Annotated in this window: 56 protein-coding genes (1 of these 56 only partly in view); 35 read left to right on the top strand and 21 right to left on the bottom strand. The window is 67.6% G+C overall.

Features of this window, described 5'->3' with window-relative positions; translation table 11 throughout:
* Positions 1–61 precede the first annotated feature (61 nt).
* The 11 genes from EJO71_RS11005 to EJO71_RS10945 all read right to left on the bottom strand — a co-directional run bounded on the left by EJO71_RS11005 (position 62) and on the right by EJO71_RS10945 (position 11,527).
* Positions 62–1,654 carry an ABC transporter ATP-binding protein gene (locus EJO71_RS11005; RefSeq protein ID WP_125948753.1) on the bottom strand — a complete coding sequence of 531 codons (1,593 nt, stop codon included), beginning with the start codon at positions 1,652–1,654 and terminating at the stop codon, positions 62–64.
* Between the two features lie 5 nt (positions 1,655–1,659).
* Entirely contained in the window at positions 1,660–2,352 is a 693-nt protein-coding gene (locus EJO71_RS11000; protein WP_125948752.1) for an isochorismatase family cysteine hydrolase, read from the bottom strand.
* 5 nt (positions 2,353–2,357) lie between these two features.
* A complete protein-coding gene (locus EJO71_RS10995) occupies positions 2,358–3,281 on the bottom strand; it encodes an ABC transporter permease (RefSeq protein ID WP_125948751.1) in 924 nt (307 codons plus the stop codon).
* Positions 3,278–4,339 (bottom strand): ABC transporter permease, encoded by a 1,062-nt coding sequence (locus EJO71_RS10990; RefSeq protein WP_125948750.1) that lies wholly within the window; start codon positions 4,337–4,339, stop codon positions 3,278–3,280. The genes EJO71_RS10995 and EJO71_RS10990 overlap by 4 nt, the downstream gene beginning before the upstream one ends.
* A gap of 31 nt (positions 4,340–4,370) precedes the next feature.
* Positions 4,371–5,495, bottom strand: coding sequence for a BMP family ABC transporter substrate-binding protein (locus EJO71_RS10985; protein ID WP_125948749.1), 1,125 nt, complete (start codon positions 5,493–5,495; stop codon positions 4,371–4,373).
* Positions 5,496–5,548: 53 nt separating this feature from the next.
* Positions 5,549–5,929: an oxalurate catabolism protein HpxZ gene (gene hpxZ / locus EJO71_RS10980; protein WP_125948748.1), complete on the bottom strand. Its 381-nt coding sequence runs from the start codon at positions 5,927–5,929 to the stop codon at positions 5,549–5,551.
* 117 nt (positions 5,930–6,046) lie between these two features.
* Positions 6,047–6,880 (bottom strand): ABC transporter ATP-binding protein, encoded by an 834-nt coding sequence (locus EJO71_RS10970; protein ID WP_125948747.1) that lies wholly within the window; start codon positions 6,878–6,880, stop codon positions 6,047–6,049.
* Complete coding sequence (locus EJO71_RS10965) at positions 6,877–7,704, bottom strand: ABC transporter permease (protein WP_125948746.1); 828 nt, start codon at positions 7,702–7,704, stop codon at positions 6,877–6,879. Before EJO71_RS10965 ends, EJO71_RS10970 begins: the two co-directional genes overlap by 4 nt.
* A 5-nt stretch (positions 7,705–7,709) precedes the next feature.
* Complete coding sequence (locus EJO71_RS10960; RefSeq protein WP_125948745.1) at positions 7,710–8,714, bottom strand: ABC transporter substrate-binding protein; 1,005 nt, start codon at positions 8,712–8,714, stop codon at positions 7,710–7,712.
* Between the two features lie 12 nt (positions 8,715–8,726).
* Positions 8,727–10,466 carry an allophanate hydrolase gene (gene atzF / locus EJO71_RS10955; protein WP_125948744.1) on the bottom strand — a complete coding sequence of 580 codons (1,740 nt, stop codon included), beginning with the start codon at positions 10,464–10,466 and terminating at the stop codon, positions 8,727–8,729.
* 200 nt (positions 10,467–10,666) lie between these two features.
* The gene (locus EJO71_RS10945) at positions 10,667–11,527 is read right to left on the bottom strand and encodes a M48 family metallopeptidase (protein ID WP_125948743.1); all 861 of its coding nucleotides are present in this window, start codon (positions 11,525–11,527) and stop codon (positions 10,667–10,669) included.
* Between the two features lie 77 nt (positions 11,528–11,604).
* Between EJO71_RS10945 and EJO71_RS10940 the strand changes: the two genes are divergently transcribed.
* The 6 genes from EJO71_RS10940 to EJO71_RS10915 all read left to right on the top strand — a co-directional run bounded on the left by EJO71_RS10940 (position 11,605) and on the right by EJO71_RS10915 (position 18,754).
* Positions 11,605–12,981: an MFS transporter gene (locus EJO71_RS10940; protein WP_240651361.1), complete on the top strand. Its 1,377-nt coding sequence runs from the start codon at positions 11,605–11,607 to the stop codon at positions 12,979–12,981.
* Between the two features lie 142 nt (positions 12,982–13,123).
* Complete coding sequence (locus EJO71_RS10935; protein ID WP_125948741.1) at positions 13,124–14,326, top strand: beta-ketoacyl-[acyl-carrier-protein] synthase family protein; 1,203 nt, start codon at positions 13,124–13,126, stop codon at positions 14,324–14,326.
* A 5-nt stretch (positions 14,327–14,331) separates the two neighbouring features.
* A complete protein-coding gene (locus tag EJO71_RS10930; RefSeq protein ID WP_240651360.1) occupies positions 14,332–15,189 on the top strand; it encodes a beta-ketoacyl synthase chain length factor in 858 nt (285 codons plus the stop codon).
* A gap of 117 nt (positions 15,190–15,306) precedes the next feature.
* On the top strand, positions 15,307–16,029 hold the full coding sequence (locus EJO71_RS10925) for a response regulator transcription factor (protein WP_125948739.1): 723 nt from the start codon (positions 15,307–15,309) through the stop codon (positions 16,027–16,029).
* A gap of 112 nt (positions 16,030–16,141) precedes the next feature.
* The gene (locus EJO71_RS10920; RefSeq protein WP_125948738.1) at positions 16,142–17,338 is read left to right on the top strand and encodes an ATP-binding protein; all 1,197 of its coding nucleotides are present in this window, start codon (positions 16,142–16,144) and stop codon (positions 17,336–17,338) included.
* 162 nt (positions 17,339–17,500) lie between these two features.
* The gene (locus EJO71_RS10915) at positions 17,501–18,754 is read left to right on the top strand and encodes an O-antigen ligase family protein (protein WP_240651359.1); all 1,254 of its coding nucleotides are present in this window, start codon (positions 17,501–17,503) and stop codon (positions 18,752–18,754) included.
* A 48-nt stretch (positions 18,755–18,802) separates the two neighbouring features.
* On the opposite strand, the gene EJO71_RS10910 is transcribed toward EJO71_RS10915, so the two are convergent.
* Together EJO71_RS10910 and EJO71_RS10905 are read right to left on the bottom strand one after the other, a co-directional pair.
* Complete coding sequence (locus tag EJO71_RS10910; RefSeq protein WP_093206858.1) at positions 18,803–19,012, bottom strand: zinc-finger domain-containing protein; 210 nt, start codon at positions 19,010–19,012, stop codon at positions 18,803–18,805.
* A gap of 14 nt (positions 19,013–19,026) precedes the next feature.
* On the bottom strand, positions 19,027–19,980 hold the full coding sequence (locus EJO71_RS10905) for a branched-chain amino acid transaminase (protein WP_125948737.1): 954 nt from the start codon (positions 19,978–19,980) through the stop codon (positions 19,027–19,029).
* A gap of 143 nt (positions 19,981–20,123) precedes the next feature.
* Here EJO71_RS10905 and EJO71_RS10900 point away from each other — a divergent pair, with 143 nt between their 5' ends.
* Positions 20,124–21,116, top strand: coding sequence for a recombination-associated protein RdgC (locus EJO71_RS10900; protein WP_125948736.1), 993 nt, complete (start codon positions 20,124–20,126; stop codon positions 21,114–21,116).
* 12 nt (positions 21,117–21,128) lie between these two features.
* On the opposite strand, the gene EJO71_RS10895 is transcribed toward EJO71_RS10900, so the two are convergent.
* Together EJO71_RS10895 and EJO71_RS10890 are read right to left on the bottom strand one after the other, a co-directional pair.
* On the bottom strand, positions 21,129–22,340 hold the full coding sequence (locus EJO71_RS10895; RefSeq protein WP_125948735.1) for a M20 aminoacylase family protein: 1,212 nt from the start codon (positions 22,338–22,340) through the stop codon (positions 21,129–21,131).
* Between the two features lie 44 nt (positions 22,341–22,384).
* Positions 22,385–23,713 carry an MFS transporter gene (locus EJO71_RS10890; RefSeq protein ID WP_125948734.1) on the bottom strand — a complete coding sequence of 443 codons (1,329 nt, stop codon included), beginning with the start codon at positions 23,711–23,713 and terminating at the stop codon, positions 22,385–22,387.
* A gap of 190 nt (positions 23,714–23,903) precedes the next feature.
* On the opposite strand from EJO71_RS10890, the gene EJO71_RS10885 reads away from it, so the two are divergent.
* On the top strand, positions 23,904–24,848 hold the full coding sequence (locus tag EJO71_RS10885; protein WP_125948733.1) for a LysR family transcriptional regulator: 945 nt from the start codon (positions 23,904–23,906) through the stop codon (positions 24,846–24,848).
* Positions 24,849–24,857: 9 nt separating this feature from the next.
* Here EJO71_RS10885 and EJO71_RS10880 read toward each other — a convergent pair whose 3' ends face one another.
* Together EJO71_RS10880 and EJO71_RS10875 are read right to left on the bottom strand one after the other, a co-directional pair.
* Positions 24,858–25,295: a glycerate kinase gene (locus EJO71_RS10880; RefSeq protein WP_125948732.1), complete on the bottom strand. Its 438-nt coding sequence runs from the start codon at positions 25,293–25,295 to the stop codon at positions 24,858–24,860.
* 35 nt (positions 25,296–25,330) lie between these two features.
* Positions 25,331–25,699 (bottom strand): VOC family protein, encoded by a 369-nt coding sequence (locus tag EJO71_RS10875; RefSeq protein ID WP_125948731.1) that lies wholly within the window; start codon positions 25,697–25,699, stop codon positions 25,331–25,333.
* Positions 25,700–25,882: 183 nt separating this feature from the next.
* On the opposite strand from EJO71_RS10875, the gene EJO71_RS10870 reads away from it, so the two are divergent.
* Positions 25,883–26,341, top strand: coding sequence for a hypothetical protein (locus tag EJO71_RS10870; RefSeq protein ID WP_125948730.1), 459 nt, complete (start codon positions 25,883–25,885; stop codon positions 26,339–26,341).
* A gap of 66 nt (positions 26,342–26,407) precedes the next feature.
* Here the strand turns inward: EJO71_RS10870 and EJO71_RS10865 are convergent, their stop codons facing one another.
* The 3 genes from EJO71_RS10865 to EJO71_RS10855 are packed head-to-tail and all read right to left on the bottom strand — an operon-like array spanning position 26,408 to position 30,407.
* Positions 26,408–27,922, bottom strand: a complete 1,515-nt coding sequence (locus EJO71_RS10865; RefSeq protein WP_125948729.1) for a BCCT family transporter — start codon at positions 27,920–27,922, stop codon at positions 26,408–26,410.
* Between the two features lie 45 nt (positions 27,923–27,967).
* On the bottom strand, positions 27,968–29,359 hold the full coding sequence (radA, locus tag EJO71_RS10860) for a DNA repair protein RadA (protein WP_125948728.1): 1,392 nt from the start codon (positions 29,357–29,359) through the stop codon (positions 27,968–27,970).
* A gap of 37 nt (positions 29,360–29,396) precedes the next feature.
* Positions 29,397–30,407, bottom strand: a complete 1,011-nt coding sequence (locus tag EJO71_RS10855; RefSeq protein WP_125948727.1) for a tripartite tricarboxylate transporter substrate binding protein — start codon at positions 30,405–30,407, stop codon at positions 29,397–29,399.
* A gap of 114 nt (positions 30,408–30,521) precedes the next feature.
* Between EJO71_RS10855 and EJO71_RS10850 the strand changes: the two genes are divergently transcribed.
* The 21 genes from EJO71_RS10850 to EJO71_RS10750 all read left to right on the top strand — a co-directional run bounded on the left by EJO71_RS10850 (position 30,522) and on the right by EJO71_RS10750 (position 50,217).
* Complete coding sequence (locus EJO71_RS10850; protein ID WP_125948726.1) at positions 30,522–31,031, top strand: MarR family transcriptional regulator; 510 nt, start codon at positions 30,522–30,524, stop codon at positions 31,029–31,031.
* 117 nt (positions 31,032–31,148) lie between these two features.
* Positions 31,149–31,583, top strand: coding sequence for a homoprotocatechuate degradation operon regulator HpaR (gene hpaR / locus EJO71_RS10845; protein WP_125948725.1), 435 nt, complete (start codon positions 31,149–31,151; stop codon positions 31,581–31,583).
* The gene (locus EJO71_RS10840; RefSeq protein WP_125948724.1) at positions 31,580–32,215 is read left to right on the top strand and encodes a fumarylacetoacetate hydrolase family protein; all 636 of its coding nucleotides are present in this window, start codon (positions 31,580–31,582) and stop codon (positions 32,213–32,215) included. The genes hpaR and EJO71_RS10840 overlap by 4 nt, the downstream gene beginning before the upstream one ends.
* The gene (locus EJO71_RS10835) at positions 32,212–32,982 is read left to right on the top strand and encodes a fumarylacetoacetate hydrolase family protein (RefSeq protein WP_125948723.1); all 771 of its coding nucleotides are present in this window, start codon (positions 32,212–32,214) and stop codon (positions 32,980–32,982) included. Before EJO71_RS10840 ends, EJO71_RS10835 begins: the two co-directional genes overlap by 4 nt.
* A gap of 71 nt (positions 32,983–33,053) precedes the next feature.
* On the top strand, positions 33,054–34,034 hold the full coding sequence (locus EJO71_RS10830; RefSeq protein ID WP_125948722.1) for a tripartite tricarboxylate transporter substrate binding protein: 981 nt from the start codon (positions 33,054–33,056) through the stop codon (positions 34,032–34,034).
* An 18-nt stretch (positions 34,035–34,052) separates the two neighbouring features.
* Positions 34,053–35,519, top strand: coding sequence for a 5-carboxymethyl-2-hydroxymuconate semialdehyde dehydrogenase (gene hpaE / locus EJO71_RS10825; RefSeq protein ID WP_125948721.1), 1,467 nt, complete (start codon positions 34,053–34,055; stop codon positions 35,517–35,519).
* A gap of 2 nt (positions 35,520–35,521) precedes the next feature.
* A complete protein-coding gene (locus tag EJO71_RS10820) occupies positions 35,522–36,490 on the top strand; it encodes a tripartite tricarboxylate transporter substrate binding protein (protein ID WP_125949152.1) in 969 nt (322 codons plus the stop codon).
* A 3-nt stretch (positions 36,491–36,493) separates the two neighbouring features.
* The gene (locus tag EJO71_RS10815; RefSeq protein WP_056588131.1) at positions 36,494–36,829 is read left to right on the top strand and encodes an aromatic ring-opening dioxygenase LigA; all 336 of its coding nucleotides are present in this window, start codon (positions 36,494–36,496) and stop codon (positions 36,827–36,829) included.
* Positions 36,826–37,653 carry an extradiol ring-cleavage dioxygenase gene (locus EJO71_RS10810; protein WP_125948720.1) on the top strand — a complete coding sequence of 276 codons (828 nt, stop codon included), beginning with the start codon at positions 36,826–36,828 and terminating at the stop codon, positions 37,651–37,653. Before EJO71_RS10815 ends, EJO71_RS10810 begins: the two co-directional genes overlap by 4 nt.
* Positions 37,654–37,669: 16 nt before the next feature.
* Complete coding sequence (locus EJO71_RS10805; RefSeq protein ID WP_125948719.1) at positions 37,670–38,077, top strand: 5-carboxymethyl-2-hydroxymuconate Delta-isomerase; 408 nt, start codon at positions 37,670–37,672, stop codon at positions 38,075–38,077.
* Positions 38,078–38,103: 26 nt separating this feature from the next.
* A complete protein-coding gene (gene hpaH / locus EJO71_RS10800) occupies positions 38,104–38,907 on the top strand; it encodes a 2-oxo-hept-4-ene-1,7-dioate hydratase (protein ID WP_125948718.1) in 804 nt (267 codons plus the stop codon).
* 9 nt (positions 38,908–38,916) lie between these two features.
* The gene (hpaI, locus tag EJO71_RS10795; RefSeq protein ID WP_125948717.1) at positions 38,917–39,738 is read left to right on the top strand and encodes a 4-hydroxy-2-oxoheptanedioate aldolase; all 822 of its coding nucleotides are present in this window, start codon (positions 38,917–38,919) and stop codon (positions 39,736–39,738) included.
* Between the two features lie 32 nt (positions 39,739–39,770).
* On the top strand, positions 39,771–40,241 hold the full coding sequence (locus EJO71_RS10790; RefSeq protein WP_125948716.1) for a nuclear transport factor 2 family protein: 471 nt from the start codon (positions 39,771–39,773) through the stop codon (positions 40,239–40,241).
* Positions 40,242–40,284: 43 nt separating this feature from the next.
* On the top strand, positions 40,285–42,030 hold the full coding sequence (gene ilvD / locus EJO71_RS10785) for a dihydroxy-acid dehydratase (protein WP_125948715.1): 1,746 nt from the start codon (positions 40,285–40,287) through the stop codon (positions 42,028–42,030).
* A 36-nt stretch (positions 42,031–42,066) separates the two neighbouring features.
* Positions 42,067–43,062, top strand: a complete 996-nt coding sequence (locus tag EJO71_RS10780) for a Bug family tripartite tricarboxylate transporter substrate binding protein (RefSeq protein ID WP_125948714.1) — start codon at positions 42,067–42,069, stop codon at positions 43,060–43,062.
* A gap of 142 nt (positions 43,063–43,204) precedes the next feature.
* A complete protein-coding gene (locus EJO71_RS10775) occupies positions 43,205–44,005 on the top strand; it encodes a class II aldolase/adducin family protein (protein WP_125948713.1) in 801 nt (266 codons plus the stop codon).
* Positions 44,006–44,023: 18 nt separating this feature from the next.
* Complete coding sequence (locus tag EJO71_RS10770; protein WP_125948712.1) at positions 44,024–45,013, top strand: 2-dehydropantoate 2-reductase; 990 nt, start codon at positions 44,024–44,026, stop codon at positions 45,011–45,013.
* Between the two features lie 191 nt (positions 45,014–45,204).
* Positions 45,205–45,408, top strand: coding sequence for a hypothetical protein (locus tag EJO71_RS10765; RefSeq protein WP_164546807.1), 204 nt, complete (start codon positions 45,205–45,207; stop codon positions 45,406–45,408).
* A gap of 923 nt (positions 45,409–46,331) precedes the next feature.
* Positions 46,332–47,498, top strand: coding sequence for a polysaccharide biosynthesis/export family protein (locus tag EJO71_RS10760; protein ID WP_125948711.1), 1,167 nt, complete (start codon positions 46,332–46,334; stop codon positions 47,496–47,498).
* Entirely contained in the window at positions 47,495–47,956 is a 462-nt protein-coding gene (locus EJO71_RS10755; protein WP_125948710.1) for a low molecular weight protein-tyrosine-phosphatase, read from the top strand. The genes EJO71_RS10760 and EJO71_RS10755 overlap by 4 nt, the downstream gene beginning before the upstream one ends.
* The gene (locus EJO71_RS10750; protein WP_125948709.1) at positions 47,953–50,217 is read left to right on the top strand and encodes a polysaccharide biosynthesis tyrosine autokinase; all 2,265 of its coding nucleotides are present in this window, start codon (positions 47,953–47,955) and stop codon (positions 50,215–50,217) included. Before EJO71_RS10755 ends, EJO71_RS10750 begins: the two co-directional genes overlap by 4 nt.
* 169 nt (positions 50,218–50,386) lie before the next feature.
* Here the strand turns inward: EJO71_RS10750 and EJO71_RS34305 are convergent, their stop codons facing one another.
* Entirely contained in the window at positions 50,387–50,542 is a 156-nt protein-coding gene (locus EJO71_RS34305; RefSeq protein WP_164546806.1) for a hypothetical protein, read from the bottom strand.
* Here EJO71_RS34305 and EJO71_RS10745 point away from each other — a divergent pair.
* The 5 genes from EJO71_RS10745 to EJO71_RS10725 form a co-directional block, all read left to right on the top strand.
* On the top strand, positions 50,541–51,263 hold the full coding sequence (locus tag EJO71_RS10745; RefSeq protein WP_125948708.1) for a sugar transferase: 723 nt from the start codon (positions 50,541–50,543) through the stop codon (positions 51,261–51,263). The genes EJO71_RS34305 and EJO71_RS10745 overlap by 2 nt on opposite strands.
* A 128-nt stretch (positions 51,264–51,391) precedes the next feature.
* The gene (locus EJO71_RS10740; protein WP_240651358.1) at positions 51,392–52,468 is read left to right on the top strand and encodes a hypothetical protein; all 1,077 of its coding nucleotides are present in this window, start codon (positions 51,392–51,394) and stop codon (positions 52,466–52,468) included.
* 2 nt (positions 52,469–52,470) lie between these two features.
* A complete protein-coding gene (locus EJO71_RS10735; protein WP_125949149.1) occupies positions 52,471–53,616 on the top strand; it encodes a polysaccharide pyruvyl transferase family protein in 1,146 nt (381 codons plus the stop codon).
* Positions 53,617–53,633: 17 nt separating this feature from the next.
* Positions 53,634–54,704: a glycosyltransferase gene (locus EJO71_RS10730; RefSeq protein ID WP_125948707.1), complete on the top strand. Its 1,071-nt coding sequence runs from the start codon at positions 53,634–53,636 to the stop codon at positions 54,702–54,704.
* On the top strand, positions 54,701–55,649 hold the 5' portion of the coding sequence (locus EJO71_RS10725; RefSeq protein ID WP_125948706.1) for a hypothetical protein. Its footprint extends 326 nt past the window's final position; only the first 949 of its 1,275 coding nucleotides appear in the window; the start codon lies at positions 54,701–54,703; its stop codon lies off the right edge, out of view. The genes EJO71_RS10730 and EJO71_RS10725 overlap by 4 nt, the downstream gene beginning before the upstream one ends.

Here is a 55,649-nt window from a genome sequence, read left to right as displayed (position 1 = left end):
ATAGTGGGGGCGGCCGGGCCGTGCCGCTCGCCGGGCGCTGCCCAAGCGATCAACAGTGCACTCATGCAGCAGCCTCCAGCTGGTGCCCGCCACCCATGTGCGCCCCGATCACATGTCGCTCCGCTCCAGAAGCCGAAGTCTCGAACACGATCCGCCCCTCGCTCATCACCACGATGCGGTCTGCCAGTTCCAGCAGCTCGTCGAGGTCTTCGCTGATCAGCAGCACCGCCCCACCCTTCTCCCGGACCTGCACGATCCGCGAATGGATCTCCGCGACGGCGGCGAAGTCCAGCCCGAACACCGGATTCGCCGCGATCAGCACGTTGATGTCGCCCGCCAGCTCCCGTGCCAGCACCGCGCGCTGCACGTTGCCGCCCGAGAGGCTGCGGATAGGCGCACCCTCGCCCCGAGTCTTCACGCCGTACTCGGCGATCCATTCACGCGCCCGGCTGCGCCAGCGGGGAAAGTTCAGCACGCCACCGCGCGACAGCGGCGGCTGGTCGAAGTCGCGCAAGGCCATGTTCTCCGCGACGCTGAGATCGCCCACGCAGGCGTTGCGCAACGGCTCCTCGGGAAGGCTGCGGACCTTGAGCTCGCGGTTCTCCGCGCGATGCGCCCCGTAGGGCTGCCCCATCACCGTGACCTTGCCCGCAAGGCGCGGACGCTGCCCGACAAGCGCCTCCACAAGCTCGCGCTGCCCGTTGCCGGAAACACCAGCCACGCCGAGGATCTCCCCCGCGCGAACAGACAGACCCAGGTCATGCAGCGCCAGCGTGCCACGATCGCCCTGCGCCTTCAGGCCCTCGACCTCCAGCGCGACCGGCGCACCGGCGGCCACCGGCTTCCTGTCGGCCGCCCCCTGCGCGGGCGACGAAGCGATCTGCTCGCCGCCCATCATGGCCTGCGCCAGCTGCGCCGGACTGGTCTGGTCCACGCGGCAGTGATGCACCGCCTTGCCCCGCCGCAGCACCGTCACGCTGTCCGCGTACTCCATCACCTCGCGGAACTTGTGCGTGATGATGAGCACCGTGCACAGCCCGCTGCGCGCGAACTCACGCACATGGCCCAGCACCTCGTCGGCCTCCTGCGGCGTGAGCACCGAGGTCGGCTCGTCGAGGATCAGGAGGCGCGGCTTCAGATACAGCTGCTTGAGCAGTTCGAGCTTCTGCTTCTCGCCCGCCGCAAGCTCCGAAGGCCGCACGTCGAGGTCGAGGCTGAACGGCGTGGTCGCCAGGAACGCCTCCAGCTCCGAGCGCTTTCTCTTCCAGTCGATCAGCGCGGGCGTCTTGCCGCCTGCGAGCAGCAGGTTTTCCGCCACCGTCATGCCCGGTGCCAGCGTGAAGTGCTGGTAGACCATGCCGATGCCCAGCGCGCGCGCCACGATCGGGTTGGCGATGTCCTGCTCGCGCCCATCGATCAGGATGCTGCCCTCTTCGGCGCGCTGGAACCCGGCCACGCACTTCACCAGCGTGCTCTTTCCCGCGCCGTTCTCGCCGAGCAGTGCATGCACCGTTCCGGGCTCGACGCGCATCGTCACGCGGTCCATCGCGGTGAAGTCGCCGAAGCGCTTGGTGAGTTCGTAGGTGTCGAGCGCGAGTGCGCCCGTGCCCGCGGGCAGGCCGCCAATGGAGTGGGGAGAGACAGCGAGGCCCATCGCAGTCAGTCCAGCGCAGCCAGCAGCGCCTGCGAGGTGGCGTGCGCGCCGAACACGCCGCCCTGCATCGTGATCATCTTCAGCGCGGCGAGGTGGTTGCCGTAGTCCGTGGCGGCCGTGCAGTCCGACAGCAGCAGGCACTCGAAGCCCCGGTCGTTGGCGTCGCGCATCGTGGTGTGCACGCACACGTCCGTCGTGATGCCCGCGAGGATGATGTTCTCGATGCCGCGCGTGCGCAGGATCAGCTCCAGGTCGGTCGCATAGAACGAGCCCTTGCCGGGCTTGTCGATCACCACCTCGCCCGGCAGCGGCGCCAGCTCCGGAATGATTTCCCAGCCCGGCTCGCCGCGCACCAGGATTCGCCCGCAGGGCCCGTCGTCGCCGATGCCCACACCGTTCGCGCCGATCTGCCGCGAGCGCCAGCGCTTGTTGGCCGGCAGGTCGCCCAGGTCGGGCCGGTGGCCCTCTCGCGTATGGATGATGTGATAGCCCAGCGGCCGCAGCGCCGCCAGCGTGCGCGCGATCGGCTGGATGGGCGCCTGCACCAGCGAGAGGTCGTAGCCCATCACGTCGACATACCCGCCCTTGCCGCAGAAGTCGGTCTGCATGTCGATGACGACGAGCGCGGTGTTGTCGGGGCGCATGTTCGCGTTGTAGGGCCAGGCGTAGGGCTCGGCGGCGACGGTCTTTGTCGTCATGGCATTCAGCTCCTTGTCGATGAAAGTTCGCCGGGGCTGCCGGCGGCCGCGCTGCCCGGCTTGCAGGTGAACACCAGGATCACCAGCGTGAGCACGTAAGGCACGGTGTTGAAGAGGTGGTAGCCCCAGCCGATGCCGATGGACTGCAGCGCCGGCCCGATGGCACCAGCGCCGCCGAAGAGCAGCGCCGCGCCCACGCATCGCAGCGGGCTCCAGCGCGCGAAGATCACCAGCGCCACCGCGATCAGGCCCTGCCCACTGGAGATGCCTTCGTTCCAGCTGCCCGGATAGAACAGCGTGAGCGATGCGCCGCCCAGCCCGGCAATGAAGCCGCCAGCGGTGGTGGCCGCGATGCGCAGGCCCGAGACCGAGTAGCCGAGCGCGCGCGTGGCCTGCGCCGAATCGCCCGCCATGCGCACCAGCAGCCCCGCGCGCGTGCGAGCGAAGCCCCACCACAGCAGCACCGCTAGCGCCACGCCGACAGGCACCAGCGCATTGAGCTGCAGGGCAGACCGCACCACCGGGTTGTCGCTCCAGAAGCCCAGCGGAATCGCGGGAATCTGCGGCGCCTGCGGCTGGATGAGCGGCTTGCCCAGGTAGAAAGCGAGCCCCGTGCCGAGCAGCATCAGCGCGATGCCGGTCGCCACGTCGTTCACGCGATCGAGCGAACACAGCAGCCCGTGCAGCAGCGCGAGCGCGGCGCCGGCCAGCGCGCCGATCAGCACGCCGAGCCATGCGGAATCGGTGAGGTAGGCCCCGCCGAAGGCCGCCATGGCCGACAGCACCAGCACGCCTTCGAGCCCGAGGTTGATGCGGCCCGACTTCTCGGTGAGGCACTCGCCCAGGCTCACGAAGAGAAACGGCGCGCCCACGCGCAGCGCACCGCCGACGATGCCGGCGAGCAGCGCGATCCACTGGTCGGCCGTCATGTGTAGCTCCTGGCTTCGGGCAGCATGCGGTCACCGAACTTCTTCCAGTCGACCGTGCGCAGCCCCTCGCTCGCGAGGATCAGCACGAAGGCGATGCCCTGCAGCACCAGCACCGACGCATCGGGCAGGCCCAGCCGCCGCTGCAACAGGCTGCCCGCCGCGCCGAAGCCACCGAACAGGATCGCCACCGGCACGATGGCCACCGGGTTGTGCCGCGCGATGAACGACACCAGGATGCCCGCGTAGCCATAGCCCGCGATCAGCGAGGCGTTCGCATTGGTGTGCACCGCCGCCACCTCGATGGCGCCCGCCAGCCCGGCGCATGCGCCGCCGAGCCCGCAGGCCGAAAGAATGAGCCGCGTGGCCGGCAGCCCCACGAGCTGCGCGGTGCGTGGATTGCCGCCCACCACGCGCACCGAGAAGCCCGAGGCCGTGGCGCGCAGCCACCAGCCGAGCCCCAGGCAAGCCACGACGCCGACCACCAGCCCCCAGTGCACGTCGGAACCGCCGATGCCGCCGATCAGCAGCCCGTCGTTGAGCGCGTAGGTGGAGGGCTTGTTGAGGCTCGCGGGGTCGCGCAGCGGCCCTTCGACCAGATGCTTGAAGATGCCGATGGCGATGTAGGCCAGCAGCAGGCTGCTGATGGTCTCGTTGATGCCCCGGTACTGGCGCAGCCAGCCCGCGAGCATGATCCACAACGCGCCGGCAACGGCGCCCGCGATGCACACGATCGCCGTGCCGAAGACGTTGCCCGGCAGCGGCACCGCATGCGCCAGCGCGGCGCAGGCCAGCCCGCCCAGCACCAGCGAGCCCTCGCCGCCGATGATGATCAGCCCTGCACGCGCCGGCAATGCCACGCACAACGCGGTGAGCATCAGCGGCGCGGCGCGCTGCAGCGTGTTCTGCCACGAGAACCAGTCGCCGAACGCGCCCTTGAACAGCGTGGTCCACACATCCACCGCGTCGACGCCGGCGAAGGCGGCCACCAGCCCGAACAGCAACAGCGCCGCCGCGATGGCGAACACCGGCAGGGAGAACTCCTTGAGCGCGTGACGCATGGCGATGATCTGTCGATGCTCTTCGTGCGGCTCAGACCTGACCCACGACGCCTTCGACCAGGTAGTTCATCTTCTCGAGCTCGAGGTCGGTCTGCTTCAGCACCTTGCCCGCCGGCACCACGACCGCGCCCTTGTTGTCCTTGATGCCGTCCTTGAAGATGTCGAAGCTGCCCGCGATCATCTTCGCCTTGATCTCGTCGGCATGCTTCTTCGCGGCGTCGGGCACCATGGAGCCGTAGGCCGACATCTTCACGTAGCCCTCCTTCAGCCCGCCGCGCAGGAAGTTGGGGTGCGGCTTGCCGGTCTGCGCGGCCTCGATGACTGTCTTGTAGGCGGTGAGCCAGTTCCACTCCGCGCCGGTGAGGTAGGCGTTCGGCGCCAGCTTGGCCTGGCTCGCGTGGTAGCCGCAGACCATCTTGCCGCGCTTGGCTGCCGTCTCGACTACAACCTTGGGGCCGTCCACGTGCATGGTGAACACGTCGCAACCCTGGTCGGCCAGGCTGTTGGTGGCCTCGGCTTCCTTCACCGCCATCGACCAGTCGCCCGTGAAGATCACGCTGCAGGTGATGTTCGGCTTGACCGAGCGCGCGCCGAGCGTGAATGCGTTGATGTTGCGCAGCACCTGCGGAATGGGCTTGGCGGCGACGAAGGCGATCTTGTTGCTCTTCGTCATGTGCGCGGCGATCACGCCGTTGAGGTACTGGCACTCGTCGATGTAGCCGAAGAAGCTGCCGACGTTCTTCGGGTGCTTGCCCTCGGTCCAGAGGCCGCCGCAGTGCGAGAAGCGCACGTCGGGGTTCTTGGGCGCGACCGCCAGGATGTGCGGATCGAAGTAGCCGAACGAGGTGGGAAAGAGCAGCCCCGCGCCGTCCTGCGAGATCATGCCGGCCATGGTCTTCTGCACGGCGGCGGTCTCGGGCACGTTCTCTTCTTCCACCACCTTCACGCCGGGCAGCTTCTTGATCTCGGCGGCGGCCATGGCGTGCGCCTGGTTGTAGCCGTAGTCGTCGCGCGCGCCGACGTAGATCACGCCGACGGTGAGCGGCTTGGGCTTGGCCTGTGCGCTGGCAAGCGAGCTCCAGCTCCCGAGGCTGCCGGCCGCGCCCAACGCGGCAAGGGTCTTGAGCGAATCGCGGCGATTGAAATGGCTGGTCATGGCTTTCTTCTCCGTTACAGGTTGAGGTGCAAAAAACGTGCCCTTCCGAGGGCTCAGCCGAGCAGGCTCACGTGGGCCGCGACGACGCGCCAGCCTTCGGCCGTGCGCATCCAGGTCTGGCTCTGGCGGCCGGTCTGGCGGCTGCCTTCGCGGCGAAACTCGACGTTCGCGGTCGCGAAGTCGCGGCCGTAGGTGGTGATGACGGTGCGCAGCAGCTCGCGCGGCGGGCTCTGCAAGGGCAGCGAGGCGCGGAAGGCGGCGATGTCGGCGTGGCCGTAGTGGTTCTCGGAGAAGCCGTAGCGCAGCGTGTGCGGGCTGTTCCAGAAGAGCTCGTCGAGCGTGGCGCGGTCGTTGCCGACCAGCGCCGCCTCGTAGCGCGCGAACACGGCCTGCACTTCGGCGAGCACCTCGGGGATGTTGATCTCATGCGTCATGACACGTCCCATCCGGAAATACCGCGGAACCGGCTTTGCCGGGCCGCTGGTATTGCCCCCGGCGAGGGGGTTGGCGAAGCGACACGAAGTGCGCGAAGACTGGGGGTGGTTTCCATGCTACCGGCGGACCTCGCGCTGGAAGATGTCGAGGCTGAGCTTCTTCATGGCGACGAAGCTCTCGGTGCTCAGCGTCTCGACAGTGCGCGGGCGCGCATCGCCGTAGCGCAATATCTCGGCGACCTTGGTGGGCCGCTTGGTCAGCAGCAGCACCTCGTCGGCGAGGTACACCGCTTCTTCGAGGTCGTGCGACACCAGCAGCATGGTGGTGCCGGTCTGCATGAACACCTCCTGCAGCTTCTCGCGGATGAAGAGGGTCATCTCGAAGTCGAGCGCCGAGAAGGGCTCGTCGAGAAACAGCACCTCGGGGTTGGGCGCGAGCGCGCGCATGATCGACGCGGTCTGCTGCTGGCCGCCAGAGAGCTCGTAAGGAAAGCGTTTCAGGTCGAACTTCACGTCGAAGGACGCCACCAGCTCTTCCATGCGCCGGTCGACCTCGGCCTTGCTGCGCCCTTCGAGCTTCAGCGGATACGCGATGTTGTCGATGGTGCGCATCCACGGGAACATCGCCTCGCGGTAGTTCTGGAACACGTAGCCGATCTTGGTGTCCTTGCGCTGCTTGCCGTCGAACAGGATCTCGCCCGAGTCGATGGGAATCAGCCCCGCGATCATGTTGATGAGCGTGGACTTGCCGCAGCCGTTGGGACCGAACACCGAGACGATCGCGTGCTTCGGGATGTCGAGGTCGAAGTTCTCGTACAGCGGCCAGCCCGCGAAGTACTTGGTGAGCCCCCGGATCGTGATGTGCGTGCCTGCCGGGCCGGGCCTGAAGGCCGGCTTCGGAACGTCGGCGTACACCGGGCCGTTGATGACGATGTCCTGCGTGACTTTCATCTTCCGCTCCAGTGCACGATGCGGCGTTCCGCAATGAGGAAGAGGATGTTCAGCGCATAGCCCAGCGCACCTGCTGCGAGGATCGCCGCGTACATGCTCTTCACGTTGAGCACCTGCTGCGCATCGATGATGCGGTGGCCCAGCCCCGTGTCGGAGCCGATGAACATCTCGGCCACGATGACGATCACCAGCGCCATCGACACCGCCGAACGCAGGCCCACGAAGCTGGGCTGCAGGCTTTCCCACACCAGCACATCCTTGAATATCTGCCAGCGCGAGGCGCCCATGACGCGCGCCGCCATCACGCGCTGCTTGCGGGCGTTGATGACGCCGTAGGCGCTGTTGAACACCACGATGAGCAGCGCGCCGAAGGCCGCGATGGCGACCTTGTTGACGTCGCTCACGCCGAAGATCAGCAGGAACAGCGGAATGAGCGCCGACGACGGCGTGGAGCGGAAGAAGTCGATCAGGAACTCCACGCTGCGGTAGGCCTTCTCGTTGCTGCCGAGCAGCACGCCCAGCGGCACACCGACGACCGCCGCGATGACGAAGGCCTGCACAGTGCGCCACACGGTCATGGCGAAGTCGGTGAGCAGCGGGCCGCCGGCCAGGCCGGTGATGAGCGCGGCGATGGTGTCGGCGGGCGTGGGCAGCAGGATCGGCTTGATGAAGCCCAGCCGCACCACCAGGTCCCACACGATGAACAGCACCACCGGGCCGATGAAGGGCAGCATGCGGTCGCGCAGCGGCGGCTTCGGTGCCGCGGTGGCCGCACTTGCCGGCGGGGTCCACGGCGCGGCCGTGGTCGTGCTTGCTTCGGCCATGGTCGTCAGCCTTTGTAGAGCAGGCCGTCCACCGCGACCTTCTTCTCGAAGATGCCTTTCTCGGTGAACAGGTCGTAGAACTTCTGGAAGTACGCGACGTCGCTGGGCTTGAACTCGTTGTAGAGCATGTACGACGCAAGCGGCACCTCGGCCGTGAGCTTGCCTTCGATGGCGGTATAGCCCTTCATGAACTGGCGCGCCTCGTCGGGCTTGCCGCGCACCAGATCCACGCCGCGCGCGTAGGCGGCGATGTACTTCTTCGCGACCTCGGGGTTCTTCTTGATGAACTCGCTGGTGAGGCTCGCCGCGCCGCCGTGCCACGGCGCCATCGGGTCGCCGAGGATGTACTTCGCGACCACGCCGGCCTCGACGACGCGCGTGGTGCCGTTCATGCGGCCCACGGTGCCGGTGGGCTCCAGCGTGTAGCAGGCGTCGACCTGGCCCGCGACCAATGCGGCCACGTGCTGGCCAATGGGCAGCTCGCTCACGGTCGCACCCTTGGCGCCAGCGCGCTCCAGCATGGTCTTGCACAGCGTGACGTTCTGGATGCCGGGGCCCGAGGCGACCTTCTTGCCGGCCAGTTCGGCCATGCTCTTGATGGGGCTGTCCTTGGCGACGATGAATTCGTCGAGCACGTATTTCGCGTTGCTCGGGTTGGTGCAGAAGATCTTGAACAGGCCTGGCTGCGCGATCTCGCCGATGGCGAGGTTGGCCGAGCCGGTGCCGTTGGCGCTGCCGTCGCAGCGGCCCGCGAGCATGCCTTCCATCACCTGCTGCGCGCCGGCGAACTTGAGCGGTTCGACGTCGAGGCCGGCCTCCTTGAAGTAGCCCTTGTCGACCGCCGCGAAGAACGGCAGGCCGGCGGCCACGGGCCAGAAGCCGATGCGCAGCTTGGCCGCCGCGCCCTGCGCACGCACGATGGCGGGCGCGGCCAGCACGGCCAGGCCTGCAGCACCGGCCTGCAGCAGCTGGCGGCGACGCGATGCGGGAGGTTTCTCTTGGGTGCTCATCGGAACTCCTGATCAGTTGGAACTCGGGGTGGCGCGGCTCGCGACGTACGCGCGCCAGCCGCCGTGGTGTGTCACGTCCTGCGCGCCGGCCAGCGCATGGCCTTCGCAGATGAAGCCCTTCACCCAGCTGCCGTCGGCCAGCTCGACGCTGCCGAGGCCCAGCGGCGCCGGAATGAGCGCAAGGAAGCTGCCGACCTGCGCGATCGGCACGGCCCACACCTCGAGCGCGACGGCCGCGCCGCCTTCGTCGCTGCCGGCGGCCACGCGCCGCAGCCCGGGCTTGGGCGGCACCGTGCCCGGCAGTGCATGGAGGCGATAGAAGGGCGAAGTCGTGGTGGCGCGCAGCAGCGTTGCGCCGCGCTCGGTGAGCTGGCCGTTGAGCGGCATGCCCGAGAGGTGCGCACCGACGACGGCGATGGGAAGCGTGCCCGTGCCTGGTTCGACGAGCCCCGGGATGGCGCGCGGCGGCGGCAGCGGCACACCGGTCGCGCCCTGCGCGAGTCCCGTGGCGTGGTGGTAGCGCTGCCCCAGATCCGCCAGGGCGAGATCGCTGCCGCAGGGGCCGATCAGCGTGATGCCGAAGGGCAGGCCGTCCGCGCGCAGGCTGCTGGGCACCGAGAGCGCGGCGTAGTCGAGCAGATTGACGAAGTTGGTGTACGCGCCGAGGTTGCGGTTGAGCACGACGGGGTCGGCGCGCATCTGCTCGCGGGTGTAGTGCGTGAGCGCGGTAGGCACCAGCAGCACGTCGATGTCGCGCCACATCGGCTCGACCTTCTGCGCGATGGCGCGCAGCTGCGTCTGTGCCTCGAACACGTCGGCGGCGTCGTACTTGCGGCCGCTGGCGAGGATGCCTCGCACGGGTTCGATCACTTCGTCTTCGTGCGCGTCGAAGAACTCGCGCACGGCGGCGTAGCGTTCGGCGACCAGCGCGCTTTCATAGAGCATGGCGGCGGCTTCGGCGAGCGGGGCGTAGGCGATGGTGACGGGCGAGCCGCCCATGGCCAGCAGCCGCGCGGTCGCTTCGTTGAACGCACGCTCGGCGGCGGCGTCGCCGAAGAAGCTCAGCCTGTCGGGCACGCCGAAGCGGAAGCGCGCAGGCAGCGGTTCGCGGCGCAGGGCCAGGTCACGCGAGTACGGGTCGCGTGCGTCGTGGCCGGCGGTGGCGAGCAGCACGTCGACCGCGGTGGCGACTGTGCGCGCGAAGATGGAAACGCAGTCGGCGCTCTGCGCCGCGGGCACCACGCCGAAGGTGCTCAGCAGGCCGCGCGAGGGCTTGAGGCCGACGATGTTGTTGAGCCCGGCCGGCACGCGGCCCGAGCCGGCGGTGTCGGTGCCCAGGGCGAAGTCGACCTCGCCGGCGGCGACCACGTAGGCCGAGCCCGAGCTGGAGCCACCCGAAACGTAGCGCGCATCGAATGCGTTGGGTACCTCGCCGTACGGCGAGCGGGTGCCGTTCAGGCCGCAGGCGAACTGGTCGAGGTTGGTCTTGCCGGCCAGCGATGCACCGGCTTCGAGCAGGCGCCGCACCACGGCTGCATGAGCCGACGGCAGGCGGTCGAAGGCCGGACAGGCTGCCGTGGTGGGCACGCCGGCCACGTCGATGTTGTCCTTGACCGCGAAGCTCAGCCCGGCGAGCGGCAAGGCGAAACCCAGGGACTTTCCAGCCGTTGCTTCCACCACGGGCGCCGCGAATTTCGCGATCCAGGCGGCAGCGGGCGATCCGCTTTCTCCGATTTCTTCGTGCACCATCATTAGGCATCCAAACATGTGTACAAGTTGAGATGCAAGCAGCATGCCAGCGATTGCCTGCGTGGTGCAGGTCGCTCAGTACGTGTCAGTCAGGGGAAACTCTTTTGTGAAACACCGCGGAACCGGCTTTGCCGGGCCGCTGGTGTTGCCCCCTGCAAGGGGGTGGGCGTAGCGACATGAAGTGCGCGAAGCCTGGGGGTGAGCTACTTCCTTGCTTCGCGGTAGAGCTTCTCGACCTTCGGCAGGTTCGCCTCGAGCTTGGCGATGCGGTCCGGCCCACTGGGGTGCGTCGAGAGGAAGTTCAGCCCGCCCTGGCTCTTCGATGCCGCGGCCATCTTCTGCCACAGCGAAACCGACGCTTTCGGGTCGTAGCCCGCGCGCGCCGCGAGTTCGAGCCCCACAAGGTCGGCCTCGGACTCGTCGCCGCGGCTGAACTTGAGCGTGATGAGCTGCGTGCCGGCGCGCGCCGCCAGGTCGCCCACCTGCCCCCATCCGAGCAGCTGCGCGCCGATGGAAAGCGCCGCGCCGGTGCCCGCGCTCTTGGCCATGCGGGCGCGCGCATGCTCGCGCAGCGCGTGGGCCATCTCGTGGCCCATCACCATCGCGACCTCGTCGTCGGTGAGCTTCAACTGGTCGAGGATGCCGGTGAAGAAGGCGATCTTGCCGCCGGGCATGCAGAAGGCGTTGATCTGCTTGCTGCCGATCAGGTTGACCTCCCACTTCCAGTCGCGGGCGCGCGCGTTCCACGGCGTGGCGAAAGGAATGAGGCGCTTGGCGATGGCGCGCAGGCGCTGCAGCTGCGGATTGCTCTCGCCCGCCAGCGCGCCCTTGGCGCGCGCCTGCTCGAGCAGCTGGCCGTACTGCTGCACGCCGGCCGTCTCGACCTGTTCGACGGACACGATGTTGCGCGCCACCGAGGGCTTGCCCACGTCGACCTGCGCCAGGGCCGGCTTCGCGAGGACCGCGCCGGCGGCGGCCAGCAGGAAGGCCCGCCGGGGATTCCAGGCCGAGGCAGCGGAAATGACCGGGAGGTCGGAAACGGGGCGTTCGCATCGTGTGCACATAGGAGCGGGATGATAGGAACAAATGAAGACAAGAAGGCGGGAAGCCCGGGGCTTCGCTCATGGACAATCCGGGGCACATGTCCGCCTCGCCCGCAGAAACCCCCACGCCCCCCTCACCGCCCTGGCGCGACGCGCTGAAGGTCTACCTGGAGCCCGCCACCCTGCGCATGCTGGCGCTGGGCTTCTCGGCCGGACTGCCGCTGCTGCTGGTGCTGGGCACCCTGAGCTTCCGGCTGCGCGAAGCGGGCATCGACCGCACCACCATCGGCTACCTGAGCTGGGTCGGGCTGGCCTACGGCTTCAAGTGGGTCTGGGCGCCGCTGGTCGACCGGCTGCCGCTGCCGCCGCTGACCACGCTGCTGGGGCGCCGGCGCGGCTGGCTGCTGCTGGCGCAGTGCATGGTCGTCGCCGGGCTGGTCGGCATGGCTGTCAACGATCCGCGCAACGGGCTCACGCCGCTGGTCTGGTGCGCGCTGCTGGTGGCCTTCGGCTCGGCCACGCAGGACATCGCGCTCGATGCCTTCCGCATCGAATCGGCCGAGACGCGCAAGCAGGCCGCGCTGGCGGCCGCCTACCAGACCGGCTACCGGCTCGCGATGATCTGGGCCGGCGCGGGCGTGCTGTGGGTCGCGGCCTGGGCCGAGGTGGCGCCGGCGGCGGCCTCGGCAGTGGCCACGGGCGCGGCCGCCTACCAGAACAGCGCCTGGAAAACCGCCTACCTTGTCATGGCTGCCTCGATGGCGGTGGGCGTGGTCACGGTGCTGATGTCGCCCGAGCCGGTTCCGCGCGCCCTGCCCAGGGCGAGGAACGCCGCCGAATGGCTGCGCAGCGTGCTGATCGAGCCCTTCGCCGACTTCATCCGCCGCTACAGGTGGCAGGCGGTGCTGATCCTCTCGCTGATCGCCATCTATCGCATCAGCGACGTGGTGATGGGCATCATGGCCAACCCCTTCTACGTGGACATGGGCTTCACCAAGGACCAGGTGGCCACGGTCAGCAAGATCTACGGCGTGATCATGACGCTCGCGGGCGCCTTCGTCGGCGGCGTGCTGTCGATGCGCCTCGGCGTGATGCGCGTGCTGATGCTCGGCGCGGTGCTCAGCGCCGCCAGCAACCTGCTGTTCGCCTGGCTGGCCTCGCGCGGGCACGACCTCACGGCCCTGATCGCCGTGGTCTCCGCCGACAACCTCGCCGGTGGCATCGCCTCGGCGGCCTTCATCGCCTACCTGTCGAGCCTCACGAACATCAGCTACTCGGCCACGCAGTACGCGCTGTTCAGCTCGCTGATGCTGCTGCTGCCCAAGTTCATTGCCGGCTACTCGGGCGCCTTCGTCGATGCCTACGGCTACAGCACCTTCTTCATCGGCACCGCGCTGCTGGGCGTTCCGGTGCTGGTGCTGGTAGCGCTGGCCATGCGGCTGACAGCGACCACAAGCCCCCAGGGCCGTCAATAGGGCCTGGGCCTTATAGGAAACGGCCGACGCCGCGCGCCCCGCGCAACTGTTAGGCTGTGCCCGGTATACATTCGTTTCCTTACGTTCATCTTCCCTGCGCGCGCCTTCCGCGCGCCCTTCAGCCAGCAAGCCCTTCAAGACCGTGCCGTCCCGAATCTCTCCTCTACAAATAAGTGCCTACACGGCCACCTCGGCCGTCGGCGTCGGCAAAGACGTGCTGGCCGACGCGCTCGCGCAATCGCGCAGCGGGCTGCGCGCCAACGACTTCGGCGACGCACCGCTGCCCACCTGGATCGGCCGCGTCGACGGGCTCGAGGAGATCCGCCTGCCCGAATCGCTCGCGCAATGGGACTGCCGCAACAACCGGCTCGCCTGGATGGGCCTGCAGGCCGACGGCTTCATCGAGGCCGTAGCCGCGGCGCGCGAGAAGTACGGCGCCTCGCGCATCGCGCTGATCCTGGGCACCTCGACCGCCAGCATCGGCGAGACCGAGCTGGCCTACACCCAGCTCGACGCGCAGGGCATGTTCCCGCCCGGGCAGCGCCGCGCCGCGGTGCACACGCCGCATTCGCTGGCCATGTTCACGCAGCAGCTGCTGGGCATCAGCGGCCCCAGCGAGACCATTTCCACCGCCTGCTCGTCGAGCGCCAAGGTGTTCGCCTCGGCCGAGCGGCTGATCCGCCTGGGCCTGGCCGACGCGGCCGTGGTCGGCGGGGCCGACACGCTGTGCGGCAGCGTGCTGTTCGGCTTCAACTCGCTCGAACTGGTGTCCAGCGAACCCTGCCGGCCCTTCGACGCAGCCCGCAAGGGCATCAGCCTCGGCGAGGCAGCGGGCTTCGCGCTGGTCGAGCGCGTGCAGACCGGCGCCGACGCCGCGCCGCTGCACCTGTTGGGCTACGGCGAGGCCAGCGACGCGCACCACATGTCGACGCCGCACCCCGAAGGCCTGGGCGCCGAGCGCGCGCTCGACGAGGCGCTGGCGCGCGCAGGCCTCGCGCCCGATGCCATCGACTACATCAACATGCACGGCACCGCGAGCCAGAAGAACGACGAGGTCGAGGGCGCGCTGGTGGCGCGCCGCTTCCCGGCACGCACGCACGCCAGCTCGACCAAGGGCTTCATGGGCCACACGCTGGGCGCGGCGGGCATCGTCGAGGCCGTCATCAGCCTGCTGGCCATCGAGCGCGGCCTGATGCCGGGCACCGTCAACACCCACACGCTGGACGAAGGCTTCGGCCCGCAGATCAAGCTGGAGCCGGCGCATGGCGAAGTGCGCTATGCGCTGAGCAATTCGTTCGGCTTCGGCGGCAACAACTGCTCGCTGGTTTTTGGCAAGGCGGCATGAACGACATGAGCCAAGCCTCCGCACGCCCTACTCTCTACATCGAAGGCCCGGCCTTCTGGACGCCCACGCTGCCCGGCTGGGAAGCCGCGCGCGCCGCCTTCCGCGGCGAAGGCACGCTGGCCGATCCGCCCGCGAAGCGCCCGTCGCCGCAGGTGCTGGCGCCCGCCGAGCGCCGCCGCGCGCCCGACACCGTGGCGCTGGCACTCGAGGTGGCCGCGGCCGCCCTCGCCGGCTCGGGCCGCAACGCGGCCGACGTGCCCTGCGTGTTCACGTCGGCGCACGGCGACCTGTCGATCAACGACTACATGTGCAGCACGCTCGCGAGCGATCCGAAGGGGCTGTCGCCCACCAAGTTCCACAACTCGGTGCACAACGCGGCCGTGGGCTACTGGACCATCGGCACCGGCTGCATGGCGGCCAGCAATGCGGTCTCGGCCTATGAGCACAGCTTCGCGTCGGGCCTGCTGGAGGCGGCAGTGCAGTGCGCCTGCGACCAGGAGCCGGTGCTGCTGGTGGGCTACGACGCGCCCACGGTCGGCGCGCTGACCTCGGTCACCGACAGCCGCGGCCTGCTCGCGGTGGCGCTGGTGATCGCCAGCGAACCCACCGAGCGCACCGTGGCAGCGCTCGACTGGTCGCTGGCCAGCGAGGAAAGCGGCGCGGCTCCCGCGGCCTCCCTGCCGCGCTCGGAGGCCGCGAAGTCACTGGCCGAGATCAACCCCATGGCCGCTTCGCTGGGGCTGTTCGAATCGCTGGCACATCTCGATGACGGCAATGTCGACGGCGCGGGCACGCCTGTCGACCTGCCGCTTTCCGCTTCCCTGTCGCTGCGGCTGCAGTTGCGGCCGCACGCGCGGGGCTGAGCCCGCGACCGCTGGAACCGGCGCTATGCTTTTCGCAGCAGCGCAGGTTGACAGGGGTTGTCGAGGTTTACCCAACTTTACGGAGCGTTCAAGCCCTCTTGCTCCCGGTGGACGACCATGAAGCGCATGAGCACCCCCCAACTCCTGATGATCGAAGACGACGCCCGCCTGGCGCAGATGGTGGGCGAATACCTGACGCAGTCGGGCTTCGCGTTCAACCATGCCGGCGACGGCACCGCCGGGCTCGAGCAGCTGCAGCAGCACGCGCCCGACCTGGTGATCCTCGACCTGATGCTGCCCGACACCGACGGGCTTGAAATCTGCCGCCGCATCCGCGCGCTGCCCGGCCCGCTGTCGAAGGTGTCGGTGCTGATGCTCACGGCCAAGGGCGACCCGATGGATCGCATCATCGGCCTGGAGATCGGCGCCGACGACTACCTGCCCAAGCCCTTCGAGCCGCGCGAGCTGCTGGCGCGCATCCGCGCCGTGCTGCGTCGCCGCTCCGAGAACGCCACCGAGACCGAGGCTTCGTCGGTGATGCGCTTCGGCACACTGGAGATCGACCGCAACGCGCGCACCGTGTCGGTGGCCGGCACGCTGGCCGACCTCACCTCCTACCAGTTCGACCTGCTGACGGCGATGGCCGAGCGCGCGGGCCGCGTGCTCACGCGCGACCAGATCATGGAAGCCGTGCGCGGCCGCGAGCTCGAAGCCTTCGACCGCTCCATCGACGTGCACATGGGCCGCATCCGCGCCGCCATCGAGGTCGACGCGAAGAATCCGAAGCGCATCCTCACGGTGCGCGGCGTGGGCTACGTGTTCGCCAAGCAACAGGACTAGAAATGTCTGCCCCCCGGCTTTTCACTCGCTTCGCTCCGTGTAATTCGCCACCCCCCGAGGGGGAGGCGCGGCTCGCCTTGGGGCGGCCCGGCGGCGGCCGCATCGCAACAACATGCTGAATCTCTATTCGCGCCGTCTCTACGTCCGCATCTGGCTCGCGGTGGTGGGTGGCGTCGTGATCCTCACGCTGATGGCCAACTGGATCGTGCGCGAGGCCGCCGAGGCCGAGCGCGAGCGGCTGGCGCCGGTGCCGCGCCACGTGGTGGTGCTCGACGCGCAGGACAAGCCGATCGGCTCGGGCACCGCCCTGCGCGTGCCGGGCCAGGGCCTGGAGTTCGACGTGACGCTGAGCGACGGCAAGGCCATCACGCTGCGCGTGGCGCCGCGCGAGCGGCCCACCGGCACCGGCGGCTTCGCGCCGTGGCGCACGCCCTTCGGCCTGGGCTGGATGATCGCGCTGGTGGGCGTGGCGGTGGCGCTAGGTGTGTACCCGATCGTGCGGCGCATCACGCAGCGGCTGGAATCGCTGCAGCGCGGCGTGCAGCGGTGGGGCGAGGGCGACCTTTCGGTGCGCGTGACAGAAGAAGGGCAGGACGAAGTGGCTGATCTATCCAAACGATTCAACGCGTCGGCCGAGCGCATCGAGCAGCTGGTGCGCTCGCACAAGTCGCTGCTGGCCAACGCATCGCACGAGCTGCGCTCGCCGCTCACCCGCATCCGCATGGGGCTGGAGCTGATGGGCGAGCGCCCGAGCCAGTCGGCGCGCGAGGAGATCTCGCGCAACATCGGCGAGCTCGACCAGCTCATCGACGAGATCCTTCTGGCCAGCCGGCTCGACGCCAGCGAAGCCGACATGGGCACCATCGAGGCCGTGGACCTGACCGGCCTGGCCGCCGAGGAGTGCTCGCAAGTGAGTGCCGAGCTCGACCTGGCCGAAGGCACCGACAACGCCACGCTCACCGTGCCGGGCGTGTCGCGCCTGCTGCGCCGGGCCATCCGCAACCTGCTGGAAAACGCGCGCCGCTACGGCGCCGGCGAGATCGCGGTGGAACTGGGCAGCGCCAACGGCTATGCCACCGTGCGCGTCAACGACCGTGGGCCGGGCGTGCCGCCCGCGCTGCGCGAGCGCATCTTCGAGCCCTTCTACCGCCTGCCCGGTGCCAGCGAGCGCAACGGCGGCGTGGGCCTGGGGCTGGCGCTGGTGAAGTCGATCGCCGAGCGCCACGGCGGCACCGTGCGCTGCGAAGACCGCCCCGGTGGCGGCGCCAGCTTCGTGATCCGCCTGCCAGCGGCCGCGCGCAGCCACTGACACTGCCCCCGTCCCGGCAGTTCGCGGGGATGCCGCGGAACCGGCTTTGCCGGGCCGCAGGCATCGCCCCCGGTGAGGGGGTTGGCGAAGCGACACGAAGTGCGCGAAGCCTGGGGGAGAAGTCAGGTCAGCTCCAAGATGCCAACCTAAAATCCCGCCCCTATGCAGAGATCGCACATCGTTCGGCCCGCGGCCATGTTCTGGGGGCTGGTGGTGTTCATGCCGGTCGGCGTCACCTATCTTTCGGCCATCCTGCTGCTGCTCACCATGCTGGTGGCCGGCGGCCTGGGCGAGCGCTATGCGCGGCTGCGCGCCAACCCGCTGTGGTGGCCGGTGATGGCCTACTTCGCGTGGACCTTCATCGTGCTGGCCATCGGGCAGCACTACCCTGAAACCGGCTCCAACCTGTTCCACGGCATACGCATCGGCCTCACGATGCTGATGGCGATGGCGCTCACGCGCGAGGAGGCCATCTGGGCGCTGCGCGGCTTCCTGCTGATCGCCGCGCTGAACATCCTGCTGGTCATCTTCTTCTACGCGGTGGGCGGCTTCCCCATCTGGTCGCCGCTGCGCGCGGTGGTGATGGAAGTGGGCAACAAGTCGATCAGCAATGCGCTGCTGTTCAGCGTGGTGGCCTCCACCGCCGCCGTGTGGGGCATCGCGCAGATCGCCGCCCACAGGCCGCTGCGCTCCATTCCGGCCTTCGTGCTGATGCTCGGGCTTGGCCTGGTGGTGGCGCTGCCGCTGACCTCGCGCACCTCGGTGCTCGCGCTGCTGCTGGTGATCCCGGTGGTGTGCATCCACCAGTGGCGCAGTCACCTGAAGATGCTGGTGGGCGCGCTGGTGCTGGGTGCCGTGGTGATGGGCGCCGGGCTCTACCAGCTGCCGCAGCTGCAGCGCAAGGTCGAGACCGGTGTGCAGGAAATCGAGGAAGCGCAGGCCGGCGCGGTCTTCAAGGGCAGCTGGGCCATCCGCTACTACATGTACCGCGACACCGGCCGCATGATCGCCGACCGCCCGCTCACCGGCTGGGGCATCGGAGGCTGGACCGACCAGTGGCACAAGCGCGGCCCTGCCCTGCTCGCCGACTCGAACATGCCGCACAACGACTTCCTGTGGGTCGGTTCGCAGGGCGGGCTGCCCGCGCTGCTGAGCCTGCTGGTCATCATGGTGGCCGCCGTCTGGCAGGCATGGAAGCGGCCCGACATCGCGGGCCGCTATGCGTTGGCCGCGACGCTGATCGCGCTGATCGCCTCGAGCGTGAACTCGGCCATGCGCGATGCGCAGATCGGCCTGGCGCTGCTGTTCATCTCGATGGTCTACCTGCGGCTGGCACAGGAGAAAAATGACCCGCACCCGTGGCGCGACCTGTTGCCGTCGCGCATGGGGAAGGACATCACCGACCCGGCCGCCTGAAGCGCATCAGGCGGGACCGGCAGCCTCGGGGGCCGGCGATTCAGCGGCTCAGTGCCGCGACGACACCACTTCGCCGGCCTTCAGCCGGTACACCGTGCCGCAATACGGGCACTTGGCCTCGCCGGTGCGCGCCACGTCGAGGTACACCTTCGGGTGGCTGTTCCAGAGCTTCATGTCGGCCTTGGGGCTGGGGCAGAACACGCCGCCCTGATGATTGAGCTCCTTGGCCAGGAGTTCGACTACTGCATTGGTGGACATGGGTTCTCTTCTTCTCAGACTTTCGTGAGCCAGTGTGCGTACTTGGGGTTCTTGCCGTTCACGATGTCGAAGAAGGCCGCCTGGATCTTCTCGGTGATCGGGCCACGGGCGCCGCCGTCGCCGCGGTTGCCGATCTCGACGCGGTCGAGTTCGCGGATGGGCGTGACTTCGGCGGCCGTGCCGGTGAAGAAGGCTTCGTCTGCGACGTAGACCTCGTCGCGCGTGATGCGCTTTTGCACCAGCTCCAGGCCCAGGTCCTTGCACACGTGCAGGATGGTGTTGCGCGTGATGCCGTTGAGCGCGCCGGCCGACAGGTCGGGCGTGTAGACCACGCCGCCCTTGACCACGAAGATGTTCTCGCCCGCGCCTTCCGACACGAAGCCGCTCGCGTCGAGCAGCAGCGCCTCGTCGTAGCCGTCGTCCAGGGCTTCCATGTTGGCCAGGATCGAGTTGGTGTAGTTGCTCACCGTCTTGGCCTGCGTCATCGTGATGTTGACGTGGTGGCGGGTGTAGCTCGAGGTCTTCACGCGGATGCCGCGCTTCATGCCCTCTTCGCCCAGGTAGGCGCCCCAGGACCATGCCGCGACCATGGCGTGGATCTTGTTGCCCTTGGGGCTCACGCCCAGCTTCTCGGAGCCGATCCAGATCAGCGGGCGCAGGTAGCAGCTCTCGAGCTTGTTCTCGCGCACCACCTGTTTCTGGGCCTCGTTGAGCTGTTCCTGCGTGAAGGGGATCTTCATGCGCAGGATCTTGGCGCTGTTGAACAGGCGCTCGGTGTGCTCCGCCAGGCGGAAGATCGCCGTGCTGCCGTCGGCCGTCTTGTAGGCGCGCACGCCCTCGAAGGCGCCGCAGCCGTAGTGCAGCGTGTGGCTCAGCACGTGGATCTTGGCGTCGCGCCAGTCCACGAGTTCGCCGTCCATCCAGATCTTGCCGTCACGGTCGTCCAGCGAGGGGGGGATCGAGCTCATTTCCTGATTCCTTTGTTTGGGAAGCGGTGTGGGGGTGGTGCGACGGAGGAGGGAAGTCGCAAAAGCTTGCGATTTTACGGCGGCGGAGTTTCCGGGGTGCCCGACAATGGCCGGCTGTCCAAACCGATGGAAAAAGGGTTTCCGTGTCCGTATTCAAGAACGTCATCGTCTATCGCATCGAACCCGCCTGGTCCCAGACACTGGCCGAGGCGGAAGAAGGGCTCGGCAAGCAGCGCTTCGTGCCCTGCGGCCCCTCGCAGGAAAAGTCCGCCGGCTGGATCGAGCCACGCGGAGAAGCCAACGGCCCGCTGGTGGAGTCCATCGACGGCCAGTGGCTGGTCGAATACATGATCGAGAGCAAGCAGGTTCCCGGCTCGGTAGTGCGCCGCAAGGTCGACGAGCGCTGCGCCCAGATCGAGGCCACCACCGGCCGCAAGCCCGGCAAGAAGGAAAAGAAGGAGCTCAAGGAAGACATCACCCTGGAGCTGCTGCCCATGGCCTTCACCCGCAGCGCGCGCGTGACGGTGTGGATCGACAAGGCCGAGAACCGCCTCGTGATCAACAGCGGCAACGCATCGCGCGCCGACGAAGTGGTCACCAGCCTCGTGAAGTCGCTCGACGGCTTTGCAGTGGCCCTCATCAACACGCAGATCGAGCCCGCCGCAGCCATGGCCAACTGGCTGCTGACGCAGGAGCCGCCAGCCGGCTTCACCATCGACCGCGAGTGCGAGCTCAAGGCGGGCGACGACTCCAAGGCCGTGGTGCGCTACGCCAAGCACCCGCTGGACATCGACGAGGTGAAGCAGCACATCACCGACGGCAAGCGCCCCACACGCCTCGCGCTGACCTGGGACGACCGCGTGTCCTTCGAGCTGACGCATGGCCTGCTGATCCGCAAGATCGCCTTCCTCGAAGGCACGGGCGACGGCGCGGCCGGCGGCAAGAAGGAAGACAACTTCGACGCCGACGTGGCCATCGCCACGGGCGAACTGGGCCAGCTGGTGCCCGCGCTGCTCGATGCGCTGGGCGGCGAGGCGGCCTTCTCGGCGGCAGTGCCGGACGAGGCGCCGAAGCCTGCTGCCGCTACTCAGCCAGAGGCGACAGCAGGGGCCGAAACGGAAGACGCGCCGTTCTGAGGCCGTCGCGGCTCAGGCAACGAGATAGCTCTGAGCCAGCCGCACCCAGCAGGCCGCGCCCAGCGGCAGCACCTGGTCGTTGAAGTCGTAGCCGGGGTTGTGCACCATGCAGCCCCCGAACTCGCCCTCCCCGTTGCCGAGCAGCAGATAGCAGCCCGGCAGCGCGTCGAGCATCCAGGCGAAATCCTCGCTGCCCGAGAAGCCCTTGGGCGCTTTCCTGACGACGTTCTCCTCGCCCACCAGTTCGGCGCACACCCGCGCGGCCAGCTCCGTCTCGGCCGCGGTGTTGACCACCGGCGGCACCAGCGCGCGGTAGTCGATCTCGGCTTCCACGCCGTGCGCCTGCGCGGTGAGGCTCACGATCTCGCGGATGCGCTGCTCGACCAGCGCGCGCGTCTCGGGCCGCGCCGCGCGCACGTTCAGCCCCAGAGACACCGACTGCGGAATCACGTTGTGCGTCGCGCCGCCGCGGATGAAGCCGACCGACACCACCGCCGTGTCGTCGGGCGCCACATTGCGCGCCACCACCGTCTGCAGCGCCGTCACCACCGCGGCGGCGGCAGCGACCGGGTCGCGTGCGCGATGCGGCATGGCGCCATGACCGCCCACGCCCTTGATGGTGACGTCGGCCACGTCGGACGACAGCGTGACCGGCCCCTCGATCGCCATCATCGTGCCCACCGGCACGCCCGGCGCGTTGTGCAGCGCGTACACCGCATCGCAGGGGAAGCGCTCGAACAGGCCGTCGGCGATCATCGCGCGCGCGCCGCAGAGATTCTCTTCGTCGGGTTGGAAGATCAGGTTCAGCGTGCCGTCGAAATTGCGCGCCGTCGCGAGCGCCTTGGCCGCGGCCAGCAGGATGGCCGTGTGGCCGTCGTGCCCGCAGGCGTGCATGCGCCCGGCGTTGCGGCTCGCATACGGCAGGCCGGTGGCCTCGACGATGGGCAGCGCGTCCATGTCGGCGCGGATGCCGAGGCGGCGCGTGCCGCTGCCGAGCTTCAGCTGCGCCACGATGCCGGTACGGCCGATGCCGGTGTGCACCTCGTAGCCCCAGCTGCGCAGCAGGTTGGCGACGAGTTCGCTGGTGGCGCTCACCTCGAAGCCGAGTTCGGGGTTGGCGTGGATCTGGCGGCGGATGTCGACGAAGGCCTGCGTGTCGACGTCGGCCTGCGGGAGCAGGCGCGAAAGGAGTTTCGTGGTCTGGGGGCTGAGTTCGCGGGTCATCTTGGAAAGGGTCCGTTCTCGGTAAGGTTCAATCGATCGATCGGTCAGCCGGCCTTGCGCTCGCGCAGGCTCAGCAGCGCGCACAGGCTCAACACCCCGCAGACCATCATGTAGAAGGCCGGCGACAGCGGGTTGTCCGTCTTCGCGAGCAGCCAGGTCACGATGAACTGCGAGGAGCCGCCGAACACCGTCACGCCCACGCTGTAGATCACCGAGATGCCGCTGGCCCGCACGCCGGCCGGCAGCATCTCGAGCAGCATCAGGAACATCGGCGTGGTGCCGATGTTCACGCTCGCGGTCAGCAGCGCCGACAGCGCCAGCACCAGCGGCACGCTCGGGTAGTGGCTGATGACCCAGAACACCGGGCCGACTGCGATCACGCTGAAGAGCAGCGAGCCGATCACCAGAGGCTTGCGATTGGGCAGCCTGTCGGCCAGCCGCCCCGCCACCAGCGACACGACGAACAGCGTGATGCCCGTGACGCAGCCCGACAGCAGCGACAGCGACGGCGGCATGTGCAGCACGCGGATCATGTAGGTGGGCATGAAGAACACCACGAGGTACATCGTGGCCGTGCCCGCCGTGGTGGCGAGGATGCCTTTCAGAACCGTGCCGCCGTGCTCGCGCAGCAGGCGCCCGATGGGGCTGGATTCGTTGCTGTCGGCGGTGTGCGTCTCCTCGAGATGCGCGCGGATGTAGAGGCCCACGGGCGCGATCAGCAGCCCGAGCAGGAAGGGCAGCCGCCAGCCCCAGCTCTCGAGCGACGCCTGCGGCAGCGCGGCATACAGCGCGGCGCCCGTGAGCGCGCCCAGCAGCGCCGACACGCCCTGGCTCGCGAGCTGCCAGCTCACGCGGAAGCCCCGACCCTTGACGCCGCCCGCTTCCATCAGCATCGACGTGGCCGCGCCCACCTCGCCGCCGAGCGAGAAGCCCTGCAGCAGGCGGCCCGCGAGGATCATCAGCGAGCCGAACACGCCGGCCGACGCATAAGGCGGCGCGAGCGCGATGCACAGCGTGCCGAGCACCATGAGGCCGATGGTCAGCGTCATCGCCGCCTTGCGGCCCTTGCGGTCGGCATAGTTGCCGATGATCACACCGCCCAGCGGACGCATCACGAAGCCGATGCCGAAGGTGGCCACCGCGAGCAGCAGCGAGCCGTAGGGGCTGTCGGAGGGGAAGAACAGCTTGCCGATCAGCAGCGAGAAGAAGCTGTAGACGGTGAAGTCGTACATCTCCAGCGCGTTGCCCAGCGAGCAGGCGGCGATCAGGCGGAACTGGCTCTGCTTTCCCTTGCCCTGCACGGCATGGGGTGCATGGGCGGCGGCTGGTGAAGAGCCCCCGATCGGGCTTGCGGGCAATGCGGCTTCGCTCATCTAATGTCACTCCACGTACGGTTTGCGGGGGGCGGTCGGCCCGTTCGCGGCGGAGTATTCAGGCAAAGCGCTGCGGCGAAGAATCACAAATTTTCATGCTGATAACCAAACGGCATCCCCGTCATAAACAGGCACCGGAAGCCATCGGGAGAACCACCAAGACGCCTCTTTCCGGCAGATCGGCACCACGATGAAGCTGCAACAGTTGCGCGTCCTGCTGGCCGTGGCACAGCACGGCAGCATCCACGAGGCCTCGCGCAGCCTGCACACCACGCAGCCCGCGCTGTCGAAGGCCATCTCGGAACTGGAGCGCGAGCTTGGCGTGACGCTGATGTCGCGCTCCACGCGCGGCGTGAGCCTCACGCCCTACGGCGTGGCGCTGGTCAAGCGCGCGAGCCTGGTCGAGCAGGAGCTGAGGCACGCGCTGGAAGACATCGAGGCGATCCGCGGGCATGACGAGGCGCAGCTCAACATCGGCTTCACCGCGGTGGCGTCGAGCGGGCCGCTGCCCGATGCGATGGCGTCGTTTCGCCAGCGCTTTCCCAATGTGGCGCTGCGCGGCTTCGAGCAGAGGCCGCAGCAGATCTTCGAGGGGCTGCGCGAAGGCCGGCTCGACCTGGGCCTGGTCTCCACCTGCAACGGACCGGGCACCAACGCCTTTCAGTGGGAGCCACTTTTCTCGGTGGCGATGCACCTCAGCGTGCGCGCCGGGCATCCGCTGCGCCGCGTGCGCAAGCTGCAGCCTCTGCTCGATGCCGACTGGCTGGTGCTCGACCCCATCGACGATGCCGGAAGCCCGCTGGTGAGCACGATGAACATGCACGGGCTGGAAATGCCGCGGCGCATGGTGCACAGCGCCTCGAACCTGCTGGGCCTGCAGCTGGCCACGCAGACCGACCTGATCAGCATGTGGTCGGATTTCGTCTTCCATGGCGCGGGGCCGCTGCGGCTGCAGCCCGGCCTGCTCGAGAAGCTGTCGATCACCGATGCGCTGCCGGACTTCGACGTGTTCCTGGTCTACCGCTCCGCCGACCTCATGACGCACGTGTGCACAGAGTTCGTGAAGGAGGCGCGCCACCACGCGAAGGCGAATCCGCCGTGGCGACAGCTGAGGGGCAAGGCGGGCACGGGCTGATCTCCGGTATCAGGCCGAGGGAGTCTGCGTGCCGTCGTCTTCGGGCGCCGTCTCGGGCCGCGTCATCGTCCAGCTCTGCAGCTTGCCGCCGTTGAACACGGTGTCGACATACGAGCCGCCGCCGTCGGTCCAGCGGTAGTGCTCGGGCTGCTCGTCCTTGGGCGAGCGCAACTCGCCGAGGGCGCGCGTCATCGCGATCACGTGCATCAGCGTCACGCCCGGCTTGAGCTTGGCATTGAGCATCACCGCGCTGCCCACATAGCCCACCGGGCGTTCGGCCGCGCGCTTGAGCACCTGCATCGCGCGATTGAAGTGCAGCAGCAGGAACATCACGATCGCGCCGCCGGCCAGGGCGACACCGCCCCATCCGCCGCTGCGCCAGGCCAGCCCCAGGATGACGATGGCGCCCACGGGCACCAGAAATTTCTTGAAATTCATGCCGCGCATTGTCGCTGGCCGGCAATTCGCGGCCGGCATGGGCCTCAGGCCGGCCCGCGAATACCGATGCAGTTGCCCCACGGGTCGCGCACCTGGCACATGCACTGGACGCCCTGCGGGTCGTCGAGCCGCAGCGGGCCGCGGTACAGCACCGCTCCGGCGCCCTCGAAGCGGCGCAGCGCGGCATCGAAGTCGTCGACAGCCCAGTACACGACCGATCCCGACGCGCCCGAGCCGACCTTCTCGTCGCCGGGAACGATCTCGAGCAGGACCCCGTGCACCGACAGGCATTCGAACACCGGCGTGCCGATGCGGACGCGGACGGCCTCGCCCGCGAACGCCGCTTCGTACCAGCGCAGCGCCGCCTCCACGTCGGGGACATGGACCATGACGGCGGCAATCGGAAAAGGCATCGGCTTCATTCGGGGAACGGTGATCGGGGCGCCATTCTGCCGGCGTGCCCCGAGCCGTCGCGGTAGCGGCCGTGGCTACCGCCGGGCGCGCAAGGCGGTACTCACCGCGAAAGGCGCAGGCAACGACGGGAAGAGCCGGCACATTTCGCCGCACGGGCATCTGCCCGGGCCACTGAAAAGCGTATGACCATTCCGCGTTCCGTCACTTTCGTTCGTCTCACCCTCGCCGCCACGCTCACGGCCGCCGCGCTCAGCGGCTGCTACGTCGTGCCGCTCGGACAACCCGCTCCAACGGCGCCGCCTTCGCAGGCCTATGCCGTCGCACCGGGCCCGATCGCGCAGACCTTCAGCGCGCGGCTGTATCCGTCGAATGCCGAAGCCTCGCGCTACGGCGTCGTGGCGGGCACCGTGACCAACGACATGAACGGCCGCGGCCACTTCAACGCGCAGATCGGCGGCGAGCAGTTCCAGGGAGAGGCGACCCGGGTCGCAGGGGGCGCGCGGGGCACCGGCGTGGCGAACGCCACCGGCAGCCGCGGCGGCAACCTGAGTTGCCAGTACGCGATGAACTCGGCCACATTGGGCAGCGGTCAATGCGTGCTCAACGGCGGTCCGGCGTTCACCATGCATATCGGGGGATAGGGAGGCTAGGCCCGGCGCGCCACCGTGCGCGCCGGGTGTTTTTTCCGGCGCGCCGCGCCGGCCCGATCAGGACACGAGCTGCCGCATCTTGCGCCGCAGCTCGCGCTCGCGCTTCTGCTCCGCGTTCCAGTCGTCGCGGATGGCCAGCGTGACCGACAGCGCCATCAGCAGGATCACGAAGGCGAACGGCAGCGCGAACACGATGGTCGCCGTCTGTATCGCCTTGAGGCCGCCCGCGAAGAGCAGGCTGAGCGCGATGGCCGCCACCAGCACGCCCCAGGTGATCTTCACGCGGGCCGGCGGATTCGGGTTGCCGCCGGTGCTCATGGTGCCCAGCACCAGCGTCGCGGAATCGCCCGAGGTCACGAAGAACACGAACACCAGCAGCGTCGCGACCATCGACAGCAGCATGCCCGCGGGCATCGCCTTGAACATCACGAACATGGCAGTCGACACGTCGGCCTTCACCGCCTCGACCAGCGGCACGCCCTGGAAGATCTGGAAGTTGAGCGCCGCGCCGCCGAACACCGAGAACCATGCGAAGCCCACCAGCGTGGGTGCGATCACGGTGCCCAGGATGAACTGGCGGATCGTGCGGCCGCGCGACACGCGCGCGATGAACAGCCCCACGAACGGCGACCACGCCAGCCACCAGGCCCAGTAGAAGAGCGTCCAGTCGCCCACCCACGAGCTGTTGCGGAAGGGGTTCATGCGCAGGCTCATGCGCACGAACTCGGCGATGTACGCGCCCAGCGTGTTGGTGAAGGTCTCGACGATGGCCACCGTCGGCCCCACGACCAGAACCACGAGCGCCAGCAGCGCCGCCACCACCAGGTTGCCCGTCGACAGCCACTTCACGCCGCGCTCGACGCCGGTGACGGCCGAGGTGATGAACAGCACCGTCGTCACCACGATGATCGTCGCCTGCATGGTCTTGCCGATGCTCAGGCCGAAGGCCGCGTGCAGCCCGCTGTTGATCTGCGTCGCGCCCATGCCGAGCGAGGCCGCCACGCCGAAGGCCGTGGCCACCACCGCCAGCACATTGAAAGCCGGCGAGAGCCGCTGCACGAGCCGCCAGGGCAGTGCCTCGGTGGCCGAGCTCACCAGCGGCAGCGCCTTGCGGCGGAAGCTGAAGAAGGCGATCGACAGGCCCACGATGCCGTAGATGGCCCAGGGATGCAGCCCCCAGTGGAAGAAGGCGTAGCGCATGGCCACGCCGGCGGCGTCGGGCGTCAGCGCGACCACGCCCGGCGGCGGGTTCGCGTAGTGCGAGACAGGCTCGGCCACGCCCCAGAACACCAGCCCGATGCCCATGCCCGCCGCGAACAGCATCGCGAACCAGGCGCCGATGGAGAACTCGGGCTCGTCGTCTTCATCGCCCAGCTTCAGGTCGCCGTAGCGGCTGAAGGCCAGGAAGAAGGCCAGCACCACCAGCCCCAGCACCACCCACAGGTAGAACCAGCCGAAGTTGCGCGTGATGCCGGCCAGCGCGGTGCTGAACACGCTGTCGAGCGTGGCCGGCGAAACCAGCCCCCACAGGACCACCACGGCGATCAGGCCGGCGGAAACGACGAGTTGCATGGCTTGGCTCCTCTCTTGGGGGACCGGTGCGGTCCGTCGATGGGGTCAGTCGAGGCGGCGGACCACTTCCATCGCCTCTTCGATGCGGTCGACCGCGTGGATCGTCAGCCCTTCGATTTCCTTCGCACCCTTGCGCGGCGCATTGGCCTTGGGCACCACCGCCACGCTGAAGCCCAGCTTGGCGGCCTCGCGCAGGCGCTCCTGCCCGCGCGGCGCGGGGCGCACTTCGCCGGCCAGGCCCACTTCGCCGAATGCGATGAAGCCCTTGGGCAAAGGCTTGCCGCGCAGGCTCGATGTGATGGACAGCATCACGGCCAGGTCGGCCGCGGGCTCGCTGATGCGCACGCCGCCCACCGCGTTGACGAACACGTCCTGGTCCATGCAGGCCACGCCCGCATGGCGATGCAGCACGGCCAGCAGCATCGCGAGGCGGTCGCGGTCCAGGCCCACCGACAGGCGGCGTGGGCTCGGCCCGCCGTTGTCGACCAGCGCCTGGATTTCCACCAGCATCGGCCGCGTGCCTTCGAGCGTGACCAGCACCACGCTGCCGGGAACGGGTTCGGCATGCTGGCTCAGGAAGATCGCGCTGGGGTTGGTCACGCCCTTCAGGCCGCGCTCGGTCATGGCGAACACGCCGATCTCGTTGACCGCGCCGAAGCGATTCTTGATGGCACGCACGAGACGGAAGCTCGAATGCGTGTCGCCCTCGAAGTACAGCACCGTGTCGACCATGTGCTCCAGCACGCGCGGACCGGCGAGCGCGCCCTCTTTCGTGACGTGGCCCACCAGCACCACGGCCGTGCCGCTGGTCTTGGCGAAGCGCGTGAGATGCGCCGCGCATTCGCGCACCTGCGCCACCGAGCCTGGGGCCGAAGTGAGCTGGTCGGAGTAGACCGTCTGGATCGAGTCGATCACCGCGATGGCCGGGCGCGTGGCGTCGAGCGTGGCGATGATCTTCTCCAGCTGGATCTCGGCCAGCACCTGCACCTGCGAGTGGTCGAGGCCGAGCCGCCTGGAGCGCAGCGCCACCTGCGAGCCGCTTTCCTCGCCGGTGACGTAGAGCGCGTTCTGCCCCGCGTGCTGCAGCGCATCGACCGCCTGCAGCAGCAGCGTCGACTTGCCGATGCCCGGGTCGCCGCCGATCAGCGTGACGCCGCCGGAGACGATGCCGCCGCCCAGCACGCGGTCGAGCTCGTCGATGCCGGTGGGCGTGCGCGCGACGTCGGTCGCCTCGATCTCGGAGAGCGTCGTGAGCTCCGACGCGCCCGCGAGCGAGGCGAACTGCGTGCCGAAGCGATTATTGGCGGGCGCATTGCCCGCGCCCGCGACCTGCTCGATGAGTGTGTTCCAGGCTCCGCAGCTGGGGCATTTGCCGAGCCACTTCGGGCTGGTGCCGCCGCATTCGCTGCAGACGAAGAGTGTTTTGTCCTTGGCCATCCTTCGAGTTTAGGTGGCCGGGCGGGCGATGCCCCCGTCAGTCGTTCGCCTGGAAGTTCACCGCCTTCATGATCGCCGACCATCGCGCCGTGTCCTCGCGCATCGTCTTCAGCAGCGCCTCGGGACCGTCGGCCACCGGATACATGCCGTTCTGCAGCAGCTGCTGGCGCACCTCGCGCGAGTTCACCGCGCGCGTGAACTCGGCGCGCAGCTGGTCGAGCACCGGCTTCGGCGTTTTCAATGGCGCGTAGTAGGCGAACCATGCGGTCGCCACCACGTCCTTCAGGCCGCTCTCGACGAAGGTGGGCATGGCGGGCATCAGCGGCGAACGCTTCTCGCCGCTGGTGGCGATCACCTTGACGCGGCCGCTGGGCAGCATCTGCAGCGCGCCGCCCACGGTGTCGAAGTAGGCCGGCACGGTGCCGCCCATCACGTCCTGGCGCGCCGGCGTGGAGCCGCGGTAGGGCACGTGCACCATCGAGAGGCCCGCCGAGCGGTTGAGCATCTCGCCGAGGAAGTGCGAAGGCGTGCCCGCGCCGTACGACGCGAAGCTCACGCCGCCCGGCTGCTTGCGGGCCCACGCGATGAACTCGGCCACCGTGTTGGCCGGAACGTCCTTGTGCACCACCAGCGCGAGCTCGAAGCGCGCGGCGTTGATGATGGGCTGGAAGTCCTTGATCGGGTCGTACGACAGGTTCCTGTAGGCGCTCGGGAACATGGTCATCATGCTGGCCGTGCCCAGCAGCAGCGTGTGGCCGTCGGGCGCGGCTGTCTTCACGGCCTCCACCGCGATGCGCCCGGCAGCGCCGGAGCGGTTGTCGACGATGAGCGGGCCCAGCGAGTCGCGCACCTGCTGCGCGATGGCGCGCGTGAGCACGTCCTGCGTGCCGCCGGCGGGCACGCCGATCAGCACGCGGATCGGTGTGCCCGGCACGATCGCCTGCTGTGCCTGCACGGTTGCCGCCAGCGGCGCGAGGGCCATGCCGCCGAGCACGGCCAGCGCGCGGCGGCGACCTGGCTGGTGCAGGAACTGCGGGTCTGTCGTCATCTGTCTCGTCTCCGTTCTTTCTTGTCTGCGTTGCCTGCGCGGCGCGATGGATCGCGGCCACTGTAGAGCGCCGACAATTGGTTCATCTAATCAATCATTGCCCGGGCAAACCCTATGCCGATGCACGCCCAGCCGCGCACGCTCGACGACCTGCTGCTCTACCGAACCAGCCGGCTGCTGTCGGTGGCGGGCAGCATGGTGATCCGGCTGTGCGAGGGGCGCTTCGGCATCACGCGGCGCGAATGGCGGCTCATCGCCACGCTGGCGGGCAACGGCACGCTGGGCTCGTCGCAACTGGCCGAACACGCGCAGCTCGACAGGGCGCGCACCTCGCGCGCGGTGAGCTCGCTGGTCGACAAGGGCCTGGTCTCACGCGAGCAGCCCGCCGGCGACCGGCGCCACGTGCGCCTGTGCCTGACCTCGGCGGGCACGAAGCTCCACGCGGAGCTCTATCCGCTGGTCTGCGCGATCAACACCGAACTGCTGGGCGCGCTGGACACCGCCAAGGTCGCGCTGCTCGACGACATGCTGCAGCGCCTGCATGCGCGCGGCGAGGCGATGGTCGCGTCGGCCGACCTGCCCAAGGCCGACCGGCGCCGCCGCGAGCCACCCGCCGCGCGCTGAAGCAAGCCGCACGGCTCATCCGTGCATACCCTAGGTTTTGAAATCGATCGAAACAGCCCACTAGGAAAGCCTCGACGATTCATTTAACATGTTAAGTAATTTCGGAAGAGACAAGCCTTGAGCACGACATTCACTCATCGCAACTTGCCGCGCCTGCTGCTGCAGGCGCGCGAAGCCGTGATGGCCCACACCCGGCCCAGCCTGCGCGAGCACGCGCTGTCCGACCAGCAATGGCGCGTGCTGCGCGTGCTGGGCGAGCACGGCGCGGTCGACACCGGCCGCGTCGCGCGCGAGGCCTTCATCCTCGGGCCCAGCCTCACCGGCGTGCTCGCGCGCATGGAGCGCGACAACCTCATCACCCGCGCGCGCGATCCGGCCGACCAGCGCCGCACCGTGGTCGAGGCCACGCCGCACGGCATGAAGCTGGTGAAGCGCCTCGGAACCAGCATCGAGGCCCACTACGACTGGATGGAAAAGTCCCTCGGCAAGGCCAAGCTCGCGCAGCTCTACGGGCTGCTCGACGAACTGATCGCACTGGAACAACCTCAATGAGCGCCAGCCCGCACTACCTTCCCACCGGCACCGTGTACGGCACGCTGCTGAACTTCCGCGCCGAGGTGGAGGCGCTCGCGCCGCAGATGACGCAGCCGCCCTACAAGGCGCCGCCGAAGGCACCCGTGCTCTACGTGAAGACGGCCAACACCTGGAGCCCGCACGGCAATGCCATCACCGTGCCCGCCGCGGTGCCCGAGGTGGAAGTCGGCGCGAGCATCGGCATGGTGATCGGCGCCGAGGGCGACGTCGAAGGCTTCGTGCTGATGAACGACCTGTCGATTCCGCACGCGAGCTTCTTCCGCCCGCCGGTCAAGTTCAAGTGCGTCGATGGCTTCCTCGGCATCGGCCCCGTGCTGCGCGACGCGCAGGAAGTGGCCGACCCCGCCAGCTTCCGCGTCGAGGTGCGCATCAACGGCGAGCTGAAGCAGTCGCTCGACTTCTCACAGCTAGTGCGCCCCGCGCAGCAACTGCTGGCCGACGTCGGCGAATTCATGACGCTCGCGCACGGCGACGTGCTGATGCTCGGCTGCGGCCACGGCCGTCCGCTGGCACGCGCGGGCGACCGCATCGACATCTCCGCACCGGGCTTCGAAACCCTGAGCAACACGCTGGCGAAGGAAGCCGCATGAAGCACGCACGCGTCATCTTCGAAGGCCGTGAACACACCGGCACCAGCCACGAATTCAACGGCCAGCCCGATGCGGCCGTGCGGCTGGACGACGGCCGCGTCGTGCCGCAGGAACAGCTCGTATGGCTGCCGCCGCTCGCGCCGACCGCGCGCCCGCGCACCATCCTCGCCCTGGGCCTGAACTACGCCGACCACGCCAAGGAACTCGAGTTCAAGGCGCCCGAAGAGCCGCTGGTGTTCGTCAAGGGCCAGAGCACACTGATCGGCCACCGCCAGCACACGCACCGCCCCGCCGGCGTGCAGTTCATGCACTACGAATGCGAGCTCGCCATCGTGGTCGGCAAGACGGCAAAGAACGTGAAGCGCGACGACGCCTACGACTTCATCGGCGGCTACACGGTGGCCAACGACTACGCCATCCGCGACTACCTCGAGAACTGGTACCGACCCAACCTGCGCGTGAAGAACCGCGACACCTGCACGCCGCTGGGCCCCTGGTTCGTGGACGCGGCCGACATCGCCGACCCGATGGCGCTCGCGCTGCGCACCACCGTCAACGGCACGGTCACGCAGCAGGGCAACACGCGCGACATGATCTTCGACGCGCCTTTCCTCATCGAGTACTTCAGCCGCTTCATGACGCTCTCGCCGGGCGACCTGATCCTCACCGGCACGCCCGACGGCGTGGTCGACTGCAAGCCGGGCGACGTGGTCGTCACCGAGATCGAAGGCATCGGCGCGCTGGTCAACACCATCGCGGCCGCCTGAGCCGGCGCGCTGTCACGGCGCGCCTTTTTTCCTTGCCATATCCATAACCAGATCAGCGGAGACAACACGACATGATCACCGGCAGAAAACTCCTCCAGTTCACCGCAGCCGCTCTGGCGCTGGCCGTCTCGGCCACCGCCGTCGCGCAGACCGCCTACCCCGCCAAGCCCGTGCGCTGGGTGGTCGGCTACCCGGCCGGCGGCGGCACCGACTTCCTCGCGCGCACCGTGGGCGCGCAGGTCTCGCAACAGATGGGCCAGCCGGTGCTGGTGGACAACCGCCCCGGCGCGGGCGCGATCATCGCTTCGGAGAACGTCGCGCGCTCGCCGGGCGACGGCTACACCGTGTTCTCCGCCGACAACGGCGTGCTGGTCTACAACCCCGCGCTCTACAAGAAGCTGCCCTACGACGCCGAGAAAGACTTTGCGCTCGTCGGCATGATGGGCCGCTCGCCGCTCATCATCACGGCCGCGCCCAACGCGGGCATCGCCGATGCGAAGGCGCTGCTGGCCGCGCTCAAGGCCTCGCCCGGCAAGTACAGCATCGCGACGCCGGGCACCGGCAGCCCGCATCACCTCGCCTACGAACTGTTCCAGCGCGAGGCCGGCGTGTCCATGCTGCACGTGCCGTACAAGGGCGGCGCCCCGGCCCTGCAGGACCTGATGGGCGGACAGGTCGCGCTGATGATGCTCGACCTGCCCAGCGGCGTGAGCGCGGTCAAGGCCGGCAAGGTGATCCCGCTCTTGGCCATGTCGGGCGAGCGCGTGCCGCAGCTGCCCAACGTTCCCACCGCCAAGGAACTCGGCTTCGCCAACGTCGAGGCCTACACATGGCAAGGCCTCGTGACGCCCGCGGCCACTCCGAAGGAAGTGCAGGCGAAGCTGGGCAGCGAACTTCAGAAGGCCATGGCCGATGCCGGCGTGAAGCAGAGGCTCTACGACGCCGGCTGGGAGGCACGCCCCGCCGACGCCGCCGAAATGACGCGCTACACCGACTCGGAGCGCAAGAAATGGCACGCCCTCATCAAGGCGCGCGACATCAAACTGGATTGATTGAACCGGACTCTCTTCATGCAACAGATCGACCATCTCATCGGCGGCAAGTCCGTCAAGGGCACGGACTACTTCGAGACCGTCAACCCCGCCACGCAGGAAGTGCTGGCCGAAGTCGCCTCGGGCGGCGAAGCCGAAGTCAACGCCGCGGTGGCCGCCGCGAAGGAAGCCTTCCCCAAGTGGGCCGGCATGCCCGCGCCCGAGCGCGCGAAGCTGATCCGCAAGCTCGGCGACCTGATCGCGAAGAACGTGCCCGAGATCGCGCAGACCGAAACCAACGACTGCGGCCAGGTCATCGTGCAAACGGGCAAGCAGCTGGTGCCGCGCGCGGCCGACAACTTCTACTACTTCGCCGAGATGTGCACGCGCGTGGACGGCCACACCTACCCCACGCCCACGCACCTGAACTACACGCTGTTCCATCCGGTGGGCGTGTGCGCGCTCATCAGCCCGTGGAACGTGCCCTTCATGACGGCCACCTGGAAGGTCGCGCCCTGCCTGGCCTTCGGCAACACCGCCGTGCTGAAGATGAGCGAACTCTCGCCGCTGACGGCCGCGCGCCTCGGTGAGCTGGCGCTGGAAGCGGGCATTCCGCCCGGCGTGCTGAACCTGGTGCACGGCTATGGCAAGGAAGCCGGCGAGCCGCTGGTGGCGCACCCCGACGTGCGCGCCATCTCGTTCACCGGCTCCACCGCCACCGGCAACCGCATCGTGAAGAGCGCGGGCCTGAAGAAGTTCAGCATGGAGCTCGGCGGCAAGAGCCCCTTCGTGATCTTCGAAGACGCCGACCTCGACCGCGCGCTCGACGCGGCCGTGTTCATGATCTTCAGCAACAACGGCGAGCGCTGCACGGCCGGCTCGCGCATCCTGGTGCAGCAGTCGATCTATGCCGACTTCGCCACGAAGTTCGCCGAGCGCGCGAAGCGCATCACGGTGGGCGACCCGCTGGACGAGAAGACCATCGTCGGCCCGATGATCTCGCAGGCCCACCTGGCCAAGGTGCGCAGCTACATCGAGCTGGGCCCGAAGGAAGGCGCGACGCTGCTGTGCGGCGGGCTGGAAGCGCCGTCGAACCTGCCCGACCGCGTGAAGAAGGGCAACTACGTCGCTCCCACCGTGTTCGCCGACGTCGACAACCGCATGAAGATCGCGCAGGACGAGATCTTCGGCCCGGTCGCCTGCCTGATTCCCTTCAAGGACGAGGCGCACGCCATCGAACTGGCCAACGACATCCAGTACGGCCTGAGCAGCTACGTGTGGACCGAGAACATCGGCAAGGCCCACCGCGTGGCCGCCGCCGTGGAGGCCGGCATGTGCTTCGTCAACAGCCAGAACGTGCGTGACCTGCGCCAGCCCTTCGGCGGCACCAAGGCATCGGGCACGGGCCGCGAAGGCGGCACCTGGAGCTACGAGGTGTTCTGCGAGCCGAAGAACGTGGCGGTGTCGCTGGGCTCGCACCACATTCCGCACTGGGGCGTGGCGTGAGCATGCACCGCCGCACGCTGCTGCAAGGCGCGGCCGCCCTCGCGGCCCTGCCCTCGCTGGCACGCGCGCAGGGCAACTGGCCCGCCAAGCCGGTCCGCGTGATCGTGCCCTTCACGCCCGGCGGCACCACCGACTTCGTCGCGCGCCTCGTCGGCACCGAGCTGTCGAAGACGCTGGGCCAGCCGGTGATCGTCGACAACAAGCCCGGCGCGGGCACGGTGATCGGCGTGGACGCCGCCGCAAAGGCCGCGCCCGACGGCTACACCTTCGTCTGCGTGGCCAACAGCTTCACGGCCAACCAGACGCTGATCCGCAAGCTGCCCTACGACACGCAGAAGGACCTGCGCCCCGTGGCGCTCATGGGCATGTCGGAGCACGTGCTCGCCACGCCCCCCAACAGCGGCCTGAAGACGCTTGCCGACCTGCGCAACGCCGCCAAGGCCAAGCCGGGCACCCTGAGCTTCGCCTCCTTCGGCAACGGCACCTCGGCCCACCTCTCGGGGGAGATGCTGAAGCTGCAGATGGGCCTGGACATCGTGCACGTGCCCTACAAGGGCCAGGGCCCGGCGCTCACCGACCTGCTCGGCGGGCAGGTGACGATGATGTTCGGCAACTGGCCCGAGTTCCGCGGCCACATCCAGAGCGGCAAGCTGGTGGCGCTGGGCATGGCGACCGCGCAGCGCTCGCAGTACGCGCCGGCCATACCCACACTGGCCGAACAGGGTGTGCCCATCGAGTCCAATTCGTGGAACGGCCTGCTGGCCCCGGCCGGCACGCCCGACGCCATCGTGCAGCGCATGAACGCAGAGGTGAACCGCGCGCTCGCGAGCCCCACCGTGACCGATGCCTTCCAGAAGGGCGGCATCGCCTCGCTGTCGGGCACGCCGGAGCGCTTCGCGGCCTTCATCCAGAGCGAGATCGCGAAGTACGGCGACGTGATCCGCAAGGCCAACATCCAGATCGAGGGCTGAACGATGAGCCTCTATGCGATGCAGAAGTTTTTGTTCGCGCTCAATCGCGAGCAGGAAGTGCAGCGGCGCTATGCCGAAGGCGGCGCAACGCGCGCGGCGCTGCTGGGCGCCTACGACTTCACGGACGAGGAACGCGAGGCCATCGACACCGGCGACATCGGCAAGCTCTACGTGCTCGGCTGCAACGGCCAGCTGCTGATGCACTTCGCACCGCTGCTCGGGATTCCATGGGCGGACTACCTCGAGGCCATGCGCGAAGGTGTGCGCAAGTACGGCCCGGTGCGCGCCGGCATCTACGCAATGACAACGGGTACAGACGAAAAGGTGGCAGGCGTATGAGCTTGGTATTCGCAGGCGTGTGCAGCCACGCCCCCGGCATCACCGGCCGCGCGCATCTTGCCGACCCTGCCGTGAAGGACGAGTTCCACGCGCAGTTCCATCGCTTCGGCGAGGCGATGCGCGCGACGAAGCCCGACGCGGTGATCGTGATCGCCGCCGAGCATTTCGCGAACTTCTTCATGAACAACATGCCGGCCTATGCGATCGGCATGGCCGACAGCTACGAGGGCCCGATCGAAGACCCGAAGTGGCTGGGCATCGAGAAGCACCGCATCCCGGGCGACGCCGCGCTGTCGCAGCGGCTGATCCGCGAGGTGATGCAGACGGTGGACGTGGCCTATGCCGAGGAGTGGAAGTTCGACCACGGCATCATGGTGCCGCTGAACTTCCTCACGCCGGAGTTCGACACCAAGGTCATTCCCGTGAACATCAACTGCCAGGGCCCGCCGCTCACGCCGCTGCACCGCGCCTGGGCTTTCGGCGAGGCATTGCGCCGCGCGTGCGACAAGGTGCCGGAACGCATCGCGCTGGTGGGCACGGGCGGCATCTCGCACTGGCCGGCCACGCCCGACTCGGGCAAGGTCAACGCCGAGTGGGACGCCGAGTTCATGCGCCGCTGGTGCGCCAACGACCGCGAGGCGCTGCTCTCGCAGGACGACTACGGCGACGAGGCCACCTACCGCGAAGCGGGCCAGGGCGGCTTCGAGATCCGCACCTTCATCAGCGTGGCGGCCGCCGCGCGCGGCAAGGGCGAGATCTTCCACATGAAGGCGATCCCGATCTTCGCGGTGACCTGCACGGCCGCGACGATGTCGGTGGAATGAACACAGAGCAGCACCCATGCCCCATCTCGTGATCCTCTACACGCCGAACATCGAGGCCGAGACCGACATGTCGGCCCTGTGCCGCACGCTGGCCGACACCATGCTGAAGCAGCGCGACGAGGCCGACAAGCCGGTGTTCCCCATCGGCGGCACGCGGGTGCTGGCCTACCCCGCCGCGCACTACGCGGTGGCCGACGGCAAGGCCGACTACGCCTTCGTGTACCTCAACATCCGCATGGCGGCCGGGCGCTCCGAGGCCGTGAAGAAGAAGGCCGGCGACGAACTGCTGGCCGACGTGCGCGCTCATTTCGCGCCGATCTTCGAGAAGCGCCACATCGGCATCACGCTGCAGATCGACGAAAGCCCGGGGCAGGTGTACGACGGCAAGCACAGCAACCTGCATCCGCTGTTCAACAAGAGCTGAACGACAACAAGAAGAGAAGGACCCACATGCTCTCCAAAGCCACCATCGCCCAACTGGCCGCCGAGCTGCACGAAAGCGAGAAGTCGCGCGTGCAGGTCGAGCACTTCTCCAAGCGCTTTCCCGAGATGACCATCGAGGACGGCTACGCCATCTCGCGCGAATGGGTGAAGACCAAGATCGCCGAGGGCCGCACCGTCAAGGGCCACAAGATCGGCCTGACCTCGCGCGCCATGCAGCAGTCCAGCCAGATCGACGAGCCCGACTACGGCACGCTGCTGGACGACATGTTCTTCGAGCAGGGCGGCGATATCCCGTTCAAGCGCTTCATCGCGCCGCGCATCGAGGTCGAGCTGGCCTTCATCCTCGGCAGGAAGCTGCAGGGCCCGAACGTGACCATCTTCGACGTGCTTGCCGCCACCGACTACGTGGTGCCCGCCATCGAGATCATCGACGCGCGCATCGAGCAGTTCGACCGCCACACCAAGGCCCCGCGCAAGGTGTTCGACACCATCTCCGACAACGCGGCCAACGCCGGCATCGTGATGGGCGGCCGTCCGGTGAAGCCCGACGCGGTGGACCTGCGCTGGGTGAGCGCGCTGCTCTTCAAGAACGGCGTGATCGAGGAATCGGGCGTGGCCGCGGCCGTGCTCAACCACCCGGCCACCGGCGTGGCCTGGCTCGCGAACAAGCTCGCGCCCTGGGACGAATGCCTGGAGGCCGGCGAAGTGGTGCTGGGTGGCTCGTTCACGCGGCCCACCACCGCAGTGCCCGGCGACACCTTCCATGCCGACTACGGCCCGCTGGGCTCCATTTCCTTCCGTTTCGCCTGAACGAACACCATGCACACCCCCGTCAACACCTTCAAGCAGGCCCTCGCGGCCGGCAAGCCCCAGATCGGCCTGTGGGTCGGGCTGGCCGACGGCTACGTGGCCGAGATCCTGGCCGGCACCGGCTACGACTGGCTGCTGGTCGACGGCGAGCACGCGCCCAACGACGTGCGCTCGGTGCTCGCGCAGCTGCAGGGCATTTCGAGCGCATGGTCGGCGCAGGCCGAGGCAGACCGCTCGCACCCGGTCGTGCGTATCCCGGTGGGCGACACCACGCTGATCAAGCAGTACCTCGACATCGGCGCGCAGACGCTGTTGGTGCCGATGGTCGACACCGCCGAGCAGGCCGCGCGGCTGGTGCAGGGCATGCGATACCCGCCCGAGGGCATCCGCGGCATGGGCAGCGCGCTCGCCCGTGCCTCGCGCTGGCAGGCCTACCCCAACTACCTGCACGAAGCCAACGCGCAGACCTGCCTGCTGGTGCAGGCCGAGACGGTGGAGGCGATGAAGAACCTCGACGCCATCGCCGCCACGCCGGGCGTGGACGGCGTGTTCATCGGCCCGGCCGACCTGTCGGCCTCGATGGGCTTCGTGGGCCAGCCCAACCACCCCGAGGTGCAGGCGGTGATCGCCGACGCCATCGCGCGCATCCTCAAGGCCGGCAAGGCGCCGGGCATCCTGTCGACCACGGAAGAGCAGGCGCGCAAGTGGCTCGCGGCCGGTGCGCTGTTCGTGGCGGTGGGCGTAGACACCATCGTGCTGACGGCCGCGGCGAAGCAGCTGGCGGCCAAGTTCAAGAACGCCCAGGGCGCTCAGACGCCCAGCGGCTACTGATTTCCTTCTTCTTCAACCGGGGAGTCTTGACGATGCATCGCATGACCTGGGCCGCCATGGCCGCGTCCGCCACTCTTTTCCTCGCTGCCTGCGCGCCCATGGGCGGCGGCAAGCAGGGAACCACCGCCCAGCAGGAAGCCAACCGCCAGGCCGTGCTCGCCTTCTACGAGAAGGGCCTGAACCAGAAGGACGCCGACGCGGCCCTGCAGTACGTGGGCAACCGCTACGTGCAGCACAACCCCACGGCGGCCGACGGCCCCGAGGGCTTCCGCAAGTTCATCGCCTTCCTGCGCGAGAAGTTCCCGAACTCGAAGAGCGAGATCAAGCGCAGCTTCGTCGATGGCGACTACGTGATCCTGCACGTCAACGCGATCCGCGAGCCGGGCACGCGCGGCAGCGCCATCGTCGACATCTTCAAGCTGGAGAACGGGAAGATCGTCGAGCACTGGGACGTGGTGCAGCCCGTGCCCGAGACAGCCGCGAACAAGAACGGCATGTTCTGACCGCCCCTCTTCTTTCGAAACCAGCCAGCTCCGACGCCAGCCGATGACCACGCCCGACGATCCGAACAGCGACAGCAGCAAGCGCTTCCGCTCCGCCACCATCCGCGAGGGCACGATCCGCGCGACCACGCGCAGCTTCCTGCACGCGCTGGGCCAGGACGACGAGGACATCGCACGCCCGCACGTCGGCGTGTTCCACACGGGCGGCGAGATGAGCCCGTGCAACCTCAACCTGCGCGAGCAGGCGCAGCACGCCAAGACCGGCATCTACGCCGGCGGCGGCACGCCGCACGAATGCCCGGTGGTGTCGATCAGCGACGGGCTGACGATGGCGCATTCGGGCATGCGCTTCTCGCTGATCTCGCGCGAGCTGATCGCCGACAGCGTGGAAGCCTCCACGCGCGGCCACCAGTGGGACGGCATCTTCGCCATCGGCGCCTGCGACAAGAACCTGCCGGGGCTGATGATGGGCATGGTCCGCTGCAACGTGCCCAGCGTGTTCGTGCACGGCGGCTCGGCGCTGCCGGGCCAGATGCCGGGGCCGGACGGGCAGGACCTCAACGTGGTCGACACCTACGAGACCATCGGCAAGGTGCTGGCCGGCACCGCCACGCACGACGAGCTCGACGCCATGAGCCGCGCCTGCCTGCCCACCGCCGGAGCCTGCGCGGGGCAGTTCACGGCCAACACCATGGGCATGGTGTCGGAGGCGCTGGGCCTCGCGCCCATCGGCTCGAGCATGGTGCCGGCCGTGTTCAGCGAACGCGCGCCGCTGATGCGCCGCGCCGCCAAGACGTTGATGAAGGCGGTGATGGGCGACGGCCCGCTGCCGCGCGACATCGTCACGCGCAAGGCGCTGGAGAACGCCTGCGCCATCGTCTCGGCCACCGGCGGCTCGACCAATGCGGCGCTGCACCTGCCGGCCATCGCGCATGAGGCGGGCATCAAGTTCCACCTCGACGACGTGGCCGAGATCTTCGCCCGCACGCCGCTCATCGCCGACCTGCGCCCGGGCGGCAAGTACCTGGCGCGCGACGTGTTCTACATCGGCGGCGCGGGCGTCATCCTGCGCACGCTGCTGGAGCAGGGCTTCCTGCACGGCGACGCGCTCACCTTCACCGGCCGCACGATGGCCGAGGAACTGGCCGGCGCCCTCGCACCCGACGGCCGCGTGGTGCGCGAGGCAGGCAACCCGATCACGCGCGACGGCGGGCTGGCGGTGCTCAAGGGCAACCTCTGCCCGGACGGCGCGCTGCTCAAGACGGCGGGGCTCAAGGGCCTGGTGTTTCGCGGCCCGGCGCGCGTCTTCAATTCAGAGGAAGAAGCGCAGACCGCCGTGCAGAACCGCCGCTACGAAGCGGGCGACGTGATCGTGATCCGCAACGAAGGGCCCAAGGGCAGCCCCGGCATGCGCGAGATGCTGGGCATCACCGCCCTGCTCTACGGCCAGGGCATGGGCGACAAGGTGGCGCTGCTGACCGACGGGCGCTTCTCCGGCGCGACGCGCGGCCTGTGCATCGGCTACGCGGGGCCCGAGGCAGCGGACGGCGGCCCGATCGCGGCGCTGCGCGACGGCGACATGGTGTCGATCGACGCGCGGGCGGAGGCGCGCTCGATCACCGCCGATCTCACGGCCGGGGAAATCGCTGCGCGGCTCGCCGGACGTGAGGTAAACGCGGGGGTCGCGCGCGGCGGCCTGCTGGAAAAATACGCGCTCACCGTGCGCCCTGCCCACCAGGGCGCCGTGACCCACTCGGGCGCGGTCACCTGGCTGCGCGACGAGTCCTGATCGATCCTCCATAACCACCATCCGGAGAGAGACACCATGAGCTTCACGCGCCGCCAGATCCTGCAGACCACCAGCGCATCGGCCTTGATGGCCAGCCTCGGCCAGAACGTCTTCGCGCAGGCGACGACGAACCTCGAGACCGCGACCATCGTCACCGGCTTCGCGGCCGGCGGTACGTCGGACACCACCTGCCGTCGCCTGGCGACGAAGCTCGGCGGGGACTACGCGAAGACCGTGGTGGTCGAGAACCGCACCGGCGCGGGCGGCCAGATCGCCGTGGGCTACGTGAAGGGCAAGCCGGCCGACGGCGGCACCATCCTGCAGACGCCGACCTCGATCCTGACGATCTACCCGCACATCTACAAGAAGCTGCCGTACGACCCGATGGTCGACATCACGCCCGTGAGCCTGGCCTGCATCTTCGACTTCGGCTTTGCCGTGGGCCCGGCCGTGCCGGCCAGCGTGAAGACCGTGCCCGAGTTCCTGGCCTGGGCCAAGGCCAATCCGGCCGGCGCCAACTACGGCTCGCCGGCGTCGGGCTCCACGCCGCACTTCATCGGCGCGCTGCTGGGCAAGAAGGGCGAGGTCGAACTCAAGCACGCGGCCTACCGCGGCACGCAGCCGGCCATGCTCGACCTGCTGGGCGGCAACATCTCGGCGGTGTCGGGGCCCATCGGCGACATCACGCAGCACCTGCCCACCGGCAAGGTGCGCATCCTGGGGGTGTCGGGCGCCAAGCGCAGCCGCTTCGTGCCCGACGTGCCCACCTTCGGCGAACAGGGCCTGAAGGACATGGCGCACAGCGAGTGGTTCGCCTTCTTCCTGCCGGCCAAGGCCTCGCCCGAACTGGTGGCGAAGCTGAACACCGCGATGAAGAACGCGCTCGCGCAGAAGGACGTGATCGACGGCCTCGGCACCTTCGGCCTGGAAGCGATGTCTTCCACGCCGGCCGAGCTGACGGAACTGCTGAAGAAGGACACCGCCAAGTGGGCGCCGATCGTCAAGGAAGTCGGCTTCACCGCGGAGGGATAGACCACCCCGTTTCTTGCTCACTTCGTGTAGCCGAATCCCCCTCAAGGGGCAACACCGGCGGCCCGGCAAAGCCGGTTCCGCGGTGTTCCCCGCGAAGGACCACCGGCTGGCGCAATGAGCAAGCCATTTAGAAGGAACTGCCATGAACACACTCGCCACCAGTGCGCCGTCTTCCACGTCGGCGCTGGTCCATCCCTCGATCCACCCGGACGAGCGCGCCGCGCGCGAACAGCTCGCGGCCTGCTATCGCGTGTTCGCGATGCTGGGCTGGACGGAGATGATCTACAACCACATCACCGTGCGCCTGCCCGACAGCGTGACGGGTGGCGAGAAGCAGTTCCTCATCAATCCCTTCGGCCTGCACTACAGCGAGGTCACGGCCAGCAACCTGGTGAAGATCGACCTGCAGGGCAAGGTGCTCGACGGTTCGTCGTACCCGGTGAACCCGGCGGGCTTCGTGGTGCACGCCGCCATCCATGACGGCCTGCCCGGCGCGCACTGCGTGATGCACACGCACACGACCGCCGGCGTGGCGGTGGCCTGCCTGCAGGGCGGCCTGCAGCAGACCAATTTCTATACCGCGCAGCTGCACGGCATGGTGGCGTACCACGACTTCGAGGGCATCACGATCCATGCCGACGAAGGCCCGCGCCTGCTGAAGAGCATCGGCGACCGCAACGCGGTGATCCTGCGCAACCACGGCCTGCTGGCCTGGGGACAGACGCTGCCGCAGACCTTCGCGATCCTGTGGACGCTGCAGCGCGCCTGCGAGATCCAGATGGCGACCTTCTCGATGGGCCAGGCCATTCCGGTGAGCGAGGAGATCGCGCAGCGCTGCACGCGCGACGCGCTGCAGTTCAGCCCCGAGCATGGCGCGGGGCAGGACGTATTCGATGCGCTGGTGCGGCAGGTGGACCGCATCGACCCTTCCTACCGCAACTGAACCGAAGCGACCGAGCTCATGAAGATTTGCATTTACGGCGCCGGCGCGATCGGCGGATGGATCGGCGTCGGCCTCGCCCAGGCCGGCGAGCGGCTGAACGTGGTGGCGCGCGGCGCCACGCTCGAGGCGCTGCAGCGCGACGGCCTGTCATTGATGCGCGGCAGCACAGGTGGAGAGGTGCGCACGCGCGTGCCGGTCAACGCGGTGGCCGACCCGGAAGCCCTCGGCGTGCAGGACCTGGTGGTCATCGCCGTGAAGGCGCCCGCACTGGCCGGCGTGGCCGAGCGCATCGGGCCGCTGATCGGTGCCGACACCATCGTGCTGGTGGCGATGAACGGCGTGCCGTGGTGGTTCCTCGAAGGCGGCTTCGGCGGCGAGATCACCGGCCACCGGCTCGCGGCCGTGGACCCTGACGGTGCCATTGCCAAGGCCATTCCATCGCGCAACGTGATCGGCTGCGTGGTGCACGCAAGCTGCTCGCTCGACGGCCCGGGCGTGGTGCGGCACCACTTCGGCAACGGGTTGATCATCGGCGAGCCCTCCGGCGAGGCCACGCCGCGCGTGCAGAAGCTGCTGGCGCTGCTGAAGAGCACCGGCATCGACACCACGCTGTCGCCGCAGATCCAGAAGGACGTGTGGTTCAAGCTGTGGGGCAACATGACGGTGAACCCGATCAGCGCGCTCACGGGCTGCACCACCGACCTGATCATGGGCGACGACTACGTGCGCGGCTTCATCTCGGCGGTGATGCTGGAGGCAAAAGAGATCGGGCGGCGCATCGGCATCGAGATCACGCAGAGCCCGGAAGACCGGCACGAGATCACGAAGAAGCTCGGCGCCTTCAAGACTTCCATGCTGCAGGACGTGGAGGCCGGGCGCTCGGTCGAACTCGACGCGCTGGTGACGGTGGTGCGCGAACTCGGTGAACTGACGGCCGTGGCCACGCCGTTCACCGACGCGCTGCTCGGGCTGGCGCGGCTGAGGACGCGGCAGCTCGGGCTGTACTGAGCGCCGCCGCCAGTCAGGCGGCACACAGGTTCGGTCCGCAGACTGAAGAAGCGGGTGGAGCTACGGGGCCCAAACCCTGTAACCCCCGCTTTTCTTCTTGGGCTATCCTCTCGCCACTCAAAAATGCACGTAGCGATTTCTTACACACCCACAAGGCTGCATGCGTGATGAGAGAAGAACGGGAGAGACGGATGCGCTTGATCTTCATCGAACTGCTCGTGGCACTGGTGCTGCTGCCGATCAGCGGCCTGTTCTGGTGGTGGGCCTTCGGCATGGGCGGCCTCGCGGTGGCCGGCTTCGTGCTGGTCGCGGGCGGCGCGCTGTACCTTGTCCTGCGCGGTGTGCGCTCCGCCAAGAAGCAGCTCGGCCAGCCCGGCGACGACCGCGAGCAATAAGCCGCAGCCCCCGGCCGCGGACCTGCCGCGCAGAAACATTCGCATTCAATTTGCCCGGATTCCGGCGCAATCTTTTTCCCCGGATTTGCATGTTCAGCGCCCGACCCGGGCGTTATTGAAATCTTTTTTCTGATTCGCCCCGGCTTTCGCCGGATCGGAGCAGGTTTCAATGATTTAAATCCGAAACATCTTCCAGCTCCTGGAGTGATGCAAATAGAAGAACACTACAAAAGTGTCCATCGGGATGGTGCAAATCGCCACCGCCCCCGAATACCCACCGAATTAGCCTGAAATCATTCATTGATTTTCTGGAACACCATTGCACGCACTTGGTGCTTTCGGCTCCGACAAGGGGCGGGAAATTTCGCGATTAATCAGAAGAACCTACCTGCATGGCACTCCCGGCGGTCGCGCCTTGCCGGAGGCCATCTGTCGCCCGTAGCAGGCACATTGATGCTCCTGGCCCACGGCTTGTCAGCCATCTCCTACCAAGACACACTTTTTAACAAATTTGAACGCAATATCAAAAACCCTATACAGCCTGACTTTGTGGACCTGAAACCACAATCTCCCACCTGCGCGGGGTAATTAATAAGTCGCATTTTTCGATTCTCCGGAGTGCTCGACAAACAGGCATTCCGAGCCCCTTTCCCCAATGGAAAGAGAGCCTCCGGCAGCAGGCAGGAAGATAACCACGAGCAAGGCGTGGTCGCACCACGAATAGACACGTCTCTTGCGTCTACTCCACCAAAAAGTGGTGCCGCGAAGGCAGCGACAATTTCCTTTCCGCCGGCCTGCCGATAAAGCGCCGATTGCCCGGAATAAGTCTTTCGTCAATAAAAAGATTTAACCGGCCAGTCAGCCTTAAATCAGGCTCGGGCTTTGCATATGGAATCGCAGTTTTTGAAATTACCAAGTTCGCAATGGAGTTCCATTTGACTCGCTACCTGTACCTGACGGGGTGGAGCACCGCCCTGGCCGGCGCATTGCTGCTGCTTCAGGGATGCGCGCCGGGCTTCGGTTCGCTGGCGGCCTACGAGCCCGACCAAGGGCCGGCGCCGCGTCTTTCGGCCGACGGCACGCCGGAGGAAGCGCTGGTCCCGATCTCGCCGAGCCTCATCCGCGCGATGGCCGAGGCGCAACCGGCGTCGATCCCCTCCGAGGTGAAGGCCCTGTTCGGCGAAGCCCCGGCCTACACCATCGGGCCCGGCGACGTGGTGGGCGTGATCGTCTACGACCATCCCGAACTGCTGCCCAACGCCGGCGCGGTGATCTCCCAGCAGGTGGACCCCACGGGCATCAGCGTGGCGCCGGGCTTCATCGTCGGCGCCAACGGGCAGATCAGCTTTCCGTACATCGGCCGCGTCCAGATGCAGGGCCTGACCGAGATCGAGGCGTCCGACCTGATCGCCAGGCGCATCGCGCGCTACATCAAGGATCCGCAGGTGACGGTGCGCATCCAGTCCTTCCGCAGCCGCCGCGCTTTTGTCGAAGGCGAGGTGCGCACGCCGGGGCTGCAGATCTTCACCGACGTCCCGATGACGCTGGCCGAGGCGCTCAACCGCGCCGGCGGCATCACCGCGAGCGGCGACCGCTCGTTCATCACGCTGACGCGCGGCGACAGGACCACGCTCATCGACCTGCCGAAGCTGCAGGACCTGGGCAGCAGCGCAAGCGACATCCCGCTGCGCAACGGCGACGTGGTGCAGGTGCGCAACCGCGACGAGAGCAAGGTGTTCGTGATGGGCGAAGTGCTCAAGCCCTCGGCGCTGACCATGCACAACGGCAGGCTCAGCCTCAACGAGGCGCTGGGCGAGGCCGGCAGCGCGAGCCTGGGCACGGCGAACCCGGGGCAGATCTACGTCGTGCGCAACAACAGCGGCAACGCGAAGGGCTCGCCCTCGGTCTTCCACCTGAACGCGAAGAACCCCGCCGCGCTGGCACTGGCCGACCGCTTTCCGCTGCAGCCGCGCGACGTCGTCTACATCGACTCCGTGCCGCTGGTCAGCTGGAACCGCGTGGCCAGCCTGATCCTCCCCGCGGCCCAGGTGCTCGACATCGGCGACCGCGTCTACATGAACCACCGATGAGATCCGTGCTGACAGTCTGCATCGGCAACATCTGCCGAAGCCCGATGGCGGAAGGCCTGCTTGCCGCGGGCCTGCCGCACCTGCGCGTGTTCTCGGCCGGTACCGGCGCGCTCGTCGGCCAGCCGGCCGACGAGACGGCACAGGCGCTCATGCGACGGCGCGGCCTCGACATCTCGGGCCACGTCGCGCAGCAGGTGAGCCAGCTGCTGTGCCGGCAGGCCGACCTGATCCTGGTGATGGACCGCGAGCAGCGCCGCCACCTCGAGTCCACCTATCCCTTCGTGCGCGGCAAGGTCTTCCGCATCGCCGAGTTCGCGGGGCAGGGGCAGGACGTGCCCGACCCCTACCGTCAGGGCGAGGCCGCGTTCGAACACGCCCTGGCCCTCATCGACACCGGCACGCGCGCATGGATCGAGCGCATTCTGAAAATCACGAACCCCGAGCAGCAATCGACATGAACGCACCCCAGCAAGCCGCGCTGCCGCCGATGCAGGTACTGGAAGAGGACGAGAGCGGCATCAACCTGGCCGAGTACCTGGACATCCTCATCGACAACCGCTGGCTCGTTTCGGCCATCGCCGCGGCGGCCGTGCTCCTGGGCACGGCCTATGCCCTCCTCGGCAAGCCCGTCTACGAGGCCAACCTCGCTGTACAGGTGGAAGACTCCGGCAACTCCGCAGGGAGCTTCCTGGGCGATGCCGCCTCCTCGCTGCTGAGCGTGAAGACGCCGGCCGCGGGCGAGATCGAGATCCTTCGCTCGCGCGCCATCCTCGGCAAGGCGGTGGAGAACACCAAGCTCTACATCAGCGCGCGGCCGCGCTACGCGCCCATCGTGGGCAGCTGGCTCTCGCGCCGCGCCACCGAGCTGTCGGAGCCGGGCTTCATGGGCCTCTCAGGCTACGTGACGGGCACCGAGAAGATCCTGGTTGCGAAGTTCGACGTGCCCGCCGACTTCGAGGACAAGCAGTTCACGCTGACGGTCGGCAACGACGGCCAGTACGAGCTGGGCAACCCCGACATCGACACGCCGATGAAAGGCACCATCGGCACCTTGCTGGAGGCGAATGTTCCGGGCGTGCCCAACGGCAAGCTGAGCCTGATGGTCAGCAGCATCAGCGCCAGGCCGGGCGCGCAGTTCGTGCTCGTGCGGTCTTCCACCCAGCTCACGCTCCTCGCGCTGCAGGACAGCCTGAAGGTGGTGGAAAAGGGCAAGCAGTCGGGCGTGCTCGACGTGAGCTGGAAGGGCCCCGATGCCGACAAGCTCACGCAGCTGCTCAACGAGATCGGGCGCCTCTACGTGCGCCAGAACATGGAGCGCAAGGCGGCCGAGGCCGAGAAGACGCTGGGCTTCCTCGACGGCGCGCTGCCGCAGTTCAAGAAGCAGCTGGAGCAGTCCGAGGACGTCTACAACCGCTACCGCAACCAGAACGGCACGGTCAGCCTCGACGACGAGGCGAAGAACGCGCTGACGCAGACGGTCGACCTGCAGTCCAGGCTGCTTGAGGCGGAGCAGAAGCGGCGCGAGCTCACCGCGCGCTTCACGAACGAGCACCCCGCCGTGCAGACGCTCGACACCCAGGTCGCCGCTTGGAAGAGCGCGATCGCCACCATCGACGCGCGCATCCGCAAGATGCCCGAGCTGCAGCAGAACACCGTGCGCATGCAGCGCGACATCAAGGTGAATACCGACCTGTACGTGTCGCTGCTCAACAGCTCGCTGCAGATGCGGCTGGCCAAGGAAGGCAAGGTGGGCAACGTGCGCCTGCTTGACGAGGCCATCGTTCCGGAAGAACCGGTGTGGCCCAAGCGGCCGCTGGTCATCGCGCTGGCGGCGATCCTCGGGCTGGCCGCCGGCATCGGCGCCGCGATCGCCCGCAGTTCCTTCTTCGGCGGCATCCGCAACCCGGGCGAGATCGAGAGCCACACCGGGCTCAACGTCTACAGCAGCATTCCGCTGAGCCCCGCCCAGCGCACCATCGACAGGAACATCGAGAACAAGGCCAGCGGCAAGCACGTGCTGGCGCACCTCCACCCCGAAGACCCGGCGGTGGAAAGCCTTCGCAGCCTGCGCACCGCGCTGCAGTTCGCGATGCTGGAGGCGACCAACAACCGGCTGCTCATCTCGGGCGCGACGCCCGGCGTCGGCAAGACCTTCATCTCGGTCAACTTCGCGGCGATCAGCGCCGCCACCGGAAAGCGCGTGCTCCTGATCGACGCGGACCTGCGCAAGGGCCGGGTCAACCAGTTCCTGTCGATCCAGCGGTCTTCGGGGCTGTCCGAGCTGATCGCCGGCACGCTCGATTTCAGCCGGGCCATCCGCCCGGCGGTGCTGCCCAACCTGGACGTCATCACCACGGGCGTGCTTCCGCCGAATCCGGCGGAGCTGCTCACCAGCGAGTCGTTCGTCCAGGTGCTGGAAAAGCTGTCGCCGCAATACGACCTCGTGATCATCGATACGGCCCCGGTTCTCGTGGCCGCCGACACCGCCTCGGTCGCGCCCCTTGCCAGCACCCTGCTGCTCGTCGCACGCGCCGAAAAAACCCAGCTCGGCGAATTGAACGAAAGCGTCAGAAGGCTGGCGCACGCGGGCAGATCGGTAAATGGCGTAATTCTGAATGCTATAGATCTAAGCCGCCGGCACGCTGGAAGCGGGGGTTACAAATACGGCGCTTACAAGCAGTTGCAATACACATACAATGCCAACAGGGATTCCACTTGAGCCAGCGGAATTGGAGTTAAATTAAAAATCATGCACTCGGGCTTTCCAGTGCATCGATCAAATACTTAAATAGTATTCTGAATAACAAGGCATTACAAATGACAATTAGTTCATTGGTATTGCCTTCATCGAGTCATTTGGCCGCGCAATAGTTTCTGCATTGCAGACACTAAGAGGCATTTGTGCGGGTAGTGTCGGCCAAAAAAACCAGGCCATAACCAGAGGACATGCGGGCATTTGCACGCGTGAGGAAAGGTGCGTCAAAAATGAAGGTATTTCGACGGGAAATCTTGTCGCGCTTCAAATCCGGATGGAGAAATCCCATGGGAAATCTCCGTCCGGAAGAATCGCTGGTGCCGCAAGGCTGGGACATTCCGGATGCAAATGGAGGAATGTCCCGCGGCGGCTCGAGGAATGGAATCCGACATCCGGCCATTCTGCGCGCCGGAAAAAGGTCTGTGGATATCGCAGCCGCATTGTTCTTCTTCGCCGCCTTCGGCTGGCTGTTCGTGCTGATCGGGCTCTTCGTGATGATCAGCTCCGGCGCCCCGGTCCTTTATTACCAGCCGCGCTACGGAAAAGACGGGCGGGTATTCAGGTTCTACAAATTCCGCTCGATGATCGCCAATTCGGCCCAGGTGCTCGAGGAGCACCTGAAGAACAACCCCGAGGCGCGCCGGCAATGGGACGAATACCAGAAGCTGGATGACGACCCGCGCATCACTCCTTTCGGCAAATTCATCCGCAAGACGAGCCTGGACGAATTGCCGCAATTCTGGAACGTGCTGGTGGGCGACATGAGCCTGATCGGCCCTCGCCCCTGCATGCTGGAACAGAAGGAGCTCTACGGCCAGGACTGGTCGCATTACTGCGCCGTCCGGCCCGGAATCACCGGCCTCTGGCAGGTCAGCGGACGCAATCAGCTGACCTACAACGCGCGTGTCGCGCTCGACGTGAGGTATGTCGAAACCCTCTCCGTGTCGAGGGACGTGGACATCTTCTTCAGGACCATCTGGGTGGTTGCCGCCGGTCACGGGTCGCGCTGAATCTCGCCGGCCACGGATGACCGGCCCCGGCCGGTTCGGCCGGGGTTCGCCCTCCACGGAGTCCACGCCGCAAGGCCGGACAGACTTTCTTTCGCTTTGGAAATGATCGGATTGGAATCCACATGCGGATGAGCCACGCCATTCCAGGTCCGGCCGCGACTGCACGAACAACAACAATAAGAAGAGGCACGCGCCGCTTCAACCAGTACTCGATTGCCGGGGTGCTGATCGTGTTCGTGTACGTGATCATCTATGCGTATTTCCGGGAAATGCTTCCCGAGAAATGGAGCGTCGACTCGGCAAAGATTCTCGAGATCCTGAATTACGGCGGAACGGACGAAATGGACAATTCGTTCGCCGTCACGGCCGCCCTCTTCAGCATCATCGGGTCGAACAATCTCGACGTCTTCACCTGCATCAGCAGCGCGATCTTTCTTTTCTTTGCAACGCGCAACATCCGCAAGGCCGGCGATTTCTTCTCGCGGCTTCTGCTGATCGCGCCCTGCATCATGCTGAACATGTTCGCTCCGTCGAAGGAGACGGTGGTGCTCATCATGACCATGTGCATCACCGTGACGACGATCTATTTCCGGACTTCCAGATTTCTCACCGTCGGGGCTTTTCTCGGCCTTTATGCGATCTACGGGGTTTTCGTCCGGAATTACTATTTGCTGATCGTCGGCGTATTCTTCATCGTCCATTACCTCTGGCGGCGCCCGCTCAAATACCACGTCCTGGCCGCAATCGTGGTCGCCGGCGCAATTCTGGCGGCACCTTCCAGTCTCCTGCAGACCCTGCAATCGCCCCGCGATACCTCCAATGCCTATGCGGAGCAGATCGGCAGCGACAACCGCACGGCCTTCACCAATATCGCGTCGCCCGCCACCGGCCCTGGCTTCCTGGTGAATTACGTCTATGCGGCGACGGTGCTGATCACGCCCGTTCTCTACTTCCAGACGCCGAGCGACGCATTCATGCAATTGATGATCGCCGCCATGCTGATCATTCTCTACAAGGCGAAGAAAAAATCGAAACGGGAGCCGGAGCGCTTCGAGCCCCGGTTCTTCGGCAGCCTGTTCATTGCGCACATCCTCGTGCAATTGATATTCGAACCCGATCTCGGAAGCTTCACCAGGCATTTGACCTCCGTGATGCTTTACCTCATTGCCATCAAGGTGTCCGAGAACAAACCAATTCCGAGATGAAGATGAAAAAAATCCTTATTTGCGCCGTGCCGTTCAGCGACAACCTGGGCGACGGCGTCATCGCGGCATCGCTCGCCCACATCGCGGACATGAAGTACCCGGGCGTGAAGGTCGAGTTCCTCGACATCGCCGGGCGCGTCGCATTCGACGAAGCCAACCTGCGCGGCGGCGGCGCGTTCGGTGTCTTCCAGAAGCTCCCTTCCCTGCTGCGTTCCGCAATCGTTTTCGCGTACTGCCTCAAGAACTACCTGCTGGGCTGGCGCAGGCAGTGGCAGGCAGCGGTGGCCGATGCCGACCTCGTCATCATCGGCGGCGGCCAGCTCTTCTGCGACGTGGCGCTGAACTTCCCGTCGAAGCTCTTCTTCCTCGGCAGGCTGCTGCGCGGGAAGAAGGTGGCGGTGGTGTCGGTCGGGGTCACGGCCAGGTGGTCGTTCTGGGGAAAGCTGCTCGTGGGCAAGTTCCTCCAGAACGCCGCGCCCGTCTTCTACGCCACGCGCGACGTGGACTCGGCGAACAACCTGCACGCCTTCTTCCGCATTCCGCGCAGCCGGATCAGCGTGGTTCCCGACCCGGCGCTGGTCTGCGCAAGCGCCTTCTCGGAAGAGCTCTCGCCGGAGAAGAAGTGGGACGTCGGCATCTGCGTCAGCAGCCTCGATGCCCTGGTGATGAATTCGGAGTACGGCAGCACGCGCGCCGTCGGCTCGGCGGATTTCTTCTCGGGCCTGGCCGAAGCGCTGCAGGCCGAAGGCGCCCGGGTGCTGTACTTCACGAACGGCGCGGCGGAGGACAACAAGGTCCTGGCCGAGATTTCCTCGCGCGCGACGGCGCAGAACTTCTCGTTCGCGGTTCCGAAGCGCCCCGACGACCTCGTCACGCTGATCAGCGCCTGCTCCTGCATCGCCGCCCACAGGCTGCACGCGAACATCGTCGCCTACAGCCTGGGCATTCCGTCCATCGGAATGAATTGGGACAAGAAGGTCGAGTCCTTCTTCCAGCTCACGAACCGCACCCAGCACCTGTTCGGCCTCTCGCCGCGGCACGACGAGCTGAAGGCCTCCGTGCTGGCGCTGCTCCAGGCACGCAACGACCGCGAGCGGCTGCACGAGCTGCAGTCCGCCGTCATCGCCGGAACCCACGCATTGATCTGACCCGAGGAGTGAATCCCATGAAAGTCCTGCACGTCGCGGAAACGCTCAAGGGCGGACTGGAGACCTATCTCCGGATCGTTTCGAACTTCCAGCGCAACTCGCCGGAAATCAGCCAGGTGAAGTTCATCCTGCCCGGCAACGTCGACTGGCTGAACCCCGAGAGCGCCCACGTGGTGCCCACCGCGCGCAGCCCGCTGTCGCTGGTGGGCTATGCCGCGCGAGTGAAGAAGATCATCGAGACGGAGCGGCCCTCGGTGCTGCACCTGCACAGCTCGATCGCGGGCGGCATCGTGCGCTCGATGGCCCTGCTCGGCCAGATACCGAGCGAGGTGAAGATCGTCTATTGCTCCCACGGCTGGGCCTTCGACCAGGCCGCGTCGCGCTACAAGAAGTCGGCCTACCGCTGGATCGAGCGGCTGCTGTCCTCGCGCAGCGACGCCATCATCTGCATCAGCCGCCACGAGGTGCGGATCGCGTCGAAATCGGGCATCCGGCGGTGCACCTGCATTCCCAACGGGATCGATTCCGTGAGCCCCGCGCCGGCCCGCCTGCCGCTTCGCGACGGCGAAGCGGCACCGCGCACGATCCTCTTCGTCGGCCGGCTCGACCGGCAGAAGGGCATCGACCTGCTGCTCGATGCCTACGCCAGGGTGCGGCCCGACTTCAGGCTGATCGTGGTCGGCGACGCGGTGCGCAAGGACCTCCAGCTCGCGCAACCCGAGCGCGTCGAGTTCAAGGGCTGGCTCGAGAAGGACGCGCTCGACGCGGTCTACCAGTCCTGCGACGCCATCATCGTTCCGTCGCGCTGGGAAGGCTTCGGGCTTGTCGCGGTCGAGGCGATGGCCAGGAGCAAGGCCGTGTTCGCATCCGCCGTGGGCGGCCTGGTCGACATCGTCGAGAACGACCGCAGCGGCCGGCTCTTCGAGCTGGACCACATCGACCAGATGCTGCGCGAGATCGACCGCATGCCCGAGCACACCCTGCGGCAGATGGGCCAGACGGGGCGAAGGATCTTCGAGGAGAAGTTCACCTCGCAGCGCATGAACACGGCCATCGTCGACCTGTACAAGGAGTCGGTGCTGCCATGAAGACCTCCCATCCCCTCGCCCGCAGGCTCGCGGGCTGGCTGGGCGCCCTGCTCCTGGCAGCCGCATCGGCCGGCCCGGCCGGCGCGCGGGGCATCGGCACCCTGAACACGGAGTACCCGGTCGCGCTGAGCGTGCAGATCGACCCGGCGACCATCACCGACGACGACCTGCGCGAGATCCGCGCGTCGGGTTTCGAGCTCGTGCGGTTTGGCGTGCGGCCTCCGCTGAAGAGCGTCAACCCCACCCTGATCGACTATCCGAAGCTCATCCAGCGCGTTCGCAAGGCCAGGCTGGACGCCATCGTGACGCTGTTCGGCGGCAAGGAGATCTGGGGCCATGAGCCGGGCGACCTGCGCGATGGGGGCAGCAGGGAAAGCCTGTTCGCCGACTTCGCGAGCGACTTCATCAAGGCGCATTCGGCCGACGTCGCCGTCTGGGAAATCTGGAACGAGCCGGACCACAAGACCTTCCTGCGGCCCGACCTGGTGCCGGAGTTCGGTGCGGCCTCGTCGGCGCTTTGCAGCAGGCTGGCGCAGCGGCAGATCAGGCCGGACATCATCGTCGGCTTCGGCTTCGCGAAGCTGCCCTTCGTCGGCGGCAGCAACGGCAAGGTTCCTCCCGAACTGGAAGACGCCTTCGTCTCGGCCGCCAGGAGCGACTGCCTGACGGACATCTCGATCCACCCCTACCGATCGGTGCCCGAGACGGCGCTGGCCGACTACGAGAAGCTGCGCGTGCAGCTCGACCGGCGCCAGCTGAACAAGACCGGCATCGTCGCCTCGGAGTGGGGCTACGCCTCGTACATGCCAGTGCGCAACCAGGGTGCGCAGGCTTCGCTGATCTTCCGGGAGTACCTGATCAACGCCGCCGCGGGCATCAGGCTGCTGAACCTCTATTCGTGGCGCGACCGGGGCGACTCCTACTTCTCGAAGGAAGACAACTTCG

The sequence above is a fragment of the Variovorax sp. 679 genome, assembly GCF_003952185.1.
GTDB lineage: Bacteria > Pseudomonadota > Gammaproteobacteria > Burkholderiales > Burkholderiaceae_C > Variovorax.
This window is presented reverse-complemented; position numbering and strand designations above follow the sequence as displayed.

Coding starts and splice junctions, on each gene's coding strand:
- EJO71_RS11005 (WP_125948753.1), bottom strand. CDS start 1,654: ATGGGCCTCGCTGTCTCTCCCCACTCCATTGGCGGCCTGCCCGCGGGC.
- EJO71_RS11000 (WP_125948752.1), bottom strand. CDS start 2,352: ATGACGACAAAGACCGTCGCCGCCGAGCCCTACGCCTGGCCCTACAAC.
- EJO71_RS10995 (WP_125948751.1), bottom strand. CDS start 3,281: ATGACGGCCGACCAGTGGATCGCGCTGCTCGCCGGCATCGTCGGCGGT.
- EJO71_RS10990 (WP_125948750.1), bottom strand. CDS start 4,339: ATGCGTCACGCGCTCAAGGAGTTCTCCCTGCCGGTGTTCGCCATCGCG.
- EJO71_RS10985 (WP_125948749.1), bottom strand. CDS start 5,495: ATGACCAGCCATTTCAATCGCCGCGATTCGCTCAAGACCCTTGCCGCG.
- hpxZ (WP_125948748.1), bottom strand. CDS start 5,929: ATGACGCATGAGATCAACATCCCCGAGGTGCTCGCCGAAGTGCAGGCC.
- EJO71_RS10970 (WP_125948747.1), bottom strand. CDS start 6,880: ATGAAAGTCACGCAGGACATCGTCATCAACGGCCCGGTGTACGCCGAC.
- EJO71_RS10965 (WP_125948746.1), bottom strand. CDS start 7,704: ATGGCCGAAGCAAGCACGACCACGGCCGCGCCGTGGACCCCGCCGGCA.
- EJO71_RS10960 (WP_125948745.1), bottom strand. CDS start 8,714: ATGAGCACCCAAGAGAAACCTCCCGCATCGCGTCGCCGCCAGCTGCTG.
- atzF (WP_125948744.1), bottom strand. CDS start 10,466: ATGATGGTGCACGAAGAAATCGGAGAAAGCGGATCGCCCGCTGCCGCC.
- EJO71_RS10945 (WP_125948743.1), bottom strand. CDS start 11,527: ATGTGCACACGATGCGAACGCCCCGTTTCCGACCTCCCGGTCATTTCC.
- EJO71_RS10940 (WP_240651361.1), top strand. CDS start 11,605: ATGTCCGCCTCGCCCGCAGAAACCCCCACGCCCCCCTCACCGCCCTGG.
- EJO71_RS10930 (WP_240651360.1), top strand. CDS start 14,332: ATGAGCCAAGCCTCCGCACGCCCTACTCTCTACATCGAAGGCCCGGCC.
- EJO71_RS10925 (WP_125948739.1), top strand. CDS start 15,307: ATGAAGCGCATGAGCACCCCCCAACTCCTGATGATCGAAGACGACGCC.
- EJO71_RS10920 (WP_125948738.1), top strand. CDS start 16,142: ATGCTGAATCTCTATTCGCGCCGTCTCTACGTCCGCATCTGGCTCGCG.
- EJO71_RS10915 (WP_240651359.1), top strand. CDS start 17,501: ATGCAGAGATCGCACATCGTTCGGCCCGCGGCCATGTTCTGGGGGCTG.
- EJO71_RS10910 (WP_093206858.1), bottom strand. CDS start 19,012: ATGTCCACCAATGCAGTAGTCGAACTCCTGGCCAAGGAGCTCAATCAT.
- EJO71_RS10905 (WP_125948737.1), bottom strand. CDS start 19,980: ATGAGCTCGATCCCCCCCTCGCTGGACGACCGTGACGGCAAGATCTGG.
- EJO71_RS10895 (WP_125948735.1), bottom strand. CDS start 22,340: ATGACCCGCGAACTCAGCCCCCAGACCACGAAACTCCTTTCGCGCCTG.
- EJO71_RS10890 (WP_125948734.1), bottom strand. CDS start 23,713: ATGAGCGAAGCCGCATTGCCCGCAAGCCCGATCGGGGGCTCTTCACCA.
- EJO71_RS10885 (WP_125948733.1), top strand. CDS start 23,904: ATGAAGCTGCAACAGTTGCGCGTCCTGCTGGCCGTGGCACAGCACGGC.
- EJO71_RS10880 (WP_125948732.1), bottom strand. CDS start 25,295: ATGCGCGGCATGAATTTCAAGAAATTTCTGGTGCCCGTGGGCGCCATC.
- EJO71_RS10875 (WP_125948731.1), bottom strand. CDS start 25,699: ATGCCTTTTCCGATTGCCGCCGTCATGGTCCATGTCCCCGACGTGGAG.
- EJO71_RS10870 (WP_125948730.1), top strand. CDS start 25,883: ATGACCATTCCGCGTTCCGTCACTTTCGTTCGTCTCACCCTCGCCGCC.
- EJO71_RS10865 (WP_125948729.1), bottom strand. CDS start 27,922: ATGCAACTCGTCGTTTCCGCCGGCCTGATCGCCGTGGTGGTCCTGTGG.
- radA (WP_125948728.1), bottom strand. CDS start 29,359: ATGGCCAAGGACAAAACACTCTTCGTCTGCAGCGAATGCGGCGGCACC.
- EJO71_RS10855 (WP_125948727.1), bottom strand. CDS start 30,407: ATGACGACAGACCCGCAGTTCCTGCACCAGCCAGGTCGCCGCCGCGCG.
- EJO71_RS10850 (WP_125948726.1), top strand. CDS start 30,522: ATGCCGATGCACGCCCAGCCGCGCACGCTCGACGACCTGCTGCTCTAC.
- EJO71_RS10840 (WP_125948724.1), top strand. CDS start 31,580: ATGAGCGCCAGCCCGCACTACCTTCCCACCGGCACCGTGTACGGCACG.
- EJO71_RS10835 (WP_125948723.1), top strand. CDS start 32,212: ATGAAGCACGCACGCGTCATCTTCGAAGGCCGTGAACACACCGGCACC.
- EJO71_RS10830 (WP_125948722.1), top strand. CDS start 33,054: ATGATCACCGGCAGAAAACTCCTCCAGTTCACCGCAGCCGCTCTGGCG.
- hpaE (WP_125948721.1), top strand. CDS start 34,053: ATGCAACAGATCGACCATCTCATCGGCGGCAAGTCCGTCAAGGGCACG.
- EJO71_RS10820 (WP_125949152.1), top strand. CDS start 35,522: ATGCACCGCCGCACGCTGCTGCAAGGCGCGGCCGCCCTCGCGGCCCTG.
- EJO71_RS10815 (WP_056588131.1), top strand. CDS start 36,494: ATGAGCCTCTATGCGATGCAGAAGTTTTTGTTCGCGCTCAATCGCGAG.
- EJO71_RS10810 (WP_125948720.1), top strand. CDS start 36,826: ATGAGCTTGGTATTCGCAGGCGTGTGCAGCCACGCCCCCGGCATCACC.
- EJO71_RS10805 (WP_125948719.1), top strand. CDS start 37,670: ATGCCCCATCTCGTGATCCTCTACACGCCGAACATCGAGGCCGAGACC.
- hpaH (WP_125948718.1), top strand. CDS start 38,104: ATGCTCTCCAAAGCCACCATCGCCCAACTGGCCGCCGAGCTGCACGAA.
- hpaI (WP_125948717.1), top strand. CDS start 38,917: ATGCACACCCCCGTCAACACCTTCAAGCAGGCCCTCGCGGCCGGCAAG.
- EJO71_RS10790 (WP_125948716.1), top strand. CDS start 39,771: ATGCATCGCATGACCTGGGCCGCCATGGCCGCGTCCGCCACTCTTTTC.
- ilvD (WP_125948715.1), top strand. CDS start 40,285: ATGACCACGCCCGACGATCCGAACAGCGACAGCAGCAAGCGCTTCCGC.
- EJO71_RS10780 (WP_125948714.1), top strand. CDS start 42,067: ATGAGCTTCACGCGCCGCCAGATCCTGCAGACCACCAGCGCATCGGCC.
- EJO71_RS10775 (WP_125948713.1), top strand. CDS start 43,205: ATGAACACACTCGCCACCAGTGCGCCGTCTTCCACGTCGGCGCTGGTC.
- EJO71_RS10770 (WP_125948712.1), top strand. CDS start 44,024: ATGAAGATTTGCATTTACGGCGCCGGCGCGATCGGCGGATGGATCGGC.
- EJO71_RS10765 (WP_164546807.1), top strand. CDS start 45,205: ATGCGCTTGATCTTCATCGAACTGCTCGTGGCACTGGTGCTGCTGCCG.
- EJO71_RS10760 (WP_125948711.1), top strand. CDS start 46,332: ATGGAGTTCCATTTGACTCGCTACCTGTACCTGACGGGGTGGAGCACC.
- EJO71_RS10755 (WP_125948710.1), top strand. CDS start 47,495: ATGAGATCCGTGCTGACAGTCTGCATCGGCAACATCTGCCGAAGCCCG.
- EJO71_RS10750 (WP_125948709.1), top strand. CDS start 47,953: ATGAACGCACCCCAGCAAGCCGCGCTGCCGCCGATGCAGGTACTGGAA.
- EJO71_RS10745 (WP_125948708.1), top strand. CDS start 50,541: ATGGGAAATCTCCGTCCGGAAGAATCGCTGGTGCCGCAAGGCTGGGAC.
- EJO71_RS34305 (WP_164546806.1), bottom strand. CDS start 50,542: ATGGGATTTCTCCATCCGGATTTGAAGCGCGACAAGATTTCCCGTCGA.
- EJO71_RS10740 (WP_240651358.1), top strand. CDS start 51,392: ATGAGCCACGCCATTCCAGGTCCGGCCGCGACTGCACGAACAACAACA.
- EJO71_RS10735 (WP_125949149.1), top strand. CDS start 52,471: ATGAAAAAAATCCTTATTTGCGCCGTGCCGTTCAGCGACAACCTGGGC.
- EJO71_RS10730 (WP_125948707.1), top strand. CDS start 53,634: ATGAAAGTCCTGCACGTCGCGGAAACGCTCAAGGGCGGACTGGAGACC.